The 56,141-nt window shown below is 56.0% G+C and carries 58 protein-coding genes and 1 tRNA gene (1 of these 59 running past the window's edge); 29 read left to right on the forward strand and 30 right to left on the reverse strand.

The window, feature by feature from the left end:
- Window positions 1-38: 38 nt before the first annotated feature.
- Entirely contained in the window at window positions 39-752 is a 714-nt protein-coding gene (locus tag AC0L7R_RS08365) for a GNAT family N-acyltransferase (protein WP_473660243.1), read from the forward strand.
- An 86-nt stretch (window positions 753-838) separates the two neighbouring features.
- A complete protein-coding gene (locus AC0L7R_RS08370; RefSeq protein WP_473660245.1) occupies window positions 839-2,650 on the forward strand; it encodes an ATP-binding cassette domain-containing protein in 1,812 nt (603 codons plus the stop codon).
- A 62-nt stretch (window positions 2,651-2,712) separates the two neighbouring features.
- Here AC0L7R_RS08370 and AC0L7R_RS08375 read toward each other — a convergent pair whose 3' ends face one another.
- Both AC0L7R_RS08375 and mazG read right to left on the reverse strand, forming a co-directional pair.
- A complete protein-coding gene (locus AC0L7R_RS08375) occupies window positions 2,713-3,717 on the reverse strand; it encodes an extracellular solute-binding protein (protein WP_473660247.1) in 1,005 nt (334 codons plus the stop codon).
- 68 nt (window positions 3,718-3,785) lie between these two features.
- Window positions 3,786-4,616 (reverse strand): nucleoside triphosphate pyrophosphohydrolase, encoded by an 831-nt coding sequence (mazG, locus tag AC0L7R_RS08380; protein WP_473660249.1) that lies wholly within the window; start codon window positions 4,614-4,616, stop codon window positions 3,786-3,788.
- Window positions 4,617-4,679: 63 nt separating this feature from the next.
- On the opposite strand from mazG, the gene AC0L7R_RS08385 reads away from it, so the two are divergent.
- From AC0L7R_RS08385 to AC0L7R_RS08420, 8 genes are all read left to right on the forward strand, one after another.
- Window positions 4,680-5,843 carry an amidohydrolase gene (locus AC0L7R_RS08385; protein WP_473660251.1) on the forward strand — a complete coding sequence of 388 codons (1,164 nt, stop codon included), beginning with the start codon at window positions 4,680-4,682 and terminating at the stop codon, window positions 5,841-5,843.
- Window positions 5,844-5,984: 141 nt separating this feature from the next.
- Window positions 5,985-6,953, forward strand: a complete 969-nt coding sequence (gene speB / locus AC0L7R_RS08390) for an agmatinase (RefSeq protein ID WP_473660254.1) — start codon at window positions 5,985-5,987, stop codon at window positions 6,951-6,953.
- Window positions 6,953-7,894: an agmatinase gene (speB, locus tag AC0L7R_RS08395; protein ID WP_473660255.1), complete on the forward strand. Its 942-nt coding sequence runs from the start codon at window positions 6,953-6,955 to the stop codon at window positions 7,892-7,894. Before speB (AC0L7R_RS08390) ends, speB (AC0L7R_RS08395) begins: the two co-directional genes overlap by 1 nt.
- A gap of 66 nt (window positions 7,895-7,960) precedes the next feature.
- Window positions 7,961-8,446 (forward strand): DUF1499 domain-containing protein, encoded by a 486-nt coding sequence (locus AC0L7R_RS08400; protein WP_473660257.1) that lies wholly within the window; start codon window positions 7,961-7,963, stop codon window positions 8,444-8,446.
- Window positions 8,443-9,498, forward strand: coding sequence for a peptide chain release factor 1 (prfA, locus tag AC0L7R_RS08405; RefSeq protein WP_247128879.1), 1,056 nt, complete (start codon window positions 8,443-8,445; stop codon window positions 9,496-9,498). The genes AC0L7R_RS08400 and prfA overlap by 4 nt, the downstream gene beginning before the upstream one ends.
- Window positions 9,495-10,313 (forward strand): peptide chain release factor N(5)-glutamine methyltransferase, encoded by an 819-nt coding sequence (gene prmC, locus AC0L7R_RS08410; protein ID WP_473660259.1) that lies wholly within the window; start codon window positions 9,495-9,497, stop codon window positions 10,311-10,313. The genes prfA and prmC overlap by 4 nt, the downstream gene beginning before the upstream one ends.
- 194 nt (window positions 10,314-10,507) lie before the next feature.
- On the forward strand, window positions 10,508-11,095 hold the full coding sequence (locus AC0L7R_RS08415; RefSeq protein WP_247128877.1) for a DUF4167 domain-containing protein: 588 nt from the start codon (window positions 10,508-10,510) through the stop codon (window positions 11,093-11,095).
- Window positions 11,092-11,628 (forward strand): P-loop NTPase family protein, encoded by a 537-nt coding sequence (locus tag AC0L7R_RS08420; protein WP_473660261.1) that lies wholly within the window; start codon window positions 11,092-11,094, stop codon window positions 11,626-11,628. Before AC0L7R_RS08415 ends, AC0L7R_RS08420 begins: the two co-directional genes overlap by 4 nt.
- Here AC0L7R_RS08420 and rsmA read toward each other — a convergent pair.
- The 6 genes from rsmA to lptF all read right to left on the reverse strand — a co-directional run bounded on the left by rsmA (window position 11,625) and on the right by lptF (window position 19,082).
- Window positions 11,625-12,470, reverse strand: coding sequence for a 16S rRNA (adenine(1518)-N(6)/adenine(1519)-N(6))-dimethyltransferase RsmA (gene rsmA, locus AC0L7R_RS08425; protein WP_473660263.1), 846 nt, complete (start codon window positions 12,468-12,470; stop codon window positions 11,625-11,627). The genes AC0L7R_RS08420 and rsmA overlap by 4 nt on opposite strands.
- A 62-nt stretch (window positions 12,471-12,532) precedes the next feature.
- Window positions 12,533-13,528 carry a 4-hydroxythreonine-4-phosphate dehydrogenase PdxA gene (pdxA, locus tag AC0L7R_RS08430; protein WP_473660265.1) on the reverse strand — a complete coding sequence of 332 codons (996 nt, stop codon included), beginning with the start codon at window positions 13,526-13,528 and terminating at the stop codon, window positions 12,533-12,535.
- The gene (locus tag AC0L7R_RS08435) at window positions 13,525-14,730 is read right to left on the reverse strand and encodes a peptidylprolyl isomerase (RefSeq protein WP_247128873.1); all 1,206 of its coding nucleotides are present in this window, start codon (window positions 14,728-14,730) and stop codon (window positions 13,525-13,527) included. Before AC0L7R_RS08435 ends, pdxA begins: the two co-directional genes overlap by 4 nt.
- 46 nt (window positions 14,731-14,776) lie before the next feature.
- Window positions 14,777-16,873, reverse strand: a complete 2,097-nt coding sequence (locus AC0L7R_RS08440) for an LPS assembly protein LptD (RefSeq protein WP_473660267.1) — start codon at window positions 16,871-16,873, stop codon at window positions 14,777-14,779.
- Window positions 16,873-17,967: an LPS export ABC transporter permease LptG gene (gene lptG / locus AC0L7R_RS08445; protein ID WP_473660269.1), complete on the reverse strand. Its 1,095-nt coding sequence runs from the start codon at window positions 17,965-17,967 to the stop codon at window positions 16,873-16,875. Before lptG ends, AC0L7R_RS08440 begins: the two co-directional genes overlap by 1 nt.
- Window positions 17,964-19,082: an LPS export ABC transporter permease LptF gene (lptF, locus tag AC0L7R_RS08450; RefSeq protein WP_473660271.1), complete on the reverse strand. Its 1,119-nt coding sequence runs from the start codon at window positions 19,080-19,082 to the stop codon at window positions 17,964-17,966. The genes lptG and lptF overlap by 4 nt, the downstream gene beginning before the upstream one ends.
- Before the next feature lie 136 nt (window positions 19,083-19,218).
- Between lptF and AC0L7R_RS08455 the strand changes: the two genes are divergently transcribed.
- Together AC0L7R_RS08455 and AC0L7R_RS08460 are read left to right on the forward strand one after the other, a co-directional pair.
- A complete protein-coding gene (locus tag AC0L7R_RS08455; protein WP_473660273.1) occupies window positions 19,219-20,685 on the forward strand; it encodes a leucyl aminopeptidase in 1,467 nt (488 codons plus the stop codon).
- Between the two features lie 4 nt (window positions 20,686-20,689).
- Complete coding sequence (locus AC0L7R_RS08460) at window positions 20,690-21,136, forward strand: DNA polymerase III subunit chi (protein ID WP_348107334.1); 447 nt, start codon at window positions 20,690-20,692, stop codon at window positions 21,134-21,136.
- 60 nt (window positions 21,137-21,196) lie between these two features.
- Here the strand turns inward: AC0L7R_RS08460 and AC0L7R_RS08465 are convergent, their stop codons facing one another.
- The 4 genes from AC0L7R_RS08465 to AC0L7R_RS08480 form a co-directional block, all read right to left on the reverse strand.
- Complete coding sequence (locus AC0L7R_RS08465; protein ID WP_473660275.1) at window positions 21,197-22,669, reverse strand: peroxidase family protein; 1,473 nt, start codon at window positions 22,667-22,669, stop codon at window positions 21,197-21,199.
- Between the two features lie 415 nt (window positions 22,670-23,084).
- The gene (locus tag AC0L7R_RS08470; protein WP_473660277.1) at window positions 23,085-24,152 is read right to left on the reverse strand and encodes a dihydropteroate synthase; all 1,068 of its coding nucleotides are present in this window, start codon (window positions 24,150-24,152) and stop codon (window positions 23,085-23,087) included.
- A gap of 11 nt (window positions 24,153-24,163) precedes the next feature.
- Entirely contained in the window at window positions 24,164-25,102 is a 939-nt protein-coding gene (locus tag AC0L7R_RS08475; protein WP_473660279.1) for a methylenetetrahydrofolate reductase, read from the reverse strand.
- Between the two features lie 31 nt (window positions 25,103-25,133).
- The gene (locus AC0L7R_RS08480) at window positions 25,134-25,430 is read right to left on the reverse strand and encodes a virulence factor (protein ID WP_247128865.1); all 297 of its coding nucleotides are present in this window, start codon (window positions 25,428-25,430) and stop codon (window positions 25,134-25,136) included.
- A 252-nt stretch (window positions 25,431-25,682) separates the two neighbouring features.
- Here AC0L7R_RS08480 and AC0L7R_RS08485 point away from each other — a divergent pair, with 252 nt between their 5' ends.
- Both AC0L7R_RS08485 and AC0L7R_RS08490 read left to right on the forward strand, forming a co-directional pair.
- Window positions 25,683-26,795 carry a Ppx/GppA phosphatase family protein gene (locus AC0L7R_RS08485; protein WP_247128864.1) on the forward strand — a complete coding sequence of 371 codons (1,113 nt, stop codon included), beginning with the start codon at window positions 25,683-25,685 and terminating at the stop codon, window positions 26,793-26,795.
- Between the two features lie 63 nt (window positions 26,796-26,858).
- Window positions 26,859-27,572 (forward strand): RlmE family RNA methyltransferase, encoded by a 714-nt coding sequence (locus AC0L7R_RS08490; RefSeq protein ID WP_247128863.1) that lies wholly within the window; start codon window positions 26,859-26,861, stop codon window positions 27,570-27,572.
- Here the strand turns inward: AC0L7R_RS08490 and AC0L7R_RS08495 are convergent.
- Window positions 27,569-28,327, reverse strand: coding sequence for a DeoR/GlpR family DNA-binding transcription regulator (locus AC0L7R_RS08495; protein ID WP_348107328.1), 759 nt, complete (start codon window positions 28,325-28,327; stop codon window positions 27,569-27,571). The genes AC0L7R_RS08490 and AC0L7R_RS08495 overlap by 4 nt on opposite strands.
- A gap of 151 nt (window positions 28,328-28,478) precedes the next feature.
- Here AC0L7R_RS08495 and glpD point away from each other — a divergent pair, with 151 nt between their 5' ends.
- Window positions 28,479-30,035, forward strand: coding sequence for a glycerol-3-phosphate dehydrogenase (gene glpD, locus AC0L7R_RS08500; protein ID WP_473660282.1), 1,557 nt, complete (start codon window positions 28,479-28,481; stop codon window positions 30,033-30,035).
- 47 nt (window positions 30,036-30,082) lie between these two features.
- Window positions 30,083-31,570, forward strand: coding sequence for a glycerol kinase GlpK (gene glpK / locus AC0L7R_RS08505; RefSeq protein WP_473660284.1), 1,488 nt, complete (start codon window positions 30,083-30,085; stop codon window positions 31,568-31,570).
- Here the strand turns inward: glpK and AC0L7R_RS08510 are convergent, their stop codons facing one another.
- Complete coding sequence (locus AC0L7R_RS08510) at window positions 31,571-32,173, reverse strand: sulfotransferase family protein (protein ID WP_473660286.1); 603 nt, start codon at window positions 32,171-32,173, stop codon at window positions 31,571-31,573.
- A 196-nt stretch (window positions 32,174-32,369) separates the two neighbouring features.
- On the opposite strand from AC0L7R_RS08510, the gene recA reads away from it, so the two are divergent.
- The 3 genes from recA (at window position 32,370) to AC0L7R_RS08525 (ending at window position 36,511) form a co-directional block, all read left to right on the forward strand.
- Window positions 32,370-33,446 carry a recombinase RecA gene (gene recA / locus AC0L7R_RS08515; RefSeq protein WP_281502111.1) on the forward strand — a complete coding sequence of 359 codons (1,077 nt, stop codon included), beginning with the start codon at window positions 32,370-32,372 and terminating at the stop codon, window positions 33,444-33,446.
- A gap of 120 nt (window positions 33,447-33,566) precedes the next feature.
- Entirely contained in the window at window positions 33,567-36,221 is a 2,655-nt protein-coding gene (gene alaS, locus AC0L7R_RS08520; protein WP_473660288.1) for an alanine--tRNA ligase, read from the forward strand.
- Entirely contained in the window at window positions 36,221-36,511 is a 291-nt protein-coding gene (locus AC0L7R_RS08525; protein WP_473660290.1) for a DUF1330 domain-containing protein, read from the forward strand. The genes alaS and AC0L7R_RS08525 overlap by 1 nt, the downstream gene beginning before the upstream one ends.
- A gap of 69 nt (window positions 36,512-36,580) precedes the next feature.
- Here the strand turns inward: AC0L7R_RS08525 and typA are convergent, their stop codons facing one another.
- From typA to AC0L7R_RS08575, 10 genes are all read right to left on the reverse strand, one after another.
- The gene (typA, locus tag AC0L7R_RS08530; protein WP_348107345.1) at window positions 36,581-38,401 is read right to left on the reverse strand and encodes a translational GTPase TypA; all 1,821 of its coding nucleotides are present in this window, start codon (window positions 38,399-38,401) and stop codon (window positions 36,581-36,583) included.
- 129 nt (window positions 38,402-38,530) lie between these two features.
- Window positions 38,531-38,866: an SMR family transporter gene (locus tag AC0L7R_RS08535; protein ID WP_473660292.1), complete on the reverse strand. Its 336-nt coding sequence runs from the start codon at window positions 38,864-38,866 to the stop codon at window positions 38,531-38,533.
- A gap of 30 nt (window positions 38,867-38,896) precedes the next feature.
- On the reverse strand, window positions 38,897-39,316 hold the full coding sequence (locus AC0L7R_RS08540; RefSeq protein WP_473660294.1) for a response regulator: 420 nt from the start codon (window positions 39,314-39,316) through the stop codon (window positions 38,897-38,899).
- 210 nt (window positions 39,317-39,526) lie between these two features.
- On the reverse strand, window positions 39,527-40,735 hold the full coding sequence (locus AC0L7R_RS08545) for an NADP-dependent isocitrate dehydrogenase (RefSeq protein ID WP_247128853.1): 1,209 nt from the start codon (window positions 40,733-40,735) through the stop codon (window positions 39,527-39,529).
- 94 nt (window positions 40,736-40,829) lie between these two features.
- Window positions 40,830-41,543 (reverse strand): hypothetical protein, encoded by a 714-nt coding sequence (locus AC0L7R_RS08550; protein ID WP_473660296.1) that lies wholly within the window; start codon window positions 41,541-41,543, stop codon window positions 40,830-40,832.
- Window positions 41,544-41,733: 190 nt separating this feature from the next.
- A complete protein-coding gene (locus AC0L7R_RS08555; RefSeq protein ID WP_473660298.1) occupies window positions 41,734-42,150 on the reverse strand; it encodes a hypothetical protein in 417 nt (138 codons plus the stop codon).
- Window positions 42,147-42,632, reverse strand: coding sequence for an SRPBCC domain-containing protein (locus AC0L7R_RS08560; protein WP_473660300.1), 486 nt, complete (start codon window positions 42,630-42,632; stop codon window positions 42,147-42,149). The genes AC0L7R_RS08555 and AC0L7R_RS08560 overlap by 4 nt, the downstream gene beginning before the upstream one ends.
- Window positions 42,625-42,963, reverse strand: a complete 339-nt coding sequence (locus AC0L7R_RS08565; RefSeq protein ID WP_473660302.1) for a metalloregulator ArsR/SmtB family transcription factor — start codon at window positions 42,961-42,963, stop codon at window positions 42,625-42,627. Before AC0L7R_RS08565 ends, AC0L7R_RS08560 begins: the two co-directional genes overlap by 8 nt.
- A 114-nt stretch (window positions 42,964-43,077) precedes the next feature.
- A tRNA-Ile gene (locus tag AC0L7R_RS08570) sits at window positions 43,078-43,154 on the reverse strand.
- A complete protein-coding gene (locus tag AC0L7R_RS08575) occupies window positions 43,145-43,444 on the reverse strand; it encodes a hypothetical protein (protein WP_473660304.1) in 300 nt (99 codons plus the stop codon). The genes AC0L7R_RS08570 and AC0L7R_RS08575 overlap by 10 nt, the downstream gene beginning before the upstream one ends.
- 117 nt (window positions 43,445-43,561) lie before the next feature.
- Between AC0L7R_RS08575 and purM the strand changes: the two genes are divergently transcribed.
- The 4 genes from purM to AC0L7R_RS08595 all read left to right on the forward strand — a co-directional run bounded on the left by purM (window position 43,562) and on the right by AC0L7R_RS08595 (window position 46,914).
- Window positions 43,562-44,605: a phosphoribosylformylglycinamidine cyclo-ligase gene (gene purM, locus AC0L7R_RS08580; protein WP_473660306.1), complete on the forward strand. Its 1,044-nt coding sequence runs from the start codon at window positions 43,562-43,564 to the stop codon at window positions 44,603-44,605.
- A complete protein-coding gene (purN, locus tag AC0L7R_RS08585; RefSeq protein WP_473660308.1) occupies window positions 44,602-45,201 on the forward strand; it encodes a phosphoribosylglycinamide formyltransferase in 600 nt (199 codons plus the stop codon). Before purM ends, purN begins: the two co-directional genes overlap by 4 nt.
- Window positions 45,202-45,287: 86 nt before the next feature.
- A complete protein-coding gene (gene rnd, locus AC0L7R_RS08590; protein ID WP_473660310.1) occupies window positions 45,288-46,445 on the forward strand; it encodes a ribonuclease D in 1,158 nt (385 codons plus the stop codon).
- Window positions 46,446-46,506: 61 nt separating this feature from the next.
- A complete protein-coding gene (locus tag AC0L7R_RS08595) occupies window positions 46,507-46,914 on the forward strand; it encodes a SufE family protein (RefSeq protein WP_473660312.1) in 408 nt (135 codons plus the stop codon).
- On the opposite strand, the gene AC0L7R_RS08600 is transcribed toward AC0L7R_RS08595, so the two are convergent.
- The 3 genes from AC0L7R_RS08600 to AC0L7R_RS08610 are packed head-to-tail and all read right to left on the reverse strand — an operon-like array spanning window position 46,906 to window position 48,437.
- Complete coding sequence (locus AC0L7R_RS08600; protein ID WP_473660314.1) at window positions 46,906-47,523, reverse strand: DUF1638 domain-containing protein; 618 nt, start codon at window positions 47,521-47,523, stop codon at window positions 46,906-46,908. The two genes, AC0L7R_RS08595 and AC0L7R_RS08600, sit on opposite strands and share 9 nt — an antisense overlap.
- Entirely contained in the window at window positions 47,520-47,678 is a 159-nt protein-coding gene (locus AC0L7R_RS08605) for a hypothetical protein (protein ID WP_247128841.1), read from the reverse strand. The genes AC0L7R_RS08600 and AC0L7R_RS08605 overlap by 4 nt, the downstream gene beginning before the upstream one ends.
- Before the next feature lie 54 nt (window positions 47,679-47,732).
- Window positions 47,733-48,437 carry a corrinoid protein gene (locus AC0L7R_RS08610; protein WP_247128840.1) on the reverse strand — a complete coding sequence of 235 codons (705 nt, stop codon included), beginning with the start codon at window positions 48,435-48,437 and terminating at the stop codon, window positions 47,733-47,735.
- A 146-nt stretch (window positions 48,438-48,583) separates the two neighbouring features.
- Here AC0L7R_RS08610 and AC0L7R_RS08615 point away from each other — a divergent pair, with 146 nt between their 5' ends.
- Both AC0L7R_RS08615 and AC0L7R_RS08620 read left to right on the forward strand, forming a co-directional pair.
- The gene (locus AC0L7R_RS08615) at window positions 48,584-49,666 is read left to right on the forward strand and encodes a PA0069 family radical SAM protein (RefSeq protein ID WP_473660316.1); all 1,083 of its coding nucleotides are present in this window, start codon (window positions 48,584-48,586) and stop codon (window positions 49,664-49,666) included.
- Window positions 49,667-49,735: 69 nt separating this feature from the next.
- Window positions 49,736-50,116: a VOC family protein gene (locus tag AC0L7R_RS08620; protein ID WP_473660318.1), complete on the forward strand. Its 381-nt coding sequence runs from the start codon at window positions 49,736-49,738 to the stop codon at window positions 50,114-50,116.
- 21 nt (window positions 50,117-50,137) lie between these two features.
- Here AC0L7R_RS08620 and bmt read toward each other — a convergent pair whose 3' ends face one another.
- From bmt to AC0L7R_RS08635, 3 genes are all read right to left on the reverse strand, one after another.
- On the reverse strand, window positions 50,138-51,154 hold the full coding sequence (bmt, locus tag AC0L7R_RS08625; protein WP_473660320.1) for a betaine--homocysteine S-methyltransferase: 1,017 nt from the start codon (window positions 51,152-51,154) through the stop codon (window positions 50,138-50,140).
- 43 nt (window positions 51,155-51,197) lie between these two features.
- Window positions 51,198-53,015: a phosphatidylglycerol lysyltransferase domain-containing protein gene (locus AC0L7R_RS08630; protein ID WP_473660322.1), complete on the reverse strand. Its 1,818-nt coding sequence runs from the start codon at window positions 53,013-53,015 to the stop codon at window positions 51,198-51,200.
- A gap of 137 nt (window positions 53,016-53,152) precedes the next feature.
- Window positions 53,153-53,467 (reverse strand): DUF1476 domain-containing protein, encoded by a 315-nt coding sequence (locus AC0L7R_RS08635; RefSeq protein ID WP_247128835.1) that lies wholly within the window; start codon window positions 53,465-53,467, stop codon window positions 53,153-53,155.
- A 134-nt stretch (window positions 53,468-53,601) separates the two neighbouring features.
- Here AC0L7R_RS08635 and purC point away from each other — a divergent pair, with 134 nt between their 5' ends.
- The 4 genes in view from purC to AC0L7R_RS08655 are tightly spaced (at most 52 nt apart) and all read left to right on the forward strand, a layout consistent with a single transcriptional unit that may run on beyond the window.
- A complete protein-coding gene (gene purC / locus AC0L7R_RS08640) occupies window positions 53,602-54,366 on the forward strand; it encodes a phosphoribosylaminoimidazolesuccinocarboxamide synthase (protein ID WP_247128834.1) in 765 nt (254 codons plus the stop codon).
- Between the two features lie 52 nt (window positions 54,367-54,418).
- Window positions 54,419-54,649, forward strand: a complete 231-nt coding sequence (purS, locus tag AC0L7R_RS08645) for a phosphoribosylformylglycinamidine synthase subunit PurS (protein ID WP_247128833.1) — start codon at window positions 54,419-54,421, stop codon at window positions 54,647-54,649.
- Complete coding sequence (purQ, locus tag AC0L7R_RS08650; RefSeq protein ID WP_473660324.1) at window positions 54,649-55,317, forward strand: phosphoribosylformylglycinamidine synthase subunit PurQ; 669 nt, start codon at window positions 54,649-54,651, stop codon at window positions 55,315-55,317. Before purS ends, purQ begins: the two co-directional genes overlap by 1 nt.
- Window positions 55,318-55,365: 48 nt before the next feature.
- Window positions 55,366-56,141, forward strand: partial view of a sensor histidine kinase gene (locus tag AC0L7R_RS08655; protein ID WP_247129008.1) — the beginning only. Its footprint extends 979 nt past the window's final position; only the first 776 of its 1,755 coding nucleotides appear in the window; it begins with the start codon at window positions 55,366-55,368; the stop codon falls past the right edge of the window.

Raw genomic sequence — 56,141 nt, forward strand, 5'->3', positions numbered from 1 at the left:
AATTGTTCCAAGGGTTTGCTGTCTTTGGGGGGCATCACATGACTGTGGGCTTTCCAAAAGGGCGTTACGTCGCGCGGTTTGCTGCATCTGCCGCAGACGTTTTGGCCTGTCAAAGGCTGCGGCACCGCTGCTTTTTCGGAGTATCGGGCGTCGATCTGGATCAATTTGATGCCAGTTGGTCGCATCTGATGATTGAAGACGGCACAGATGGCCCACTGGTTTGCACGTTTCGGATGCGGCAGTCACCAGCTACTGCGGTGCAAGACGGGTACGCGGGGCAATTCTATGATCTGGCCGGACTGGCGCAAACGGCTGGCCCGCATATCGAAATTGGTCGCTTTTGTACGGATCCAGCGACGCCTGACCCTCATATCCTACGCGTCGCGTGGGGTGCGCTGACGCAATACGTGGACGCCTGCGAAGCCACGATCCTGTTCGGCTGCACAAGCCTGACCGGTACGGATCCGGCTCCATATGCCCGTGTCATACGGGCGTTGCAGGATCGTTATCAAGGACCACACGCATTGATGCCCGGCGCAATCGCGCCCGAGGTCATTCGTTTTGGTGAACAGATTGGCGACGTAGATCAACGCCCCATGCCGCCTTTGTTGCGGACCTATTTGGCGATGGGCGGATGGGTCAGCGACCATGCGGTTGTGGACCGGACGATGGATACGCTTCACGTGCTGACGGTTGTGGAAATCGCAAAAATCCCACCCGCACGCGCCCGCGCATTGCGCGCACTGGTTTAGATGCGAGCGACCCGCTGGGTCCGGTTGTTCCCCGACGGATAAAACAGGGGCTTGCACGTTGTCGTTTGCAGCAATAGCTGGTGGGCATGGCACGTACACCTTTACTCCAAATGTCCGATATCGCGCTGACCTTCGGCGGCGATCCTGTATTCGAAGACCTGTCGCTTGTGGTGCAACCCGGCGACCGCGTGGCGCTTGTGGGGCGCAACGGGTCTGGGAAATCTACCTTGATGAAAGTCATGGCAGGCCTTGTGGAGGCCGACAGCGGCACACGGGTCGCAGCACCCGGCGTGTCAGTGGGCTACATGGAACAAGACCCGACGATGGAAGGGTTTGCGACGCTTGGCGATTACGCTGCGAGCGGCTTGGATATTGATGAAGCCTACCGCGTGGACATGGTGGCGGAAGGGCTGAAATTTGATCCTGCGGGTGACGTGAATACGGCGTCCGGCGGTGAAAGACGGCGGGCGGCCTTGGCCAAATTGATGGCCGAAGCGCCCGAGCTGATGTTGCTGGATGAGCCGACCAACCACCTTGATATCGAAGCGATTGCGTGGCTCGAAACCGAACTGAAAACGACCCGCGCTGGTTTCGTTCTGATCTCACACGACCGTGCATTCTTGCGCGAACTCACCCGTGCAACCCTTTGGATTGACAGGGGAATGGTGCGCAGGGCCGAGCAGGGTTTTGACGGCTTTGAAGAATGGCGCGACAAAATCTGGGAAGAAGAAGACCAACAACGCCACAAGCTGAACCGCAAGATTAAAGCGGAAGCGCGTTGGGCGGTTGAAGGTATCTCTGCGCGTCGGAAACGGAACCAAGGGCGCGTGCGGGCGTTGCAGGATCTGCGGGCCGAAAAATCGGCGCAGATCAAACGGCAAGGCACGGCCGCGATGGCGTTCGAAGGCGGCAGCACGTCCGGTAAAAAGGTTGTCGAAGCTTTCGGTCTCACTAAGTCATTCGACGGCAAGCAGATCGTAAAAGATTTCGACCTGACCGTACAACGCGGAGATCGGATCGCTTTTGTGGGGCCTAATGGCGTCGGAAAAACTACACTTATCAAGATGTTGCTGGGGCAAGTTCAACCGGATGAAGGGTTGGTCAAGCTTGGCACGAACCTTGATATCGCGGTGTTTGACCAGACGCGTACGGCGCTCGATCCGGACATGACATTGTGGGACAATCTGGCCAGCGACCCTGTGCTCGGGGCGAGCGGTAAGTCCGACCAGATCATGGTGCGCGGCGCGCCGAAACACGTGGTGGGCTACCTGAAGGAGTTCCTGTTTGACGATGCGCAGGCACGCGCGCCCGTCCGGTCTTTGTCCGGTGGCGAAAAAGCGCGGCTTCTACTGGCGAAATTGATGGCGCGGGAAAGCAATTTCCTCGTGCTTGACGAACCGACAAACGATCTGGACATCGAAACGCTGGACCTCTTGCAAGACATCCTTGGCGACTATCCGGGCACCGTTCTGCTCGTCAGCCACGACCGTGATTTCCTTGACCGGACGGCGACCACGACCATCGCAATGGAAGGCAACGGACAGGCTGTCGTCTATGCGGGCGGTTGGACGGATTACCGCGAACAGCGCGGAGCGGACACGCCTGACGCGCCGAAATCTGTGGGCAAGCAGCTGTCCAGCAAAGGTAAACAAGGCCAAGCGGTTGCGCGCAAAACCACGCTTTCGTTCACCGAAAAACATCGGCTGGAAGAACTGCCAAGTGTGATCGAACGGATTACAGCGGAAATTGACAAGCTGACAGAATTGCTCGCCGATCCTGCGCTTTTCACAGACAACCCTGTGAAATTCCAAAAAGCGACCGACGCGCTTGTCGCACGTCAGGCCGCCTTAGAAGATGCTGAAGAAGAATGGCTGACGCTCGAGGAAAAAGCGTCTTGATTCTTTTGGCCCCCAATATCCTGGGGGGTGCGGGGGGCTAGCCCCCCGCCTGATCGGCGGCGTTAGCCGTCGAAATCAACTTCTTCCATGATCCGCAATGCGGCGGCGCGGTGGCCTGCAATTTCCGTCAGATCAGTCGTGTCTGCAGTCACAGGACCCCAGCTTTCGACCAGCTCGGACAATGGTGCGCCGTCCAGAACAGGGTATTCAAAGTTCAGCTCTGCGTAGATCGACTGTGCCGCTGGCGACACGAGAAATTCCATCAGTTGCAGCGCTTCTTCTTTGTTTGGTGCGGCTTGCGTCAGCGCGATACCGGATACGTTCACGTGTGACCCGCCATCTTCGAACTCTGGGAACACCAGACGGACAGCGTTGGCCCATTCGGTCTGCTCTTCGTTACCCAGCATTTTACCCATGTAGTAGGTGTTGCCCAAAGAAATGTCGCATTCGCCAGCCCAGATTGCTTTGACTTGTGCGCGGTCGTTGCCTTCTGGTTTGCGTGCAAGGTTGTCTTTCACGCCAGCGGCCCAGTCTTTTGCGCCGTCTTCGCCAAGGTGTGCGATCATCGCGGACACAAGTGCGAGGTTGTAGTTATGCAGACCGGAACGTGTGCAGATGCGGCCTTCCCATTTGTCGTCGGCCAGATCTTCGTATGTTGTCAGTTCGCCGTCTGCGACGCGGTCACGGGACGCATAAACAACGCGGGCCCGTGTTGTCAGGCCAAACCACTGGTTATCTGTGTCGCGCAGGGCCGCTGGAATGGCAGTGTTCAGCACGTCGCTTTCAACAGGTTGAACAACGTCAGCATCAACGATTTGTTTCAGGTTCGCGATGTCGACAGTCATCACCAGATCAGCTGGGGACCGTGTGCCTTCGGCTTTCAGGCGCTCAACCAGACCGTCATCAACAAAGGCGAGGTTCACAGCAATGCCGGTTTCGGCGGTGAAGACGTCCATAACAGGCTGGATCAGCTCTGGTTGGCGGGTGGTGTAGATGTTGACGTCTGCAAGGGCGGGTGCCGCGATTGCGAGGGTAGATGTTGCCAGAAGGCAGGTACGCAGTGACATTGGAAAGCTCCGTTATTTGATGTCGCCCATAAAGCCGACTATTTTAGTCGGGTCAATACCTGAATTATTTAGTCGGATACATTTTTTGCGCGTTTTTCCGCCAGTTTCGCAGCGTCCCAAAGCGCATCCATTTCAGCCAAATCGCTGTCCTTTGGTGTTTTGCCACGTGCTTCCAGTGCGTCCTCAACGGCCTCAAAACGCCTTTGAAATTTGGCGTTTGCGGATCGCAACGTTTCTTCGGGATCAAGTTTGAGGTGCCGTGCGAGGTTGGCGACGACAAACATCAGGTCACCGAATTCTTCTGCGACCTCTGCGTCGGTCAATGTATCGCGGGCTTCAACCAGTTCAGCCGATTCTTCTTTGATCTTGTCGATGACATGTGACGTATCCGGCCAATCGAAACCCACGCGCGCAGCACGGTTTTGCAGTTTCACAGCCCGTGTCAGGGCAGGCAGGCCCACGGCCACGCCGTCCAACGTGCGTGTTTGCGCCTTGGCACCGCGTTCCGCCGCTTTGATCTTTTCCCAATCGGCGGTTTGTTGTGCCGCCGATTTGTCCCGCGATTCGTCGCCAAAGACATGGGGATGGCGGGCAACCATCTTGTCTGAAATCGCCTTCACGACGCTATCAAAGTCGAAATGTCCTGCCTCGGACCCCATTTGTGTGTGGTAAACCGTCTGAAGCAACAGATCGCCCAGTTCGCCTTCGAGATCTGCCCAATCGCTGCGGGCGATCGCGTCCGCGACTTCATAGGCTTCTTCAATTGTGTAGGGCGCTATGGTGTTGAAATCCTGTTCGATGTCCCATGGACAGCCTGTGTCTGGGTTCCGCAGGCGGCGCATGATTTCCAGCAGCCGTGGCATCCCGCCATTTGGATCATGAATAAGGGTATCGTCCATTGCCAGTGCCTCTCGGTTAGGATCAACTACGACCATATTGCCCCTAACGACCGAGTACCACCTATGCCTGTTATCAACCGGATCGCCGACTTTACGCCTGACATGACTGCGTGGCGGCAACATTTGCACCAGCATCCCGAACTTGTGTTCGACTGCCATCAAACGGCGGCGTTTGTTGTTGAAAAGCTTCGGTCATTTGGGATCACAGACATCCACGAAGGTATCGCAACATCGGGTGTTGTGGCGATCATCGAAGGGCAGGGCGACGGCCCGACGATTGGTCTGCGCGCGGACATGGATGCGCTGCCGATGGATGAGGTCACAGGGCTCGATTACGCATCCAAAGTGGACGGTGCGATGCATGCTTGCGGCCATGACGGCCACACGACAATGCTGTTGGGTGCTGCAAAGTATCTGGCTGAGACAAGCAATTTTCGGGGCCGTGTCGCGCTTGTGTTTCAGCCCGCCGAGGAAAGCATCGGTGGCGCGCAGGTGATGGTAGAGGAAGGTATTTTGGACCGCTTTGCCATCGATGAGATTTACGCGCTTCATAACTTGCCAGGTTTGCCTGTCGGGCATTTCCAAACGGTCGCTGGACCGATCATGGCGGCTGTTGATACGGCGACGATCACGGTTCAGGGGCGCGGGGGGCATGGGGCGATGCCACATGACACGGCCGATCCGGTCGTCGCCGCTGTGTCGATTGTGCAGGCGATCCAGACGATCCTGAGCCGGAACCATTATGCCTTTGATCAATTGGTGATTTCGGTGACGCAAATTCACACAGGGTCCGCCGATAACGTGATCCCTGATACGGCATGGATTCAAGCGACGGTGCGCAGTTACGACAAAGACGTGCAGGCGATGGTGATCCGGCGGCTGGAAGAGATTTGCGCGGGCCAAGCGGCGAGTTTTGGGGTGGAGGCAACGCTCGATTATGAAATCGGGTATCCGGCGACGGTGAATGATGCAGAAAAGACCGCGTTTGCCTGCGACGTGGCGCGCGAGATTGCGGGGGACGCCGCCGTCAATGGCGCGGCGAGCCCCGAAATGGGCGCCGAAGATTTTGCCTACTTCCTCGAAAAACGCCCCGGTGCCTATTTGTTTGTGGGGAACGGCGGTACGGCAGGGTTGCATCATCCAGCCTATGATTTCACTGACGAGGGTGCGGCGCATGGGGCATCGTTCTTTGCGCGTCTTGTGGAAACCGCACAGCCGGTGGTTTGATCCGGATGTGCGCGTGCCGCGCACGACATGTTTCGGTTGCTCATGTCTCTGCATGGGCTGTCCGCAGTCGCGCGCGGCGCATGTCTTGACCGCGCAGCGTTGCCAGTGTCAGGTGATTTGAAAAACAGGAGATCCAAATCCATGAGCCTTGAAGATGCCAAACGCCAGATTGACCGCGCATTCACGACCGATGATCCGCGCGGCTTAGCGTTTGAAAATGCCTTTGCAGGCGCCACGTCTTTTTTGCGTCGCAAATACACCAAGGATTTGACGGGGGTAGATCTGGCGATCACGGGTGTACCGTTTGATCAGGCTGTGACGCACCGCACCGGTTGCCGCATGGGGCCGCGCGCGATCCGTGAAGCATCAACGTTGCAGCCCTATGATCCCCCATATGGCTGGGACGGGTTTGATCCATTGTCAGAATTTTCGATCGTGGATTACGGTGATCTGGCGTTTGACTACGCACATACGCCGAGTTTCCCAGGCCTTTTGCAGGCGCATATCGCTGGGATTCTGGCGCAGGGGCCGGGCACGGTTTCGCTGGGCGGCGATCATTTTATGACGCTTCCGATTCTGCGTGCTTATGCTGAGAAATTCGGACCGATGTCCGTGATCCAATTTGATGCCCATTCTGATCTGTGGGCAGATGACGATATGGACCGGATCGACCACGGTACGTTTATGTATAAGGCGGTGAAAGCAGGGCTGGTTGATGTGACGCGGTCTGTTCAGATCGGTATCCGGACCGAATGCGAAGATTATCTTGGGATGCCATACATTGACGCCCGCACTGTTCACGAGAAGGGTGCTGCGTATGTCGTTGATAGTGTGAAGAAAATCTTGGGTGATCATCCGACTTATGTGACGTTTGATATCGACGCTTTGGACCCTGCGTTTGCCCCCGGAACTGGGACGCCGGTTTGGGGTGGTCTTGCGTCTTGGCAGGCGGCGGCGATCCTGCGGGATTTGGCTGGTGTCAACGTTGTGGGCGGCGATGTTGTCGAAGTATCGCCTGCATATGATACGACCGGTGCGACCGCGATTGCAGGTGCCCATGTCGCGATGGAGCTTTGCTGTCTAGCCCTATGGAATAAAAGGAAAGTCTGATGCTGAATATGCCAATTTCCGGAAACGATCTGGCCCGTTTCGCGGGGCCACAAAGTTTCATGCGGTTGCCCGAAGTTGCGTCGGCTGAGGGGATCGACGTGGGTTTTATCGGGATACCGATGGACATTGGCACGTCTTGGCGGTCCGGTACCCGTATGGGGCCAAAGCAATTGCGTGAACAATCGGCGATGATCCGGCCTTATAACATCCAAACGGGGGCTGCGCCGTTTGATGCGTTGCAGTGTGCCGACCTTGGCGATGTGCCGATTAATACGTTTAACCTGCAAGAATCTATTCGTTTAATCACAGAGACTTACGATAAAAACCTCACGCATGATGTGATCCCGATGGGGCTTGGTGGGGATCATACTTTGACGTTGCCGATTTTGCGGTCGATTGCGAAAAAGCATGGTCCGGTCGCGCTGGTGCATGTCGACGCGCATGCCGATGTGAATGACGAAATGTTCGGAGAACGGGAAACCCATGGCACCGTTTTCAGGCGTGCGTATGAGGAAGGGTTGATCACCGCTGACAAGGTGTTCCAGATCGGTTTGCGCGGCACGGGTTATACGGCGGATGACTTCACTGAAGCTGCAGGCTGGGGCTTCAATCAGTACCTCGCGCCTGATCTTTGGCACAAGAGCCTTGCGCCCTTGGCCACTGAAATAAAAGCAAAGATTGGCAATCAGAAGACCTACATCACCTACGATATCGATAGTCTTGATCCTGCATATGCACCGGGAACAGGTACCCCTGAGATCGGCGGGTTGACGACGCCGCAAGCGATGGAATTGATCCGTGGGTTGCGTGGACTAAACATCGTTGGGTGCGATTTGGTTGAGGTATCGCCGCCCTATGACACCTCGGGCAATACGGCGCTGACAGGCGCAAATCTGATGTTCGAGATGCTGTCGATTTTGCCCGGAGTGCCGTACAGATAGGCTGGCACAACCCGTGCACAACCCGTACACAACGCGTGCACTGGATTCCCAAAGTGAGAACACGACATGCGCACCATTTTTCTGCTGGCGATTGGCATTTTCGTCGCTCTCATCGTTTATGTACGGCTTGCACCGAATGACGCGGACAGCGTCCATGTTCAGGCACAAGTCAGGGGGCCGGGTAACTATCCGTCGGCAGGTGGCTTCACTGCCGTGCGTCAGATCACGGCGGCACCTGCCGACGTCCTGACGGTGATCACCCAAGCCGCCATGGACACCGACAGGACCACCGTATTGGACGGGACGGTAGAGGACGGCATGATCACCTTCGTGACCCGTTCAAAGGTCGTGGGTTTTCCCGACTATACCACCGTTTCAATTATTCCCGCAGGGGCAGATGGGCTGGATAATGAAGGGCCATTGTTGATGATTAACGCGCGATTGCGCTACGGACAAAGCGATATGGGCGTGAATAAGCGTCGTGTGCAAGGGTGGCTTTCGGCACTTGGTCCTTTGACGGTCGCACTTGATCAGGACACGCCAAGCACATGATTGCAGAAGACAAAATCATTCAACTGATCGATCGGTTCCAGTTTCTTGAAGCCAAGATGTCGGGCGATGTTGCTGGCGCTGATATCGCTGCATTGGCGAAAGAATACAGCGAGTTAAAGCCCGTTGTTGAGACCGTTTCGGCATACAAGGACCTCGTCACTCAGATCGCAGAAGCCGAAGCGATGCTGAAAGATCCCGAGATGCGTGAACTGGCCGAGATGGAATTGCCAGAGTTGAAAGCGCAGCTCGAAGGATCGGAACATGATGTGCAGCTGGCGTTGCTGCCAAAGGATGCAGCCGATGGCCGTCCTGCGTTGTTGGAAATCCGTCCCGGAACAGGTGGCGACGAAGCTGGCCTTTTTGCTGCGGACTTGCTGCGGATGTATCAGCGTTATGCCGAAGGTCAGGGGTGGACGTTTGAAATTCTCGAACATTCTCAGTCCGAGTTGGGCGGCGTGAAGGAAGCCACTGTGCGGATCGCCGGTGAAGGTGTTTTCGCGAAGATGAAATACGAATCTGGCGTGCACCGTGTGCAACGTGTGCCGGAAACGGAAAGCGGCGGGCGTATCCATACCTCTGCCGCGACTGTCGCGGTGCTGCCGGAAGCAGAAGACGTGGATATCCAGATTGCCAGTACTGACATTCGCATTGATACGATGCGAGCGTCGGGCGCGGGTGGTCAGCACGTGAACACGACCGATTCTGCCGTCCGGATTACGCATATCCCCACTGGTATTATCGTCGTGTCAGCAGAGAAATCCCAGCACCGGAACCGCGAGATTGCGATGCAAGTACTGAAGACGCGGTTGTTTGATCTCGAACGCCAACGTGTGGACGGCGAACGCTCTGCGGACCGTAAGGCGCAAGTGGGGTCGGGGGATCGGTCGGAACGTATCCGCACCTATAACTTCCCACAGGGCCGGATGACGGATCACCGTATCAATCTGACGCTCTATTCGTTGAACCAAATCATGCAAGGTGATCTGGATGAAGTGATCGAAGCGCTGTCTGCTGATGCTCAGGCCGCGCTTTTGGCTGAGATGGGCGCGTGAGCGGATTTTTTGCCGAAGGCACGTTCTGGGACGTAAACGGCACGCAGGACGCGGCGATACGGGATGCGGCCAAGCAGCTTGGCTTTGACGGGGCCTTGGGCGAGGTACAACGTCTGTGGGCTGTGGCTGCGGGCAATCTGACGACATTTGACGCATTGGTGGCGCAACGTGCGGACCATGTTCCGCTGTCGCACCTGTTGGGTTACCGCGATTTTTACAAACATCGGTTCATTGTGACGTCGGATGTGCTTGATCCGCGGCCTGATACTGAAACTTTGATTGAGGCCGCTTTGGCCGTGCCGTTCCGCCATGTTTTGGATCTTGGGACAGGGTCTGGCTGTATCCTGCTGTCGTTGCTCGGGGACCGTCCCGATACAACAGGCGTGGGCACCGATCTATCTGACGCGGCGCTTACGGTGGCTGGGAGGAACGCTGCGGCGTTGGGCCTGCAGTCGCGGGCTACGTTTTTGCGGTCCGATTGGTTTGCCGATGTCGCAGGGGCGTTTGATCTGATCGTGTCGAACCCGCCTTATATCGCGGCGGATGAAATGGCGGGCCTGCAGGCGGATGTGCGTGATCATGAACCACGCATGGCTTTGACCGACGAGGCGGATGGGCTGACCTGTTACCGCATCATCGCGAATGGTGCGCACGCGGCGCTGAACACAGACGGTCACCTGATGGTCGAGATTGGACCAACCCAAGGTGCTGCCGTCGCGGAGATGTTTGCCGCAAATGGATTCGCCAAGATTCAGGTCACGCAAGACCTTGATGGCCGTGATCGTGTGGTTTTCGGGCAAAAATCCGGGGGTTAACGGTCTTTCAAGGTGTCAAATGGCACTTAGGGGTTGCACAAAACGACGACCCGTGCTTTTTCTTCGCTACCAACAGCAGAGCCGTTATGCTCTCGTTGGCCATCGCCAAACACGCTTAATCCCAAAATGCCGCGCTGCTGCGGTACGGGAAAATAAAGCGCAACAAAGCCCGAAGGCTTGACGGAAAGCATTCCATGAGATCATCGAAGTCGCGTTCGCGGGGCAATAAGAACCGCAACAACCGCCCCTCAGGTGGCAGCCTGATTAACCGTGTGTTCGACAGTAACGGACCTGACGGAAAGGTGCGCGGTACGCCGCAGCAGATTATCGAGAAATACAACCAGCTTCACCGCGACGCCCAATTGTCTGGCGACCGTGTGAATGCGGAAAACTTTGCGCAGCACGCAGAACATTACCTGCGGATGCTGGCCGAGGCGCAGAAAGAAGTTGACGCCAAGCGCGAAGAGCAGGAACAAGCGAACCGCGAACGCCAAGCTGAACGGGATCGCGAACGCGCGGAACGTCTGAAGGCGCAAGAAGCGGCGTCGAATGATCCGGCCAATATGGATCAGCCTGATACGTCGTCGGATATCGTTGATACGCCAGAGGCGAAATCGGACGATCAGCCACAGCCTGAAAAGCAGCCCGAGAAAAAGCCACGCCGCCCGCGTCAACCGCGCAAGCCACGTGCGCCGAAGGCGGATGCGGACCAGCCCAAAGAAGAGGCGAAACCTGATGCGCCCGCACCTGATAGCGGTGCAGCGCCGGAAGCTGCTGAATGATTGCAAAGCCCTCCGATTTCGGGGGGCTTTTTTCTTGCCAACGTGTCCTGATCATCGGCGCGAACGGGGCGGGCAAGACTTGGTTTGCCAATAGGCTGTCGGACCGCACGGGGCTTCCCATTTTCCACAACGATGCGTTCGTGTTGAAAACGGGTTGGGCATATCGCGACCGTTCAGACATACGACGTGTCCAAAACGATCTTTTTGCCCAGCCACGTTGGATCCTCGAAGGCGGTCCATCGCTGCTTCAAACGGGCGGGCTAAGGCGTGCAGATGTCGTCGTCTGGCTCGATCCGCCCAAATCAGTTCGTATTGGCCGGATTATTTGGCGCAGTATCCGGTTCATGGGGCGCAACCGACCGGAACATCCTGAAGGCAATGCAGATTGGCCTGGTCGGCGGCAATTCCGTTTTGTGCGTAAAGCATGGCGGCTTGATGCGAAAATCCGCGCGGAAATCGGTGCTGCACTAGCGGAAACGCCAACCCCAACGATCCGCCTTAGGACCGCAAAGGCAGCGCGAGACCTGTTCTAGGACGCAGACGCAACGCTGCGCGCCAATGCGCAGAATTCTTCCAGTGATACTTGTTCGGCGCGTTCTGTGGGTTTGATTCCCGCGGCGACGAGGTGGTCTTCGATATCTGGCCCAAGCACTTTCAACGCAGACCGCAGCATTTTGCGTCGCTGGTTGAAACCCGCAGCAACGACGCGGTTCAGCACAGCCGGATCAGCCTCAAAACGCGGTGCGGGCAGGGCTGTCAGGTGGACGACGGCGGAACTGACTTTTGGGGGCGGCGAAAACGCTTCTGGCGGTAAGTCCAATACGATCCGTGGCTCAGCCCGCCACTGCGCCAACAGCGCCAAGCGACCGTAGGCCTTTGTGCCTGGCTGGGCTACGATCCGCTGGGCGACCTCGCGTTGGAACATCAACGTCAAGCTTTCCCAGAAAGGCGGCCATTCGGGTGGCGTTAGCCAGCGGACGAGCAGTTCAGTGCCGACGTTGTAGGGCAGGTTGGCGGCCACTTTGATTGGCGGCGTCAGATGGGTTAGTGGGTTCACCTCGAGCGCGTCGCCGTTGATGACTTCCAGCTGTCCCGGATAGGCGGCCGAAATTTCGGTCAGCGCTGACATACAGCGTTCATCTTTTTCAATCGCCAGTACACGCCGCGCGCCTTCGGCCAGCAAGCCGCGTGTCAGGCCACCCGGACCGGGGCCGACTTCAAGTACATCTGCGCCCGACAGATCACCCGCCATCCGCGCGATTTTCGCAGTCAAGTTCAGGTCCAACAAGAAATTCTGCCCAAGCGATTTTTTCGCGGCAATCCCGTGGGTGTCGATCACCTCCCGCAGAGGGGGCAGATTATCAATGGTGCTCATGTTGGCACTCCGTCCGTGCTTCTTTGGGTTCTTCTATATCCCCGCCGGAGGCTCCCGCAAGATCAGCCACGCGCCGCGTCTGCGTCTCTTGCGTCAGCCATCACAGCCGCCATTTTGATCGCTTCAATCATCGACGACGGATTGGCAAGACCTTTGCCCGCGATGTCAAAGGCTGTCCCGTGATCTGGCGATGTGCGGATTAACGGCAGGCCTAGCGTCACGTTCACGCCTGTATCAAAGCCGAGCGTTTTGACGGGTATCAGCGCTTGGTCATGATACATGCAGACTGCGACATCATAGTTTTGGCGGGCGGCCGCATGGAACATCGTGTCCGCAGACATCGGCCCGATCAAATCTATGCCTTCTTGCCGCAATGCGTCCAGCACTGGGGTGATCATTTCGATCTCTTCGTGCCCCATTTTGCCGTCTTCGCCCGCATGGGGGTTTAGGCCTGCCACCGCGATGCGCGGCGCTTTGATCCCGAAATCACGACGCAATGCAGCATGGGTGATCAGTAGCGTATCAGTCAGGAGGCTGGCCGTCAGGTTAGACGACACATCCGCCAGCGGGATGTGGATCGTGACCGGCACAACACGCAGGTCGTCACACGCCAGCATCATCACGACACGGTCTGTTTTAGCGAGTGCTGCAAGGTATTCAGTATGACCTGGATAAGCGAAATGCGCCCCATCGATCAGTGCGGCCTTGTGAATAGGTGCGGTGCAGATCGCGCGGGCTTGGCCTGTTGTGACAAGATCGACCCCGATGGCGATGGCGTCGATTACCCCTTGCGCATTGGCTGGGTCCGCCGTGCCGGGGATCGCGGTGCCATCCATCGCGACGGTAAGAACGGGCAGTTTGCCTTGCTGACACAGGTCCGTTGCGTCACTGGCCTTGTCGATACAGACGTAATCTGTCCCTGCCGGAAGGTGCCTTGGGTCTCCAAGCCACGCGAGTGGAATATCGCGGCACAGCACATCAAAGGCTGCAACCGCGATTTCAGGTCCGATACCAGCTGGTTCGCCGCAGCTGATGACGATTGGTTTCGCCTGTGTCACTGATCTACGATGACCGCAGAGGCGCGGCGATCTGCCAAAAGCGCATCTGCAAATCCAGCCAAGCGGGCACTGCGCAATTGGTTGCTGACCGCTTCACGATCTGCATCTTCACGGCCTGCTGTCACGCGGTTGCACAGCATCAAGAAAACGGTTGTTTGGCCGTTAGCGCGGGTCAGGTTGTAAGACACTTCGCCCGGATCAAGGCGCGCCAGTTCAAGGGCCACATCCTGCGGGATTTGTGATGGTGCGAGGCTGTCGCGTTCCAGTACTTCTGCAGGTTGGCCTTGCGCCACGCCGTAAAGGTCGTCGCAGGTATCAACGCGGTCCTGTAACGCGCGTGCGGCGTCACGACCACCGGCCATGTAGTACGCCGCATATTCGATCTCAGCCGGAGCCGGACGCGCTGTCGGTACTTCACGCACACCGCGCATTTGGAACAATGCGACACCGTTTGGAATTTGGATCGGGGCTGTGACTTCACCCGTGCCGAGACCAAGGATCAATCCTTGCAGCGCAGGTGGATAGTTTGAAATTGGCAACCAGCCCAGACGTCCGCCGTTGGTTTTGGACGGCAATGCGGACACGCGGCGGGCTTCGCTTGAAAACACGTCCGTGGACCGCGTTTGTGCGATCCGTTCGGCGGTTGCGAGCGCTGATGCCGCGCGTGGGGGTGGTGCCGGAATGATGATTTCGGACAGGAGCACCTCGATCCCGTCTGCCGTACCGCCAGATGCGCTGAGCGCACGGTCGATTTCAGCTTCCGAGATTTGCGCCTGTGATCCGAACCGCGACCGCACGTAGTCCCGCCAAGTCACGCCGATTTCGACAAAGTCGCGCAGTGTTTCGGGGGCGACGCCGTTTTGGGCAAGGATCACTTCGAACTGATCAAGCGTCAGGTTTGCGCGGCCTGCGAATTCTTCCAGTGCGGTTTGCAGTCCACCTTCGGCGATGCGCAAACCGACGCTGTCCATTTCGGCTTGCTTCAACCGATCATCGATCAGCTGTTCGCGGGCTAAAGCCCGACCTGCGCCGGGTGTGCGGAACAGTTCCAGCAGTTTCGCCCGCTGGTCAATTTCATAGCCCGTGATGGCGCTATTGTTGACGGTCACGGAAGGTCCAAACTGACCTTGCGCGGTTGTGGCAAGGGGGGTGAAACCAACTGTCAGGGCAATCAGGCCGCAAAGAATGTTGAGTGCGCGCATCGGGGTCCTCATGGGGCTCGGTGCATCCGGTTTGTCCGAATGGTCATTAATTCTGGCATCCTGCACTAGGGCCTGCAACACTGCGTCCGGCAGAAAAGCCGTTGAGCGATATGGACAAGCCGTAGTCCGTGGACGGTTCAATCGTATCTGAAGACGTAAAGCGGCGCGAGACCGAAAGATCAACAGTCACGCATTCGTTGCGCCATTCTACGCCCAATCCGGCGGTGGCGGGGCTGTCGTTGGCGATATCGTAGCGGGCGTCGGCGCTAATTTTGAACGCATCGTTCAATTGCACAGCTGTATCAAGCGTCCATTCGGACACCGTGTCGGGTCTGCTTTCGGTCAAATCTGCTTCTTGCCAAATGTAGGCTGCATTCAATGTGACGTCGTCGGTCCGCCATCCAACGCGTCCAGCGCCGCGTGTCGTTTCAAGATCGTCGTTCAAAAGGACTCGTCCGTCGAAGTGGACGCCTTGCGGAGACGTGATTTGTCCCGCGATCAACCAATCTGATGATGTGCCATCAAGGCCCGATGAGGGAGAGAACGCATCGTCTGCTTCCGCGCGAATTACCCGCCCGAAGGTTAGCGATGTGAAGCTGCCGGTTGTGCCTTGCCGCGCGTAGGTGGCACCAAGTGCCGCCCGTGGACCGGTTTCAACGCGATCATCACCGGGGAACCGCGACAAGTCGAACAGATTGGCTTGGTCCAATTCGGCGCGTGTGCTGTCTTCGTTCGGGGGCGTGGTGCCTAGAACATCTGACCACGCGACTGCAAGTTTTGGTGTCACTGTATGAATAGCCGCGTCCGTATTCCCTGTGATAACGGGCCAGCTGAAGGAAGCCCCAATTGTGGGGACAATCCGGTTGAAGGACGTTTCATAGGCTGGATCATCGCGGACAAAGTACTGGTCTGCGCGAATGGCTGCGGTGATGTCGCCAATGACACCAGCAGGTAAGTCCAAATCGCGTGTCCACGACCCGAATGCGCCCGCACGTGCGACATCGCGGCCATCGTCGCCAGTGCCGTCGCCCGTCCGGAAAACCGCATCCCCAGACAGACCGTATGTCAGTCGGCCACCGGCAAAGGTATCTCGCTTTTCGTAGCGCAGGTCTGCAACAATGGGCGGCAAGGTTGCGTTGACTTCGTCGTCGCGCAGGGTTTCGAAAAAGCTAAAACGTGCACGGAACAGGCTATCGTCTGTGATCGTTTCCAGTGTCACACTGCTTTCCAGCCGATCAAGGTCCGCATAACCGTATTCCGTAAGGTACGCTTTGTCGCTGACGGTTTTGATATCGAACGATAATACCGTGTTGGCGCTGAGTTTGAATTCGCCGTCTGCAAATAGATACGTCCGACGGTCAGTATTTAGCGTATCGCGGCTGTAGGCCGCATCAATATTCAGATCACCGGAGAGAAACGCCTGACGATAGCTGGCCTCAAGCGTTGTGGTTTCGGACGACAAATATGGCGTTAAAGTCAGGTCGCGATGGTCGCCGAGGGTGATGAAATAGGGCAGCTTGATCCCTAGACCCAGTAAATCCGAATTCCGAAAGTCAGGTATTAGAAGACCCGTCGCACGTTCGAGCGTTGGATCGGGCAGACGCGCATAAGGCAGCCAAAAGACAGGCACGCCACGGATGCGGAAGGTCGCATTGTCGAAGTAAAGTTGTTGGGCATTTTGGTCATGGACAACCCGTTCGGCCCTGATGTCCCACAGCGCAGGACGTCCGTTGCAAACGGCGCAGGAGCTCGCCACGACGCGCGTCAGCTGCGAATAGCGACCGTCGACGCGGTCGATCTGGTTGGCCGCTAGCTGCAACTGCTGATCCAAAACCAAGCGCGCGCCGCGCAGCATGCCGTTTTCAAGTTGCGGATCGAGCGTGGCGCGGTCGGCTGTCAGGATTTCACCGCCTGCAGTTTGGATAAAAATAGGCCCGTCGATGGTGAGTTGGTCGCCAGATTGATCATAGACGATCCGACGGGCGGACAAGCGGGTGTCGTCATAGAAGACTTCGATATTGCCCTGTGCGATTAGGCGACTGTTGCCTTCGACAGAAACGTTATCAGCCACAAGTGTCGCGACCCCTTGGGCGGTCGCGGTCACTGGTAGCAGCAGCAAAAGGCAGGTGAGAAGGGCGCGCATTATCCGTCTTCCCGATGTAATAAGAAGCTAAGCGCAAGCCCGATGGCGGCAAGCGGCGGGGCCCACGCGGCCAAAGCAGCTGGCAATTGCCCGTTTTCCCCGAGAATTTGGGCGAAGTTACGCAGGAAGTAGGTTCCAAACGACAGCATGATTGCGAAAAGGACCATCATACCAGTGCGCCCGCCGCGCTGATGGCGGACGGTAAAGCTGGCACCGATCATAACCATCGCGACGAGGAATATGGGCATGGCCAATTCCATTTGCAGCCAGACTTGATGGCGTTGTGCAGAAAAGCCCGCTGTCTTCAGACGTTCAATGAATGCCGGAAGGTCCCAGATCGGGATTGAGGACGGGGTTCCGAAACTGTCGCGGATTTGGTCTGCGGTTAGGGTCGAACTGATGTCGTAGCTGTCTTGCGTGATGGCGTTGGATTCCGGTGTCAGCGACGTGGCAAGCGGCCATATCTTGACGTCGGCCAAAGACCACGCGCCGTTGGTCAGCACAGCTGTTTTCGCCGCAATCCGTTCGACCGGCAGACCGTCGTCGGTGAACCGCAGGAAAGTTACGTTTTGCAGCCGTGTCCCGTCCAGATTTGCCGTCTCAGCGCGGATCACGGTCTGGCTTTCGTCATCGCCTTGGCGCAACCAGAGCCCCGTTGAGCCAAGTGTCAAAACGCGATCTTGGCCTTTGAAGCTATTGCTGCGTTCTTCGAATTCGCGGGATGTGGACGCGACAATCGGGTTGATCACGGCCACGCCCAGAACGCCGATCAGGAAGGCCATCAAAACGGGGGACATCAATGCGCGCACAGCAGACCTGCCAGCGGCCCGTGTCACGACCATTTCAGAAGACCGCGCCAGTCCAAGGAACAGCGCAATTGTGGCGATGATCATGATCAGCGGCAGGATCGCGTAGATGCCTTGCGGCACGTTCAACAGGGTTAATCCGACAATATCGGCAAAGGTCGCGGGCGTGTTTCCGAAGCGACGCAATTGTTCGACGAGGTCAAGAAATACGAGGATCAGCACAAATATGCCAAGGACTCCGCCGAAGGTTTTCAAGAACCGATATGCAAAATAACGGTGAAGGATCATGCGGTTATCCGGCGTTTGAAAAGTGCGGGGTGCGCGGACATGTAAAGAAGAACTGCTACAAACAACAGACCAACGGCTGACGCTGCGTAGGCCGCAAACCACAGGTTGGGATCATCACGCGCGGCGTTCAGGCCCGCTGTTTCAACACCCTTGATGACGATGATCAAGAAAATCGCGACAACGATCTGACGCCAGACACCGAAGCGGCTGAATCCGCCAACGATCAAGGCCGCAAAGCCCAACAATGCAGCGACCGATCCAAGGATGGATTGGCTAAAGCGGTCATGGGCGCGGGCGATCAGTTCTGCCCGTGTTTTGCCTGTTTCGGCAATCAATGCGGGGCTGGCCTGAAGCAGTTCGAGCGTCGGCACTTGTGTGTCGCGCCGTCCGTCGCGCGTGGTCACGGTGATGAAGCTGCCGATGTCATAAGCAAAATCTTTGAACGACGTGGTGGCAAGGCGCTGTGTGTCGGCCTCTAGGATTTGAGCCATCCCGTCTACCATCACCAACTGCGTGCCGGCGTCATTGCGCACCAGATAGGCGGATGCGGCGGTATAGGTGATCTGGCGGTTCGTATTCCGCAGATCGGTCAGAAAGACGTTTTGCAGTTCGCCTGAGGGCGTCACGTCACCAATGTAGAACGTCACGCCGTCGATCGGTTCCAAAAATGCGCCGGGTGTGAGCAGGCGTGATGTGATGTTCTGGGCAATCTCTGCTTGGCGCACGTCGAGCCGCGATGATGCGAGTGGCACCAGTAGATGCATCAGCAGGGTCATCAGCGCAAAAACCAAGACGCCAAAATACGCCACTGGCCGCGCCATGCGGTAAGGCGAAAATCCGGTGGCCTGAACGACGACCAGTTCCGATTCCGTGGACATGCGGTTGGTCACGTAAACGGCTGCAGCAAAAGCAGAAAGCGGCAGCGCGAGGCGGATGACGCCGGGCAGGGAAAGCGCTGTGAATTCTAAGAAAACCGATGCTGATTGACCGTCTGCGATCAAGGTGTCGAACAGAACGACAGCCCGATTGATCCAATAGACCAGCACCAAAACGAGACTAAAAAAGCCAAACATCACGACAAGCTGGGACAGCATATATCTGTCAAACCTTGCCACGTGTGTCACCTCTTACCGCATCATCTTGTATGTTGGCCGTTGTTTACCGCAATTCTAAAGGAGTTTGAACTGATATCTGGCCAATCGGCGGAGGGCGGACTACCTATATCGCAACTCAGTTTGATTAGAGGTCATCATGACAACGCCAACGCCTATTTCTTTCCTCGCCTATGCACATGAAGATCTACCAGTAACATCCAGAAAAGTCGTCGTTTTTGTGACGGAAGATGGCAAGATGGATCAAGGTTGCCGGAAGGTGAACAGCCTGACCCGTAAAACCGTTGCGCGGGTCGCAGAGAGTGCTGCGTTCGAAAAGGCGAAGTCTGGTGATGTGACAAGCATTGCAATGCCTGTCGGGTTGGCGGCTGAAGCGTTACTGGTTGTGAAACTGCCGCGACGTCCAACATCAACCGAGGCCCGTAAAGCAGGTGCCAATTTGGCGAAATTGTTGGGTAAGGACGGCATGCTGGTGATCGCCGGATCTACGTACCGCGTTGAAGAAATCGCCCAAGGCATCGCGATGCGCAACTACAGCTACGATGCGCACAAGACCGCCGAGCCAAAAGAGACCGGCGATGTGTCCTTCATGGTGAATGATCCGGACGCTGCTGCAGCGGCCTACGCCCCGATTGCCGCGATTGTCGAAGGTGTGTTTTTCACTCGTGATCTCACCAATGCCCCAGCCAATGATCTGACGACGACGTCTTTTGCCGATCAACTGGCCGCGATGGCTGACATTGGGTTGCAGGTTGAAGTGCTGGAAGAAGCTGATCTTGAAAAGCTCGGGATGGGGTCGCTTTTGTGTGTCGGGCAAGGCTCTGACAGCCCGTCCAAAGTTGTTGTGATGCAATGGAGTGGCGGCGGCGACGAAGCCCCGTTTGCGCTTGTGGGTAAGGGCGTTGTGTTCGACACGGGCGGGATCAGCCTGAAACCCGGCGCTGGCATGGAAGATATGACCATGGACATGGGCGGCGCGGGTGTTGTGTCGGGCGTGATGAAAACGCTGGCGCTGCGCAAGGCGAAGGCCAATGTTGTGGGCCTTGTCGGGATCGTTGAAAACATGCCGTCGGGCAATGCTGTGCGTCCGGGCGATGTTGTGACGTCCATGAAGGGCGATACGATTGAAGTGATTAATACGGACGCCGAAGGGCGGCTCGTGCTGGCGGATGTGCTTTGGTACACGCAGGAACGGTTTGCGCCTGTGGGGATGATCAACCTTGCGACATTGACCGGTGCGATGCTGGTTGCGTTGGGCCATGAAAACGCGGGTGTATTTTCGAATTCTGATGATTTGTCCGGTGCGTTTATCAAGGCTGCCGGTGAAGAGGGCGAAGGCGCATGGCGGATGCCGATGTCGCCTGCCTATGACGCGCTGATCAAGTCGCGGATTGCGGATATGAAGAACGTTGGCGGCCGCATGGCAGGGTCGATCACAGCGGCGCAATTCCTGAAACGGTTTGTGAAGGACGACGTGCCGTGGTGCCATTTGGATATTGCGGGCACCGCGTCGGTGAAATCAGAGACAGCATTGGCACCTGCGGGTGCGACGGGTTGGGGCGTGATGGCGCTGAACCGTCTGATTGCTTATAAATACGAAGGGTAACATTGTGGGCGCTGCGTATTTCTACCACCTGACTGACACGCCTTTGGAGCGGACATTGCCGATGTTGCTTGGCAAATGCCGTGCGGCGGGATGGCGGGTGGCGGTGCGTGGTCGCGATCAGGGATTACTTCAACGGCTTGACGCAACGCTTTGGAATGACGGGTTTTTGCCGCATGGCATGGCGGGTGGTGCGCATGACGCTGATCAACCGGTTCTGTTAGGCACAGACATTCCTGCGGAGGGATTTCAGTGCGTGATGTCTGTTGGCGGCGCAGAGGTGACGTCGGCTGAGGTCGGGCTGTCAGACCGCGTTTGCATCTTGTTTGACGGCTTTGACGAGGGTGCGTTGAACCACGCGCGCGGTCAGTGGAAAACACTGACAGCCGAGGGGTGTCAGGCGCAGTATTGGGCGCAAGAGGACGGGCGCTGGACGAAAAAGGCGGAAAGCTAACGGTCTTGGTTGGATTGTGAGGCGAGGGCCGCGCAAAACGGCCCTCGTCGATACTGAAGGTTACCCGCAATACAGGTCTTCGCGGTGTGCGACGTCGTCGCGGTGCTTTTCGACGAACTTCATCAAGTTGCCCATTGTGCAGGTTTCGCCAAAGCCGCTCCATGGTGCGAAGTCTGGCACATGCAGCACGCTTTCGCGGTCTTCGCGCAAAAGGCGCACGATGACAGAGGCGACGATCTTACCGCCAACACCCGTGAGCTTACCTTTACCGGAGGCTTGCGCCTCTTGCAGGCAATAGAACCACAGCGGCGTTTTATCGACGTGATGATCCTTCAAAACCTGTGGTGTTGGGCATTCGGGAATACCGAGGTGGCGGGCCATTTGCTGACCGGATGGCAGCAGCATCGCGGTGCGATCCCGCAGGATGTTCCGCAAGCTTAGCTTTTTGGCTTGTTCGACTGGGATCTTGTGATCGCCCCATTGCAGACCGCTGCCAACGATAAAGTCGGGCAGTTCAAATAGCGTTTCTGCCATGTCGGTCCCAACGGGAAGCGCTTTTTGCGCGCCTGGACCAAAGAACATTTCCAAGTCGATAGTCGCACCCGGATCGCGCGGCTTGAAGCCGCCATCCAATGCAAACAAACCGACAGGTGCCTCACCTTTGCGCAGCGCATATTCAGGCTGCACAGTGGCATGTCCAAAACGGTAAGCCGCGACAGAGAATTCGGCAGGCATCATCGGCGCATCTGGGAAGATGTCGTGCGATAGGGCGTGGTCGATATCGGCCTGATCAACAAAGCTGGGCAAGAATTCATGCAGAACCAACCATTGGTAATGCAACCGGATAAAGCGGCGGACTTCCTCGAATGTCTGAAGACCGGGGTTCAGCACGTCGTGCCAAACTTCGGTCCGCACGCCCATTGATGAACAATGCGCGATGTCACGCTTCACAGCGCCGTTCTTTTCCGCCTGCGTCATCAGAATGTTATGGAGGCAAATGAAGGCACCCTGCACCTGACTGACGATGATGTTTTCATCGTTGCGGAAGTCGCCGATTAACGCGCGGCCTGTGCAATTGCGAGCGAGATCGTAGGGGTTATCTTCGCGTCCGAACAAAAGGAATTCGTGAAGATTTCCGCCGCCATAAAGGTATGGTGACGCTTCAGGGCCATCGCCATAGACGCAATCGAGATCAAGCTCCGGCGTGCGGATATTGCGGATTGATCGTGGGTCGATCTTTGTTCCGATGGCCGAGGTCGCATCGAGCGTAATGTCGTGGTCGATGAATTGCCCGAAGAACGTCATGCCCGCATCAGCAGGTCCATCCTTCACGACGGTTGTGCGCATGGTTTCCACCAATGCATCAAAAGCGGCAACTATTGTGGCTTTTGACAGGTTGCCTGTGACAGGATTGGCATGCGTCAGATAGCCGAATGTTTGGGGCAAGGGGCGGTCGTCGTTGAGGCTGTGTTTATCTAGGCATTCTTTCAGAAACAGATCGAGACGGGACATCCCGTGTGGCATCTTAGCCATTGGACTTCTCCTAAAAATGGATCGCGTTAAAATAGAAATTTGTGAGTGGGTATATCGTGGCACGGGTGGTGCACATCTCAAGTCGGGATTTCCTGACTTAAAGTCAACTTGGCGCGTGGCCACGAGAGGGTGTTTTTAATTCAATTTAAACAATGAATTAAGGGTGTGTTTTAATGTGGTCGGGAAGGGTGGTGCGCAAACTTCCGCCGAAGTCCTAGCGGTTGAACCTATGGTGTCGCGTTGTTTTGACCGTCGTCCGTGCCGCTGGATATTGCGGGGTCAGGACATGTTGTGGTTGCCTAAGCATGCGTGGAGTCTGTCCTACGAGCTGAGACAGCGCAGAGTCGAAAAGCCCGAGGTTTTCGCCTCGGGCTTTTCTTGAATTAGAGAGACGCAAGCGTTCCGAAGGGTGGGTTTATCCCCGACGGCGGCGGCCCGTCCGTGCGCGTCCTTCGCCTTCTTTCGGTGCGACGCGGTTGGCCTTGATCCATTCCGAACCGCTTGGGTCATTATCGGTCAGGAAGTTCGCCGCGCGGATCGCTTCCATTTCGGAACCGGCGCGCGCTTTGGTAGACCCGAGCCCGAACATTTGCACGAACGTTTCGTCGTCCATGCCGTCTGGCAGGATGATGCCGGATGCCAGAACTTCGGCTTTTTTCTCGGCGATTTTCTTTGGCCCGATTGGCAGCGCTACTGGGTTCATGATCGCGGATGTCATGCCAGCGGCCATCGCCATCGGCAGGAATGCGTTGTTGATACCGTGCCGGTTCGGCAGGCCGAAAGAAATGTTCGACGCGCCGCAGGTCGTGTTGACGCCCAGTTCGTCGCGCAAACGGCGCACAAGCGTGAAGACCTGTAGGCCCGCAGTCGACATCGCGCCGATTGGCATCACCAGCGGGTCGACCACGATGTCATGGGCTGGAATGCCGAAGTCGGCGGCGCGTTCTACGATCTTCTTCGCAACCGCAAAGCGGACATCAGGGTCTTCGGAAATGCCTGTGTCATCGTTGGAAATGGCCACAACCGGCACGTTGTATTTCTTTACGAGAGGCAGCACCAATTCCAGACGTTCTTCTTCGCCGGTGACTGAGTTCAGCAGCGGGCGCCCTTCGGCTGCTGCCAGACCGTTTTCCAACGCACCCGGCACAGAGCTGTCGATGCACAGCGGAATGTCTGTGACGGCTTGCACCTTTTCGATCAGCTGTTTCATCAGCATCGGTTCGACAAAGTTGTTGTCCGCGTAGCGTGGATCTTCGGCCATTTTGTTCGAAAATACAGCGCCAGAGTTCACGTCGAGGATGTTTGCGCCCGCCATGACCTGCGCGATTGCGTCCGCTTCCACACGGGAAAAGTCGTCCATTTCCAGTTCTGCCGCGAGGATTTTGCGACCCGTTGGGTTGATCCGTTCCCCGATCACGCAGAATGGTTCGTCGAAGCCGATGACGGCCGTCTTGGTCTTACTTTCAACAATCGTGCGGGTCATATTTCGGTCTTTCACTCAGGAGTTTTGTCAGGGTTGGCAGGGATCGCATTGTCCCCGCCGTGGGCCATCGCCCATTTTGCATTGGTTTTGATGCCACCCAGCGGGAAGAAGTGGACGGCTTCGATGTTAAAGTCGGGATTCGTTGCTTTGTAGTCGGCCAGTTGCGCGACCACGTCGTTTGGTTCGTAGGGCAACAGCAGTTTTGTCACGTCCATTGCGCGTTTTTGCAGCACCTTCAGGGACGGGCCGACGCCACAGGCAATCGCGAATTTGATCAGCGTTTGCAGTTTGGCAGGGCCCGCGATGCCGATGTGGATCGGGATTGTGATGCCCGCGTCCTTGAGCGCATCGGCCCAAGCAATGATCGGGTCCGCCTCGAACGCGAATTGCGTGGCCAGCGCCATATCGGCATCTGTTGTGTCGTTGAATTTCTGTTTCCAGCGCAAGGCGTCCATGACGTTTGCGTCTGATCCGTCCGGATCGATGTCTTTGTTACCTTCGGGGTGGCCAGCGACGTGCAGCCGTTTGAAGCCAGCTTTGTCGAAGAGACCCGTTTCCAGCAATTGCATCGACGAATCAAAATCCCCGTGCGGGGTTGCGACACCGCCAGCGAGCAATAGGGCTTGGTCGACGCCTGCTTCGCCTTGGTAGCGTGCGATCCAATCGCCGAGCGTTGCTTGGTCCTTGATGATCCGCGCCGGAAAATGCGGCATGACGTTATAGCCGTCCGCAGACAGGCGTTTGGCCGTCGCGACCATGTCTTCAATCGGTGTCCCTTCGATATGGGCGATGTAGACGCGGGTTTCAGTCGGCAGGAGGCTTTGGAAATCGACGATTTTCTCTGCCGTGCGCGGCATGACCTCTATCGAGTAATCCTTGAGAAAGGCTGTGACGTTGTCAGACACTGGGGCAGGGTCTTCGGATTTCTTGCGGAAGTTCAGCAGGGCCATCACAGCCTCCTTTACAGAAAAAGACAGGGCCCTACGCCCAGCCATCGTTTGCAATCAGGGTTTTGATCCGCTCTTGGTCGTATTCAGCTTCGATTTTTGCGACAGTTGCTGCTGCCGCTTCTTCGTCACTGCCGTCCACCGGAATGGGGGCGGCTTTGCGGAACCCTTCAAGGTAGGCATCAGATTCTGCGGCACCCGATTTCATCGCGGCCCGATCAATTGCTTGTTCAAAGCGTTCTGGCAAAGGCAACTTCACACCCCGACGCCCACGGCCCACTAGAACCTGAGCTGGCATGTCGCGCCAATAAACGATGATCACATCTGCCATCACGGCCTCCCTTTTTGCTATCTGTAACAGCACTTTTGTCCGTCCATCGCCTGATATCGACATGATTGTAACAATGGCGACTTCATTTTTATGCCGATGCTTGTTGGCAAACACCACAGGCCCGCGCGCCCGTATTCTTCACTATGTTCATGTGTCGCGTTCATGAAAGCGTGACTGTATCGCATGCAAGGCTTGCGCGGCGCGCCGTCCAGACATAGCTTGGGGGTAACTTAGAAATGGAGGGCGTGTCAGATGGCGCCCAAGCGTCCCAACGGTGCGGGCGCGTTTCCCAAAGCGGTCGATACCCCCGCGCCAATATCGCCTGATCCGGCGCAGCTTTATGCTGCCTTGGATTTGGGCACAAATAGCTGTCGCATGTTGATTGCCCAACCGAAGGGCAGTCAGTTTCATGTAGTCGATAGCTTTACGAAGTCTGTGCAATTGGGCCAAGGGCTTGAAAGCACGGGGAAACTGTCGCGGACGTCCATGAACAGGACGATTTCCGCGATGCGTGTGTGCAAGCAAAAGCTGGATCGCCATGGTGTGAAACGGATGCGACTTGTCGCAACCGAAGCCTGTAGGCGTGCCAAGAACGGGCATAGTTTTGTGGCCCAAGTCAGTCGTGAGACGGGTCTGAAGCTTGAGATCATCAAGCCTGAGGAAGAAGCGCGTCTTGCGGTGATTTCTTGCGCGCCCTTGGTCAGCACTAAAACAGAGCAACTGTTGGTCGTTGATATCGGCGGCGGGTCGACTGAACTCGTTTGGATTGACCTGACCAATGTGCCGAAACGCGAACGCCCGCATGCGATTATGCGGCTGCACGCGGGGTTTAAATCGGATCCCGGTCCGTTTGCGGCCGCGAAAGTTGTCGATTGGATTTCTGTGCCTTTGGGCGTGGCGACGCTGCGCGATCAATTTGCCGATGTGGAAGATGATGCGGCGCGTTTTGCGTTAATGTCGTGGTTCTTTGAGGAAAACCTTGAAGATTTTTCGCCTTATTCCGCCGCGCAAGCACGCGAAGGGTTCCAGATTGTTGGCACCAGCGGGACCGTAACGACCGTGGCCGCCAGTCATTTGGGATTGAAACGCTACGACCGCACGAAGGTCGACGGGTTGCGCATGACATCGGATCAGATTGACAAAGTGATCCGCAATTACCTGAGCCTTGGTCCAAACGGACGGCGCAGTGATCCGCGGATTGGTAAGGACCGGCAGGCGCTGATTATGTCAGGCTCTGCGATTTTGCAGGCCTTGATGCGGTTGTGGCCGACGGATCGGTTATCGGTGGCGGATCGCGGATTGCGTGAAGGGTTGTTATACCAGCAAATGTCCGCAGATGGTGTGTTGGAAGACGCGCCGTTTTAGGGTAGGGCAATTTTTCTAGAAAAATTGCGGCCTGTCGGCGGCGAATTGTTTAGGACAGATGAGATGGCGAAGACACCAACAAAGAACTCTAGCGGCCGTGGCCAGCGTGATCTGACCGTAAAGGTCAAATCAGCCCGTGGTCGGTCGCAAAGTTCAACGCGGTGGTTGCAGCGTCAGTTGAACGATCCTTACGTCGTGCGGGCCAAGAAAGACGGTTATCGCGGGCGGGCGGCCTATAAGATTTTGGAATTGAACGAGAAGTTCCAGTTCTTAGTGCCGGGTGCGCGGATTGTTGATTTAGGCTGTGCGCCTGGTGGTTGGATTCAGGTCGCTGTGCCACGGATCAACGCCTTGGGCGATCGGAAATCCAAAGCGGTTGGCACAGTGTTGGGCATTGATTTGCAGGAAGTCGAACCCATTCCGGGTGCAGAAATCCATCAGCTCGATTTTCTTGAGGATGATGCGGACAAGAAGGTCATGGAATGGCTTGGTGGACAGGCGGATGTTGTGATGTCGGATATGGCCGCGTCGTCATCGGGCCACAAGCAGACCGACCATTTGCGGATCATCGCGTTGTGCGAAGCGGCTGCTTATTTCTCTTTCGATGTTCTGGTGGAAGGCGGTACCTTTATTGCCAAGACTTTGGCTGGTGGTGCGGAAGGCGATCTGCAGAAGTTGTTGAAGAACCGCTTCACCAAAGTTGCAAACGTGAAACCGCCATCATCCCGCCAAGACAGTTCGGAAAAGTTCGTCGTCGCGACTGGTTTCAAAGGCTAGGCCAGATGCACCTTGGTGCCCCAGTCCGATAGTGCGTTTGCGAGCCGTTCGGACGGGATGCCATCGGTCACGAAATCATCAACGTCCTGCAGTGATCCAATTTTGACGGGCGCTTTGCGTGTGAATTTGGCTTTGTCGGATAGGACCATGGTTTTACGCGCGGCCCCGATGATGGCCTGAGATACGCGCACTTCTTCAGGGTCGAAGTCCAGCAGGTCGCCGTCCAGATCAATGGCTGATGCGCCAATCACTGCGATGTCCACTTTGAACCGTGCGATAGCGAGTGCTGCGAGGTCACCAACAAGACCGCCATCGGACGGGCGTAGAACACCGCCTGCCACGACGACTTCGCAATCGCGGGTGTGGGCCAAGATATTAGCGACGTTGAGATTATTGGTCACGACTTTCAGATTGCGGTGATGGTGTAAGGCGCGGGCAAGGGCTTCGGTTGTTGTCCCGATGTTGAGGAACAGCGACGCGTTGTCCGGTATCAGACGCGCGGCTTTCGCAGCGATCCGTGCCTTGGCGTCTCGGTTCAGCGCACGACGGTCGTCGTACCCGATGTTGCGCGTGCCGGACGGTAGAACCGCGCCGCCGTGCACCCGTTCCAGCAGGCCCGCTTGCGCGAGTTCACGCAGATCGCGTCGGATTGTTTGCACTGCGACGTCGAAGTGGGCGGCGAGCTGGGTGGCGCTGACTTTGCCTTTGTCGCGGGCGCGGGTCAGGATGGCGGTGTGGCGGGTTTCGGTATCCATGTGTTCGGTTTTTAGTCAAAACGAACATGATTGACCAGATATATCCACTGAGGCGCAGTTCGCTTTGCAATGATGGAACATTCTATCGCGTCAGTCGTTGCGTCTGGCAGGTGGGTTGTTATCGATCCGCAAACAGATTTGGACGAAGCACATGAACACAGATTTCGATATTTTCATCATCGGTGGCGGCATCAACGGTGTGGGCGTTGCCCGTGACGCGCAGGGCCGTGGATTGCAGGTTGGACTGGCCGAGATGAACGATCTTGGTGGGGCCACGTCGTCTGCATCGACGAAGCTGTTTCATGGCGGTCTGCGCTATCTGGAATTTTTCGAATTCGGATTGGTCAAGAAAGCGTTGATCGAACGCGAGGTTTTGCTGAAAGCAATGCCGCATATTTCATGGCCGATGCGGTTTGTGCTGCCGTACCACAAAGATATGCGGTTCGAAGGCGACACGCCGACGTCCAAGCTGCTGACGTTGTTCATGCCGTGGATGAAGGGGCGCAGACCTGCGTGGCTGATCCGTTTGGGTTTGTTCATGTATGACAACCTTGGTGGACGCGAGATTTTACCGGGAACAGAAACGCTTGATCTGACGACCGGGCCTGAGGGTGCGCCGCTAAAAGAAAAGTTCGAACGCGCCTATGAGTATTCCGATTGCTGGATCGAAGATTCGCGGTTGGTTGTGTTGAACGCACGCGACGCCGAAGAACGCGGCGCGAAGATTATGACCCGCACAAAGGTGGTTTCTGCGCAGCGGCAGGATGATCACTGGGTGATTGATCTGGACCATGATGGCGCTGTTCATCAGGTGACGGCAAGGTCATTGGTCAACGCGGGTGGCCCATGGGTCGAGGACGTCATCAAAGGTGTCGTGCGGTTGAATGCGACCGAAGGTGTGCGGCTGGTCCGTGGATCACATATCGTGACCAAGCGTTTGTTCGATCACGACAAATCATATTTCTTCCAAGGCGAAGACGGGCGGATTATCTTTGCGATCCCGTACGAGACCGACTTTACCTTGATCGGCACAACAGACGCCGAACATACGGACGTCAGCGCGAAACCTGTCGCGACGGATGAAGAACAAGACTACCTTGTCGCTTTCGCAAACCAGTACTTCAAACAGGACATTTCGCGCGACGATGTGGTCTGGACCTATTCAGGCGTGCGTCCATTGTACGACGACGGGGCGAAGTCTGCGACGGCTGCGACCCGCGACTACGTTCTGACGGTGAACGACGACGGAGCCCCATTGTTGAATATCTTTGGCGGTAAGATCACAACTTACCGTAAGCTGGCCGAACAGGTCATGGCCAAGATGATCCCATTTGTCGGCGGATCGGACGACTGGACGGCTGGTGTTGCGTTGCCTGGTGGTGACTTTAAGGTCGCTGATCGCGATGCCTTGGTTGCGACCCTGAAGGCTGATTATCCTTTCTTGTCAGACTTCTGGGCGCTGCGGTTGATCCGTGCGTATGGCACCGATGCGGCGGACATGCTGGGCGATGCTACAACACAGGCTGATCTTGGCGAAGATTTTGGTGCGACGCTGACGGCGCGTGAGGTGAATTACCTGATGCGTTACGAGTACGCGCGGTCCGCCGAAGATATCGTATGGCGGCGCAGCAAATTGGGTCTGCGTTTGACGTCAGATCAGATTGCAGCCATCGACACCTATATCCAAAGGGCTGTCGGCACTGCTTGAGCATTGCTGCCAAGCCGTTAAGATCACAAGAAATTCGGGGGGACAACATGACCTATATTCTGGCCATTGATCAGGGCACGACATCGAGCCGTGGCATTGTTTTTGATAAAAACATGGGGGTTGTGGCCTCTGATCAGCTTGAATTCACGCAGCATTTTCCGCAATCGGGCTGGGTTGAACATGAGGTCGCGGATCTGTGGGCGACGACTGTGTCCACCGCCAAAGGTGCAATATCAAAGGCTGGCATAGCTGCTGCTGATGTGGCTGCGATTGGCATCACGAACCAGCGCGAAACCGTTGTTGTTTGGGACAAAGCAACAGGCGAGGCTATTCATAACGCCATCGTTTGGCAGGATCGCCGTACGGCAGAGCTTTGCCGTGAATTGAAAGCGGACGGATTCGAGGATGAAGTGACCGAAAAGACCGGTCTGCTGCTCGACCCTTATTTTTCGAGCACGAAGCTGAAATGGATTCTCGACAATGTTGATGGTGCGCGTGCGCGTGCCGAGGCGGGCGAACTGCTGTTCGGGACCGTCGATAGTTACTTGATCTGGATGTTCACCAAAGGCGCGCGGCATGTGACCGATGCGACCAATGCGGCCCGTACGATGCTGTATAACATCCGTGATGGCGCATGGGACGAAAGCATTTGTGCGCGGCTTGGCGTTCCGATGCAGATGCTGCCAGAAGTGCTTGATTGCGCTGCTGATTTTGGTGTGACGGATGCGTCTATCTTGGGTGCTGAGGTGCCGATTTTGGGTGTCGCGGGTGATCAGCAGGCCGCGACCATCGGGCAGGCCTGTTTTGAACCGGGGATGTTGAAATCGACATACGGCACGGGTTGTTTTGCGTTGCTGAACACCGGCGACACGTTGGTCCGCAGTCAGAAGCGGATGCTCGGTACAATTGCCTATCAGTTGGACGGCAAAACGACCTACGCGCTGGAAGGGTCGATCTTTATCGCAGGCGCTGTTGTGCAATGGCTGCGCGATGGGTTGGGCATCATTGAACATGCAAGCGAGACTCAAAGGCTGGCCGAAGATGCGGATGAAACGCAGGAACTGTATCTTGTTCCTGCCTTTACCGGTCTTGGTGCGCCGCATTGGGACGCTGATGCGCGCGGGGCGATTTACGGTCTGACGCGTGGGTCAGGTCCTGCGGAATTCGCGAAAGCGGCTTTGGAAAGTGTTGGCTATCAGACCCGCGATCTGCTGGATGCGATGAAAAGCGATTGGCCGGATGCCGCAGATGCGGGTGTGTTGCGCGTTGATGGCGGGATGAGCGCGTCTGACTGGTCGATGCAGTTCCTGTCCGACATCATCGGTGCGCCCGTGGATCGGCCAAAGGTTTTGGAAACAACCGCGCTTGGCGTGGCTTGGCTGGCGGGGATGCGAGCAGGGGTCTACCCTGATCAGGCAGGTTTTGCTGCAAATTGGGCGTTGGACCAGCGGTTCGATCCGCAAATGGACGAAGACAGCCGCAGCCGTCGCTATGCCGGCTGGCAGGACGCGATTGAACGGACGTTGTCGCGTTAATCAGGACTGTCCCTGATCCCAAACAGAAAATTCAAAGGCGCGGCGGTCACGCAGTCGCGCCTCGACATCCTGTGAAATTGTCAGCGCCATTGGTGGTGAGACGTTCTTGCGGTTGAGTTTTATCTCGTCTTTTTTGAGCCGTTGTTTCAGGAAATCGATGGCTCTGGGCATCGCTTCGTATTTGTAGAGGTGGTTCACGCCGACGGATTTATCGCCTAACGTCAGGAACTTGGCCTGTGATCCGACGTTCGCGAAGGATGCGGGCTGTCCTTTGCAGTATTCCACCACGAAATCGTCGAAGCTAATGTCGCGGGTCGAATTTTCTGTTCCGATGATTTCGTCGCGCGCGCGGTAGCGATACCAACTGCCAAGCCAGTCAATCGGATTGCGGACCATGGCGAAGGTTTCCATGTCATCTTGGCCGCCGCCTTGGGCAAAAAGCGGCTGAAGGAATCGTTTGTAGCGGTAAACTGGCGAGTGTTTCAGCTGCGGCGGATCACGCAGGACCATGGACGCGCGCGGGGCCAATGCCCCTTCGATCGCTGTGGTGCCGGTTTTGGGTACGGCAAGGAAGACAAGTTTTTCAGCCCAGAAAACAAGCATTTGGGGTCCGTTTGTGATGTTCGATGCCGTTTATCGTAAGGCATAAATACTTAATTAACCACCAATAGCATTTCATAGTGTTCAAAGATTTTAGTTGAAATGTTCTGGTTTTGGTCTCATATGGTAAAGAGAACATAAAAAGAACAAAGCAGCGATTGTAGCCCGACAGGGCCTATGGAATAAGGGCGTAATTGACATGGCAACGGCAGAACTTCTGAAAATGACTGATAAGAAAACAGCGGACAAACAAAAGGCGTTGGATAGCGCTTTGGCGCAGATCGAACGTCAGTTTGGTAAAGGGTCAATCATGACCCTTGGTGGCGGCAACCAGATGCCGGATATTGAAGCGACGTCCACGGGATCGTTGGGTCTGGATATCGCGCTTGGCATTGGCGGTCTGCCGAAAGGCCGGATTGTTGAGATTTATGGTCCGGAATCATCGGGTAAGACGACCCTGACGCTGCACACCCTTGCGGAAGAGCAGAAAAAGGGCGGCGTTTGTGCCTTTGTTGACGCGGAACATGCGCTTGACCCAGGTTACGCGAAAAAGCTTGGCGTGAACCTGGATGAGCTGCTAATTTCGCAACCTGACACAGGTGAGCAGGCGCTAGAGATTGTGGATACGCTGGTGCGGTCCGGTGCGGTCAGCCTTGTGGTTGTCGATTCGGTGGCGGCATTGACGCCGAAATCCGAACTTGAAGGCGACATGGGTGACAGTTCTGTGGGTGTGCATGCACGTTTGATGTCGCAAGCGATGCGGAAGCTCACAGGGTCGATCAACCGTTCTGGCTGTATGGTGATTTTCATCAACCAGATCCGGATGAAAATCGGCGTTATGTTTGGTTCACCTGAGACGACAACCGGTGGTAACGCGTTGAAATTTTACGCGTCTGTCCGTCTGGATATCCGCCGCATTGGTGCGATCAAAGACCGTGACGAAGTCGTGGGTAACGCAACCCGCGTGAAGGTTGTGAAGAACAAGGTCGCCCCGCCATTCAAACAGGTCGAGTTTGATATCATGTACGGTGAAGGCATTTCCAAGATGGGCGAATTGCTTGATTTGGGCGTGAAAGCTGGTGTTGTTGAAAAATCTGGTGCGTGGTTCTCTTATGGGGACGAACGGATCGGGCAGGGGCGTGAGAATTCAAAAACCTTCCTGCGCGAAAACAGCCACATCGCGATTGAGATCGAAGACAAGATTCGCGCCGCACATGGTTTGGATTTTGACGGAGATGACATGCCATCGGGTGATGACGACCTCGTCGAGATGTAAATCTTCCGAAAACTTAGCAAAGGGCGTCCCAGATGGGGCGCCCTTTTGCGTTGGCTGTGGACAGTTTGCAGGCCTGCGGGTATTTCACGAGATAACCTTATTTTCCTGCGAAAGACGCCCATGACCAGCCTGTCCGATATCCGCTCTACCTTCTTGGATTTTTATGCGCGTAATGGGCATGAAGTTGTGGCCTCTAGCCCGCTTGTTCCGCGCAATGATCCGACTTTGATGTTCACCAACTCTGGCATGGTTCAGTTCAAGAACCGGTTTACCGGTGTTGAACAGGGTCCGTATCAGCGTGCGACGACCAGCCAGAAATGTGTGCGCGCAGGCGGGAAACACAACGATCTGGATAACGTGGGTTACACGGCGCGGCACCATACGTTTTTTGAAATGCTGGGCAACTTCAGCTTTGGAGATTATTTTAAAAACGAAGCGATTCCATATGCTTGGGAATTGTTGACCAAAGATTTCGGGATCAACAAGGACAAACTGCTCGTCACTGTTTACCACACGGATGACGAAGCAGCGGACATCTGGAAAAAGGTCGGCGGTCTGTCCGATGACCGGATTATCCGCATTCCGACCGATGATAACTTTTGGCGGATGGGCCCGACTGGTCCTTGTGGCCCGTGTACCGAGATTTTCTATGATCACGGCGATCACATCTGGGGTGGTCCTCCGGGATCAGCGGAAGAAGACGGCGACCGGTTCATCGAGATTTGGAACGTCGTGTTCATGCAGAACGAACAGCATGCTGATGGCACAATGACTCCGCTGGACATGCAGTCGATTGATACGGGCATGGGCCTGGAACGGATCGGCGCGTTGCTGCAAGGCAAGCATGACAACTACGACACCGATTTGATGCGTGCGCTGATCGAGGCGTCCGCGCAGGCCACGTCCGTTGATCCGGATGGTGATGGCAACACGCACCACCGCGTGATTGCGGACCATTTGCGGTCCACGTCGTTCCTGATTGCCGAGGGTGTTCTACCGTCAAACGAAGGCCGTGGTTACGTGCTGCGCCGGATCATGCGCCGTGCGATGCGTCATGCGCATCTGTTGGGTGCGAAAGATCCTGTCATGCACAAACTGGTGCCTGAGCTGGTCAAACAGATGGGCGCTGCATACCCTGAATTGGGCCAAGGTCAGCGGTTGATCGAAGAAACATTGTTGAATGAAGAAATCCGGTTCAAGACGACGTTGGATCGTGGTCTGAAACTGCTCGACGATGAAGTGTCCAGCCTGTCCGAAGGCGCCGATTTGCCCGGTGCGGCGGCGTTCAAACTGTATGACACCTACGGCTTCCCGCTCGATCTGACTCAAGACGCGTTGCGCGAAAAGGGTCTGGGTGTGGATACCGATGGCTTTGATGCGGCGATGGCTGAACAGAAGGCCAAGGCGCGTGCGGCGTGGTCCGGCACGGGTGCGCAAGCTGATGCAAGCGTATGGTTTGATGTGGCGGACAGCCACGGCACGACTGATTTCTTGGGCTACGAAAACCTGTCTGCAGAAGGTCAGATCGTAGCACTGATCGTGGATGGCGCATCAGCTGATGCAGCGTCAGGCGACGTGCAAATCGCGTTGAACCAATCGCCATTCTACGCGGAATCCGGCGGTCAGGTCGGTGATGCGGGCATCATCAAAACGGAAACCGGCGTGGCGACAATCACGGACACTAAAAAGGTGGCGGGCGTGTTTATTCACATCGGCACCGTGACAGAGGGCGAAGTCAAATCTGGACAGGCCGCTGTTTTGGCCGTGGATGCAGATCGCCGTGCCGCGATCCAAGCGAACCACTCTGCGACGCATCTACTGAACGAAGCTTTGCGCAACGTTCTAGGCGATCACATCGCGCAGAAGGGATCGTTGAATGCGCCGGATCGTCTGCGGTTTGATTTCAGCCACAACAATGCGGTCAGTCTTGAAGACCTCGATAAAGTCGAACGCGAAGTGAACGCGATCATCCGTCAGAACGGCGTTGTTGAGACGCGGATCATGACGCCTGACGATGCACGCGGTCTTGGGGCGCAGGCGCTGTTTGGCGAAAAATACGGTGATGAAGTGCGTGTTGTGTCCATGGGGCAGCAAGATGGGTCTGGTAAGGGCACCGATGGTGCGACTTACAGTCTTGAGCTGTGTGGTGGTACGCATGTGGACCGGCTTGGTGAAATCGGCGCGTTTGTGACGTTGGGCGATAGCGCGTCGAGTGCGGGTGTGCGCCGGATCGAAGCGCTGACGGGGCAGGCGGCGTTGGATTATCTGCGCGCGCAGGACCAGCGGCTTGCGGCTGTGGCGAATGTGCTGAAAGCACCTGCGGCCGATGTCGCGGATCGCGTGAAGGCGTTGATGGATGAACGCAAAGCGCTGGCCAACGAAGTGGCGCAGTTGCGTCGCGATGTGGCAATGGGCGGTGGCGGTGATGCTGCACCTTCTGATGCGCAGGTGAACGGCATGGGCTTTATCGGTCAGGTGATGCAGGGCATCACGGGTAAAGACCTGCCGGGGCTGGTTGATCAAATGAAAGATCGCATTGGAAGCGGCGTTGTGCTGTTGATCGCCGACACGGGCGGCAAAGCGGCCGTCGCGGCTGGTGTGACCAAAGACCTGACCGACAAGGTATCGGCGGTAGACGTGCTGCGCGCGGCCGTGCCGCTGTTGGGCGGTAAAGGCGGCGGTGGTCGTCCTGATATGGCGCAGGGTGGCGGTGCATCTGCGGAGAACGCAGATGATGCAATTGCTGCCGCGAAAATTTACTTGGAGGGCCTGTGATGCCGACTGCACTTTGGATTGCGCATGTGACCGTAACGGACGAAGCGTCCTATGCCGAATATGCAAAACGGGCGACCGTGGCGATTGACGACTTTAAGGGCGAATTTCTGGCCCGTGGCGGGAAGTTCGAACAGTTGGAAGGCCCAGAACGGTCCCGCAACGTGGTCGCGCGTTTCCCAAGCCTGCAGGCGGCGCATGATTGCTACTATTCAGAGGCCTACCAACACGCGTTGAGCTTCGCCAAGGGGGCAAGCCAGCGTGAGTTGAGTATCGTTGAAGAGATTGGGTAGACTAAAACGTCTCGAAAAAAATCGGGACCGCCAAAGAAAAAGCCGCGCAGTGAGCGCGGCTTTTTTGTTTTATTCTGCTGAACGCGACTGGCGTTTGCGTTCGTGTGGATCGAGGTACCGTTTGCGCAACCGGATCGCGTTTGGTGTGACTTCGACCAATTCGTCGTCGTCGATGTACGCAATCGCTTGTTCCAGCGTCATGGTCACTGGTGTTGTCAAACGCACCGCTTCATCTGTACCGGAGGCCCGCACGTTGGTCAGCTGTTTGCCTTTGAGCGGGTTCACTTCCAGGTCGTTTTCACGGCTGTGTTCGCCAATGATCATGCCTTGGTAAACCGCTTCTTGTGCGCCGATGAAGAATTTGCCACGATCTTCGAGTTTCCACAGTGCGAAGGCCACGGATGTACCGTTCTCCATTGAGATCAGAACACCCTGACGACGACCCTGGATTTTGCCTTTGTAAGGTGCCCAGCCGTGGAACAGGCGGTTCAGGATGCCCGAGCCGCGTGTGTCTGTCAGGAATTCGCCGTGGTAGCCGATCAGGCCGCGCGATGGCACGTGGGCCACGATACGCGTTTTGCCAACGCCGGCTGGTTTCATCTCGACCAATTCGCCTTTGCGCGGGCCAGTCAGTTTTTCGACGACAACGCCAGTGTATTCGTCATCAACGTCGATTGTTGCTTCTTCGATAGGCTCGTTGCGCACGCCGTCGATGTCTTTGAAAATCACCTGTGGACGCGAGATGGACAGCTCGAACCCTTCGCGGCGCATGTTTTCGATCAACACGCCCATTTGCAATTCGCCACGACCGGAGACTTCGAAAGCGTCGCCTTTTTCGGTGTCAGCGATTTTAATCGCAACGTTTACTTCGCATTCTTTCTCAAGACGGTTGCGGATGACGCGGGATTGCACGTGCTTGCCGTCACGACCAGCCAGTGGGCTGTCGTTGATCCCGAAGGTCACTGTGATGGTTGGCGGATCGATCGGCTGGGCAGGGATCGCTTCGTTGATTTCCGGATCACACAGGGTGTCGGCAACCGTCGCTTTGGTCATGCCAGCCACTGTGACGATGTCGCCCGCTTCGGCCACGTCAATAGGCTGCTGCATCAGGCCACGGAACGCGAGGATCTTAGACGCGCGGAATTGTTCGATTTTTGTGCCGTCACGGGACAGCGCTTTAACCGTGTCGCCTGCTTTCAATGTACCTGCTTCGACGCGACCTGTCAGAATACGACCGATGAATGGGTCAGCGGACAGAGTTGTGGCGAGCATTTGGAATGGCTCGTCTTTGCGTGTGATTTGCTTTGGCATCGGGACGTGTTCAACGATCTGGTCGAACAGCGCGTCAAGGTTTTCGCGTGGTCCGTCGAGTTCTTGGTCACACCAGCCAGCACGGCCAGATGCGAACATCGTTGGGAAGTCGAGCTGGTCGTCGTCTGCGTCAAGGTTGGCGAACAGGTCGAAGCAAAGATCGACTGCATTGTCTGGGTCGCCGTCTGCTTTGTCGACTTTGTTCACAACAACGATTGGGCGCAGGCCAAGGGCCAGTGCTTTCGCGGTTACGAATTTCGTCTGTGGCATTGGGCCTTCAGCCGCATCAACCAGCAGGACAACGCCGTCAACCATAGACAGGATGCGTTCTACTTCGCCGCCGAAGTCAGCGTGGCCCGGTGTATCAACGATGTTGATCCGTGTGCCTTTCCATTCAACGGACGTACATTTCGCAAGAATCGTGATCCCGCGTTCGCGTTCGATGTCATTGCTGTCCATCGCCCGTTCAACGGTGGCTTCGTTGTCGCGGTAAACACCGGATTGTTTCAGAAGTTCGTCAACAAGTGTCGTCTTGCCGTGGTCAACGTGCGCGATAATCGCGATATTGCGGATATCCATATCATGGTCTTTCATCGGGAGTTCAGTGCCAAACAGCACGGATTTGACGCGCGGATACAGGGCATCGCGTCTAAAGGGAACCCCTTTAAAATGCAGGCGTGTTATGCGCCCACGGGTCCGCTACGTTATTTAGTGCGTGCTGCTGTTCGAGAACAGGTGAATGACCAGAATGCCGGACAGGATCATGACGATGCCAAGAACGGCTGGTAGATCCAGTTTTTGGCCAAAAACCGCATATCCAATGGCCGCAATCAACACGATTCCAAGGCCGGACCAAACCGCGTAGAGAATGCCGACTGGCATCACCTTTAGCGCAAGTGACAACAAGTAGAACGCAGCCGCATAGCTGATCACACAGATCACGGATGGCAGAAGCCGTGTGAACTGTTGGCTGGATTGCAGCGCTGTTGTGCCGATTGTTTCAGCGGCAACAGCAAAGAAAAGGATGATGTAATGGTTTGGCATAGCCAGAACGCTAGCGACAGTTTCGCGGAGTTACAATCGGTCCAGATTCGATTTTTCCGATGGTGCCAGAAGCTGCGTTAAGGCTTCGATAATTGCGCCTTCACGGGTCGGTTTTTCGATGACGGGAACGTCGGGAAAAGTTGACCCGAATATGTCGCGATCAATCACACCCGTATGCCAAATGAACGGCGTGTTGTGTTTTTTCAGAATGTCGGCGACTGCATAGCTGTGCTTACCTTTGAGGTCCACATCCACGATCGCCGCGTCAAGCGAAGGATCGTCTGCCGCGTCAAGGGCAGCACTCAGAGACGCGGCAGGGCCAAGTAACGTGGCACCAGCCGCTTCAAGTTCCATCTTAAGATCAAGCGCCACGAAAATCTCATCTTCAATAATCAGGATGCGTTTCCCGATCAGGGTCTCTGAGGGCCGAATGTCTAAAGTGAATGTCATAATTTGGCTAGCTGCTTCAAAATTGGTGCGTGTGACCCTTGTTTGATCTATCGCGTCACACCCCAACGAAACTGAGACTGGATTTGTTCCATCTGGTGTGAAAAATTTACGAAGGTTTCTAGATTATGTACGCACCGCACGGTAGGGCGCACAAAAAGGGCCACGATACATTCCGTATCGTGGCCCTTTTTGCGACAATTTTTCGAACGCTTACATCGCAGCGTTCAGGTTCTGATCGATCTTCTCGAGGAACCCTTCGGTTGTCAGCCACGACTGATCAGGTCCGACCAGCAAAGCGAGATCTTTGGTCATGTGACCGGATTCGACCGTATCGACGATGACTTTCTCTAGCGTCTCTGCGAAATTCATCAGCTGCGTGTTTTCATCCAGCTTGGCGCGGTGTTTCAGGCCACCAGTCCATGCAAAGATCGACGCGATAGAGTTGGTGGACGTCGCTTTGCCTTCTTGGTGCTGGCGGTAGTGGCGTGTGACTGTGCCGTGGGCTGCTTCGGCTTCCATGATCTTGCCATCGGGTGTCAGCAGCGCGGATGTCATCAGGCCAAGTGACCCGAAGCCTTGGGCCACGGTATCGGACTGCACGTCGCCGTCGTAGTTTTTACAGGCCCAGACGAATTTACCGGACCATTTCATAGCGGATGCCACCATGTCGTCGATCAGCCGGTGCTGGTAATACAGGCCTGCGTCTTCGAATTTCTGGGCGAATTCGGCGTCGTAGATTTCTTGGAACAAGTCCTTAAAGCGACCATCATATGCTTTCAGGATCGTATTCTTTGTGGACAGGTAAACCGGCCAGCCAACGTTCAGACCATAGTTGAAGGACGCACGGGCAAAATCGCGGATCGAATCGTCGAGGTTATACATGCCCATCGCAACACCCGCGGAAGGGGCGTCGAAGACTTCTTTTTCGATGACGGTGCCATCTTCGCCCACGAATTTCATCGTCAGTTTGCCAGGGCCGGGCATCAGGAAGTCCGTAGCCTTGTACTGGTCACCAAAAGCGTGGCGACCAATGACGATCGGGTCAGTCCAACCGGGGACAAGGCGCGGCACGTTTTTACAGATGATAGGCGCACGGAAGACAACGCCGCCAAGGATGTTGCGGATCGTGCCGTTCGGGCTGCGCCACATTTGCTTCAGGCCAAATTCTTCGACCCGCTGTTCGTCTGGCGTAATGGTCGCACATTTCACGCCAACGCCATATTTCTTGATCGCTTCAGCCGCGTCGATAGTGATCTGATCGTTCGTTTCGTCCCGGACTTCCATGCCCAGATCGTAATATTTCAGATCAATATCGAGGTAGGGCAAAATCAACTTCTGCTTGATAAAGTCCCACATGATGCGAGTCATCTCATCGCCGTCGAGTTCAACAACGGGGTTTTCTACCTTGATCTTGGACATAGGTCTCTCCGGTAAGGTGATGTGTTTGATCATGCCTTAGCGCAATTGGAACGCGAGGGAAAGAGTGTATACCGTGGTATGCTGAATGGACCGTTTATATTTCTGCTGATTTTTTAAGACCTTGGCGACGCCGTCGCTGAAGGTATGCGCTTGCCGCAAGCGCAAGCCCGAGAAGCGCGCCTGATGCGGGCACCGGTACGGGGCTGGGGATCGGTCGGTCCGCGTTTGGCACGGATTGTCCTGCTGCGGGTGGAATCAGGTACGCTACTGTTTGCGGCGCTAAGCTGGCGCTGGTCGGCTCACCAAGTCCGCCCGGGATAAACGGGCGCAAACGTGACGATGTTGGCGTTCCAGTGTATTGGATAATGCGGGCGCGGTCGATGATCGGTTTCCAGAACCCGTCTGCTGTTCGTGGGCGCGACACCACAACTTCGCGGCGGCAGTGGTCAGCGTAGCGTGAATAATAGTCGTCCCATTCATCGTGAAAGCTGGCCAGAATCGGCTCTGTCCCGGTGATGTTCGATAATTCCCGCTTGGTCAGTGCGCGTGCGCATGGATCGGGCAGACAAGTACGGGGCAGGCGGGTCTTGCCTGAAAGCGAGAACGCAATCGCGGCGCCGCCATTTTCGTCATCTTCGAAATACACTGATGGAATGCAGCGATATCCTAGGGCGTCGATTTCCAAGATATCAGCAAGTTCGATGGGTCCGGCAATAGCGCGAGATGTGGGAAGCGCGCACAGCAACAGGCTGGCCGTTATGGCCAACAGCGCGTTCACCAGACGCAAAACCGTTGCTCGTTCACTCACGTCACAGACCTTTCAGGTCACCTTATGCGTCGTGTTAGAACAGTTAACTGTGGCTTAACGATGGAATTTGGGTCTGATAACGCACTGAAATCACGTGTTTTGTGGCGATAATTGGGCAGCTATTGAAGGCCAGAAAACCAAAGCCGCGACACAGTGTTGCGGCTATGATTTTGCTTGTGGGGTAGGTTGGTCAGTTCACGGCTTTGAAATAGTCCAGTTTCCAGTAGATCACCGAGAGGAAAATCAGGCTGATCACGTTCGGGATAAGTATCTGCGCGAGGCCGAGCTCTGCCTTGACCGTGACCAATGCGAAGATCCCGTTCAGAACGAATAGACCGATATAGAACGTCGCCCATTTCGGCCCCCAGTGCTTGCGCGTCCAAAGTGCGAAAAAGAAGATCGCGGGGCCAATGAAATCGAAAAACAGAACAACACACAGCGCGACTGTGCCGAAGACAAATGTTCCAAAGAAAGGCAGGCCATTCGCCATCAAGTTGGGCAGGTTCATGACGGACCCAATGGCCCATAAGGCCATGAAAACGGAAAGAATTTTCAGTGCCAACGGGATGGGTTTCCAGCCCGTCGGGCGTTCTGATCCGGCAGTCATGATGCTTGAGCCAGGATCGCGCCAAGCTTGTCGATTGCCTGAACCCAGCCACCTTCGCCTGCAGTGCCTGCTGGCACGCCAACGTGGACCATTGTCATCGTCGTTTTTCCGTTATCATCGCTGAGTTCGACGATCACTTCGGTGATGTCAGGATGGCCGGGGGGCATGCCCATCGCTTCGGCGGGAATGATCGTTCCGTTCTCGTCGCACATGCTTTCTGTGTAGACGAGACGGGTCGGGCTGTTCACCTCTTTATAGACGCCCGTAAACCACATGGTCATCGTGCGATCGGGCATTTGCATTTCCATGCAAATCTTGCGGGTCCCGCCTACAACTACGTCCATTTCGGCCACAGGAATCGTCATACCGTTGGGTCCGTACCATTTCTGAAACATCGCGGGGTCGGTCCACATTTGCCAAACGGTCTCAATCGGTGCGTCAAATTCGCGTTGGATTTTCACCCAGTCTTGTTGATCACTCATCGGGGTTTTCCTTTATTGATTGAAGAATGTCGTCCATCGCGTCGAACCGTGCTTCCCAAATAGGACGGTACTGATCTGTCCAAGACGCCACCGCCTGAAGCGGTCCGGTGTTCAGCGTGCAGGGGCGAAATTGCGCGTCGCGTCCGCGTGTGACCAGCCCTGCGGTTTCGAGGACACGGATATGTTTGGAAATGGCAGGCAGGCTCATGTCGTAGGGTTCTGCTAAGGTGTTCACGGTCGCGGGGCCGCGAGCGAGTTGCGCCAAAATTGCGCGTCGGGTCGGATTTGCAAGGGCGGCAAATGCCGCATCAAGTTGATCAGGCGATGTCATTCCACCTTGATAAACTGTATGGTTAATTAAGCAAGTGGTTTATTAATAGACGTGAAGTATTGCTGTACGCCTAAGGCGCGTCAGGTACATTCGTCACAATAAGTTGGGGAAAGGTGGTAGGCCCGGCAGGACTTGAACCCGCAACCAAAGCGTTATGAGCGCTCTGCTCTAACCAGTTGAGCTACAGGCCCCCTGCAGCTTGAGGTATCAGACTCGCCCGATGCGTCAAGGTCGAAAAATCACTCTGAAGCGGGATGCCGAAAACTTGGTGAAGAACAGCGATCATTTCCATCTCTTTATCGGTGATGATGTTGGGGTCGCCGTCGAGATCGGCGAGCGCCACAATGTCAGCTGCTGTTCTGATTTCGATCACAGGTTCTTCTGTTTGGCCTGGCGCCGCGTGCGACGTGGCCGCCCAGAAAAACGGGATGAAAAATGCGGATGCATAGACGAAGCGGGCGAGGGGCTTGAGATGTGTCATGTGTGCATGAACACCTAAAGAGATGAATAGTTCCTTAACCGCGAAAAAAACCTTTCAAACATTTGCGCCGCACGCGTTGTTGGGCTATCGCAGCGTCAAATCCTTGGGGGACATGATATGACCGACAAAACTGGCCTGACTTATGCGGACGCGGGCGTCGATATCGACGCGGGCAATACTTTGGTGGAGCGCATCAAACCTGCAGCGAAACGCACGAAGCGTAGCGGTGTGATGGCGGGTTTGGGCGGCTTTGGTGCTTTGTTCGATCTCAAGGATGCGGGTTACGTTGATCCGGTTTTGGTCGCTGCGACTGACGGTGTTGGTACCAAACTGCGGATCGCGATTGATACGGGCAATGTGGACACGATCGGGATCGATCTGGTGGCCATGTGTGTCAACGATCTGGTCTGCCAAGGCGCTGAGCCATTGTTCTTCCTTGATTATTTCGCGACGGGTAAGCTGGAACTGGATGCGGCTACACGGATCATCAACGGAATTGCTGCTGGTTGTGAAGCCTCTGGCTGTGCGCTGATCGGTGGTGAAACGGCGGAAATGCCTGGGATGTACCATGACGGTGATTTTGACCTTGCGGGCTTTGCAGTCGGTGCGATGGAACGCGGTCATGATCTGCCGCGCGGTGTGGCTGAGGGTGATGTACTGCTTGGCCTCGCGTCGGATGGTGTTCATTCCAACGGTTATTCACTGGTGCGCCGTATCGTTGAGAAAAGCGGGCTGGCGTGGTCAGATGCTTGCCCTTGGGCAGATGGTACGCTGGGCGAGGCTTTGTTGGCCCCTACACGTCTATACGTGAAATCGACGTTGGCTGCTGTGAAAGAGGGCTCCGTGCGCGGGTTGGCCCATATCACAGGTGGTGGTTTGACCGAGAACCTACCGCGTGTGCTGCCAGAAGGTTTGGGCGCTGACATTGATCTGGGTGCATGGGAACTGCCTGCTGTATTCAAATGGTTGGCGGCAGAGGGCGGCATGGCTGAGGCCGAGTTGCTGAAGACGTTCAATTCCGGTCTTGGCATGGTCGTGATTTGCCCAGCTGATCAGGTTGAAACTGCGATGGCCACATTGACCGCAGCCGGTGAAACCGTATCGCAGATCGGCACCGTAACGGCGGGCGAGGGCGTGCGCTACACTGGATCGCTGCTGTGACAAAACGGGTCGCGATCCTGATTTCGGGGGGCGGCTCTAACATGGTGTCGCTGGCCCGCGCGATGACGGGTGACTATCCAGCGCGCCCTTGTTTGGTTCTGTCGAATGTGCCTGATGCAGGCGGTCTGGCTAAGGCTGCTGACATGGGAATTCCGACGGCTGTTGTGGATCATCGCGACTTTAAGGGTGATCGGCACGGTTTTGAAAAAGAACTGCAAATAGCGCTTGAGGCGGCTGATCCAGATATCATCTGTCTTGCCGGTTTTATGCGCATCCTGACGCCTGAATTCACGGCGCAGTGGGCGGGTAAGATGCTGAACATTCATCCGTCGCTCCTGCCGAAATACAAAGGGCTGCACACACATGCCCGCGCGTTAGAGGCAGGTGATACGGTGCATGGTTGTTCGGTGCATGAAGTGAACGGTGAACTCGACGGGGGCCTAGTGCTTGGACAGGCGCGTGTGCCCGTATCAGCGAATGATACGCCTGACGATCTGGCGGCGCGGGTTTTGCCGATGGAACATCAGCTTTATCCTGCTGTTTTGGAGCGGTTTGCGCAGGGTGACCTTACGCCAATCCAACTTGGTGAGGCTTGACCTTTTCAACCCTTCCGTGATCGCCTATCATAAACCACCCAGACTTGGGCGGCATAAAAAGACGGACAAAAAAGAGAACAGCCCACATGAAGACAATCACGACGACTGACGATCTTGCGGCATTCTGTAAAGAGGCTGCAAAACGCGCCTATGTGACTGTCGATACTGAGTTTTTGCGTGAACGCACGTATTATTCAAAACTGTGTTTGGTCCAGCTTGCCTATCAGGATGATGCTGGCAGTGACGCGGTTTTGGTTGACCCGTTGGCGGGTGATCTGTCGCTCGCGCCGCTTTACGATCTGTTCCGCGATCATGGCGTTGTGAAAGTATTCCACGCTGCGCGTCAGGATCTCGAAATTTTCTACGTCGACGAAGGTGTTATTCCGGAGCCGTTGTTTGACACTCAAGTGGCCGCGATGGTTTGTGGGTTCGGTGAACAAGTGGGTTACGAGACGCTTGTCCGTAAGATCGCCAAGTCTGATCTGGATAAATCGTCACGTTTCACCGACTGGTCGCGTCGTCCTTTGACGGATGCACAGGCAAAATACGCGGTCGCTGATGTGACGCATTTGCGGGATATTTACGAATTCCTGTCCGCACAATTGGCCAAATCAGGCCGTGCGAAATGGGTTCAAGAAGAGCTGGGTGTGTTGCAGGACCCGGCGACCTACGAGGCGCATCCGGATGATGCGTGGAAGCGTGTGAAAACGCGGAATAATTCGGGGCGCTTTCTTGGCATCGTGCGCGAACTCGCGCGGTTCCGTGAAGCTTATGCGCAGGAGCGCAACATCCCGCGCAGCCGTGTTTACAAAGACGATGCATTGGTTGAACTCGCATCGACGAAACCGCAATCAGAACAGGATCTTGGCCGGTCCCGCCTATTGCTGCGCGATGCCCGTAAGGGCGATATTGCCCAAGGTATTCTGGACGCTGTAAAAGCGGGCCTTGCGCTGTCGAATGATGAATTGCCGAAGGCGGACACTAGCCGCACGAAGCTGCAGGTGAACCCTGCGATTGCGGATATGCTGCGCGTGTTGCTCAAGTCGAAATCCGAAGGCGAAGGTGTCGCACCCAAACTGATTGCAACGTCATCGGACCTTGATGCTTTGGCGGCAGGGCAGCGCGACATGATCGCGTTGCGCGGCTGGCGCAAAGAAGTGTTCGGGAATGACGCGTTGTTGCTATGTGAAGGCAAGATCGGCCTGAAAGTGGACGGTCAAAAAGTTGTGCCTGTGATGCTGTGATCCCAAGGCTGGACGTTTGCCCGTTCGGCCCCTAGATCAGAGTTATCAAGAGGAGCACACCATGGCGACCGAAGCCTTTGAAGAGATTGCAGAGACATTCGACTTTCTTGACGATTGGGAAGACCGCTATCGTCATGTAATCGACATGGGCCGCGCGATGCCCGCGATGGATGATGCGTTGAAAGTGCCCGCAACGAAGGTCGATGGCTGCGCGTCACAGGTCTGGATTCAGCCGCGTATCGAAGATGGTCGGTTCTATTTTGACGGCGATAGTGATGCGATGATTGTTAAGGGGCTGATCGCGGTTCTTCAGGCGCTTTATACCGGTGTACCCGTCGCGGATGTCGCCGCTGTCGATGCGCATGCAGAGCTTGGCCGCCTTGGTTTGAACGATCACTTGTCGGCGCAAAGATCGAACGGTGTACGTGCAATGATTGAACGTATTCAAACGGTTGCAGTGTCAGCTTAATTCGTTCAACGCAACTGACAGATCACCGTACCCCGTGAACCGACGTTCGAAGGCAAGACCCAAACGGGCTGCGTAGTCTTTTGCTTTGGCTGTGAGGTCCGGATCGTCGATCTGTGCTTGGTAGACCAGTTTAGTGTAGTGCCCGAAGTACATGTCACGCAGGGTATCCGCTCGGTCGGGGTATTTCGCAAAGCCGAGCGGTTCCCAGACGAAAGCGTCGAATTGCCGAACCAGAAAATCGGTCAGGTAGAACGCTGTAATTTCCTCTTTCGCGGCAAAAGCTGCGTTGCCTTCAAAGAAGGAATAGCAATGGGGTCCGTCGAGCATGTCGACGCCAAGTTCTGCGCATGTGGCTTGCAGTAAGCCGCCGGTCCCGCAGTCCGCGTAAACCACAAAGATTTTGGTATAGCTGTCCCGATATTTGCGCACGGCTTCGCGCACGGCGGGTTCTATTTTTTCGGGGTGGTTGTGGTAGATGGCGGGTAGGCATTGCAGATCAAGGTGATCCAGCCCGTTTGCTTCCGTGACCGCCAGAATTTCGCGGGCAAGCGCGCCACAGGCGAGCAGAAGAACCCGCTCACCGTTGTTAGAGGACGTGTTTGGTATCAAGGGACCCGCTGTCGTAGGATCATACGCAAACCGATCGCGCCGATGAGGACGATCGGGATCAGCGTAGATGATGGTGCGATGCTAATCGCAAAGGCCGTGATGGCACCTGCGACGAGCACGGTAAACAGAATGATTGCGAAGACAGTTGTTGGCATATCGTGTCCCCCCCAGGACACGTCAACTATGGCTAGGAATCGCCATGGTTGCAATCAAGTCCTTGCAGTACCTTGATTATGTTTGCGCGCCACGAAGGTTTTTGCCGTTTCAACCGCAACAGCCGCATCACGACAGTAGGCGTCCGCACCGATTGCTTTGCCGAATTCTTCGTTCAGCGGCGCACCACCAACAAGGACGATGTAATCATCGCGGATGCCCTTTTCGACGAGCGTGTCGATAACGACCTTCATGTAAGGCATCGTGGTTGTCAGCAGGGCGGACATCCCGAGGATATCTGGCGATTCCGCTTCCAGTGCTTCCATGTAGGATTCAACGGCGTTGTTGATGCCAAGATCAATGACCTCGAAACCAGCACCTTCCATCATCATACCAACAAGGTTCTTACCGATGTCGTGAATGTCACCTTTGACGGTCCCGATGACCATTTTGCCAACTTGCGGCGCACCTGTTTCGGCCAGAAGTGGTTTCAGGATGAACATCCCGCCCTTCATCGCGTTCGCAGCCAGAAGAACTTCTGGCACAAACAGGATACCGTCGCGGAAATCGTGACCAACGATGGTCATACCGCCCACAAGGGCTTCGGTCAGGATGCGGTAAGGCGCCCAGCCACGTTCGAGAAGGATATTTACGCCTTCTTCGATTTCTTCTTTCATACCGTCGTAAAGGTCGTCGAACATCTGCGCGACAAGGTCTTCGTCGTTCAGTTCAGACAGGATGATATCGTCTTCATCGGACATGATAAGGTCTCCGTGGCGTGTGGCATTTTGCCCTATGCATTTAGTAATGCGATAAGTCGTGAATTTCTATTGAACTTTTCGCGACATCATTATGAACAATCCCGACCTTTTCTTGCGCATGTTCTATATTTGTTCTAGTGAGGGATATGGCAGAGCATCCCATTCAACCCAAACACCGTACGCCTGGCAGGGCAGCGCTATCGAATCCTGACAATCGGTTTGATCGTTTGACGGATGAAGCGGTCGATGACGGCTGGGCGCGTGACGATGAATTGCCTGTACTGCGGACTGTCGTCACGGATGAGGTTCCGCGTCGTGTGATCACCCGCAATACGTCGCCTGATCTGTCATTTGATCGGTCGATCAATCCGTACCGTGGGTGCGAACACGGGTGCATTTATTGTTTCGCCCGCCCGAGCCATGCTTACCTTGGGATGTCCGCTGGTTTGGATTTTGAAACGCAGCTTATGGCGCGTCCTGATGCGCCGCAGGTTTTGGCGCGCGAATTGTCGAAGGCGTCTTATGTGCCGGATACAATCGCGATTGGTACGAACACAGATCCTTATCAACCGATAGAGCGTGATCGGCAGATCATGCGCGAGGTGTTGAAGGTGCTGTCGGCATTCAATCATCCCGTGGCGATTGTGACCAAGGGCACCCTGATTGAACGCGACATTGATATTCTGGCACCGATGGCAGCGAAGGGCCTGTTGCGGGTTGGAATTTCGGTGACAACGCTCGATAATGCGACATCGCGGGCAATGGAGCCGCGCGTACCGTTGCCTGCAGTGCGACTGCGCACAATCCGGCGGCTGACGGATGCGGGGGTTCCTGTGCGGGCGATGGTGTCGCCCGTTGTACCTGCGCTGACGGATCATGAACTGGAAGCGATCGTCACGGCCTGTGCAGATGCGGGCGCGGTTGCTGCGTCGTCGATTGTCCTGCGTTTGCCACGCGAAGTCGCGGGATTGTTTAGCGACTGGGTGACGGAAACCTACCCGGATCGTGCCAATCGCATCATGTCCCGCGTGCGTGAACTGCATGGCGGGAAAGATTACGATCCCGCATTTGGAACCCGAATGAACGGGCAGGGTGAATGGGCCGCTTTGATGAAGCAACGGTTCCGATTGATCACGCGCAAGCTGGGGCTTGATCGCGACCTCCCAAAGCTGCGCAGCGATTTGTTTGCCGTGCCACCCAAGGTCGGGGATCAGATGAATTTGTTCTGACGTCGGTTTTTTCTGCTATCACTTCGTGAGGCTCCGGAAGCATTGGGCCAGTGATCAAGGGAACAGCGCATGATTGATCATATTAGTTTTGGCGTGACCGACTTTGCGCGGTCCGTGGCTTTTTATGATCGCGCTTTTGCGCCTTTGGGTGTGACGCGATTGTTTACCGTCCCGCCTGCACACACCGATGGGGTGCAGGTGACAGGATATGGCGACACCGCCCCATGGTTCTGGATCGCGGAGGAAAACGCGACCAGTGGTATGCTGCATATCGCGCTGCGTGCTTCGGATCGGGCGCGCGTGGATGCGTTTTACGCGGCGGCCTTGGCAGCGGGTGGATCAGATAACGGGGCCCCCGGACTGAGACCGCATTACCATGAAGCGTATTATGGTGCGTTTGTGCGTGATCCGGACGGGCACAACATTGAAGCTGTGTGCCACAATCCGTAAATTTGGTGTGGGCGGCGGGGATTAAGCCCGACGCCGTCCACGACGTGCAGCGCGCACTGGGCCTGCGCCGTCTGTACCATCGGATTCGGAAGAGAACCCGCCAAGTGCGGCAGAGATCGCTTCGAGTGATGGCGTTTCGCCTTTTGGCCGTGTTTCCAGTGCTTCGCGCATGCTGCGCAGGTGCTCTGGCGTCGTCCCGCAGCAGCCACCAATGATCTTTGCGCCACAATCACGCGCCAGCGTCGCGTAATCGGCCATCAGTTCTGGTGTGCCGTCATAATGGATATGACCGTCGTGGAATTTCGGAATGCCAGCGTTGCCTTTGGCAATCAGCGGGAAGGGCGCGTTGATCGACAACCCAAGGATTGTCCGCAGAAGGTCGGACGCGCCAACGCCGCAGTTTGCACCAAAGGCCAGCGGTGCGTTTTCCAGCTTGCCCACCATTTTGGTCATCGCGGAAGATGTGATGCCCATCATTGTGCGACCAGCGGTGTCAAAACTCATCGTGCCACACCACGGCATATCGGCCATTGCGAATGCCTCTGACGCCGCTTTGTATTCTTCGGCCGCACTGATTGTTTCGACCCACAGCACGTCCGCGCCGCCCGCTTTCAGGCCTTCGGCCTGTGCATGGAACATTTCGACCGCCAATTCGTGGGTCAAAGTGCCGCCCATGTCTTTCATGATGTCGCCTGTCGGACCGACGGACCCCGCAACGATCACTTTACGATCCATCGCATCTGCAACGTCGCGGCCCAATTCTGCACCGACTTTATTTAGCTCAAACACGCGGTCTTGCGCATTGTGCAGCTTCAGACGCGACGCGTTGCCCCCGAACGTATTGGTCAGGAAGATGTCAGAACCGGCATGCGCCGCCCCTTCATACAATGCCTTGATCCGGTCTGGATGATCGACGTTCCAGAATTCTGGTGGGTCACCCGCTTCGAGACCCATGTTGAACAGGTTTGTCCCCGTTGCGCCGTCGGCCAAAAGCCAGTCACGTTCGGACAAGAGTGTCGCAAATGCGGTATTCGTCATGGGGAGATGCCTTTTTGGTCAGTCGCGCGCCTGCACGACGGTATCAGGGACGGATGTCACGGGGATCGGCTTGGTTCAAATGAAAAATTTCACTGATCATTATGAGGGATTTAACAGTTCGCGAAAGACGCCCAAATGTACGTGGCAGGGGGCGCTGAACGTGCCAGACGACATGTGCTATGGAGATCATCCATTGCAGCCGTGTCGGTGCCGAATGATACAACGGACGCCACGTGGGTGCAAAGCTTTGTTTGAACTGAACCAGACCTGCCTTCGCGGACCGAAATTTCAGTTGATGTTTGCAGACCGTATCGGCCGTGGGGACCGCGCCAAGCGACAGCATCTTTGCCTCGCTTGTCTTGGCGTCATCAATGACCGCAGCATAGGCCGCATGAATAGCGCCGTTTGGCATGTCTGGTAAGTGTCGGATGACGTCGATTGACCATGTTTTCTGGCGCGTTTGAACCGTTATGAACCCGCATAGCTTTGCACCGTCCCAAATCAGATAGACGCGTTGCTGCCCAATGTAGTCAGGGCAGTAGCGGCCCATTGAATATCCTAATTCGCCGCCATGATGCTGCGCCCACGTTTGCGCGACCTGCGCCATATCACGCAAAGGCAAGGGGCCTTGGTTTGGGATGATCTGCACGCCTGCCTTTGTGGCTTGGGCGATTTTGCGGCGCAACTGGCGCATTTTTGATCCTTCAGCAGTCCATGTTTGGGGATCGATCACCGCGTCGTCGGCGATCCGCCTGACAGCCCAACCGCGTTGTCGAGCCTGTGCTGCGAGCTGGCTGTCTGCTTTGTAGACGGCGCGAAAGCCACCGAGCTTGGTCAGCCAACCTGTCAGGTCGGCGTCGCGTCCTGATGGTTCGATGGCAACGGTACCCAAAAGGTGTTTGCGGACGACCCAGTCTTTGGCACCGATCTGTTTCAGCTGTGCCCCTTGCCGGCAGAGGTCGCTAATTGGTGCGTCTGTCGTTCCGGTGGTGCGACTTCGGTTCCAGTGCACAACGGCAAGGTATACGCCAGCTGCGATGGCAGGGATCAGATAGTAAACAACGCGAAAGGCGAGGATTGCGGCCAGCGCGTCTGCTTCCGTGATCGTTGGGATAAACGCCAGCAAGCAGAGGTCGAAAGCGCCAAGCCCGCCGGGTGCATTGGAAATCAGACCTGCGCCGAGCGCGACAATATAGGCGGCCACTACGGGGGCGAGCAGGCTCAGTGATGCGTCTGGAACTAGGGCCCACAGCGCCAGGCCTGCAAACCCCATATCTAGTGCGGACAGCTTCAACAGTCGACCCGCGTCTTTGCGATACATCGCAATCCTTGCGGTGAAACGGGTGGCAATGAACGGGGCCAAAGCAGCGCAGATCGTGATCCCCCACAGCACAGGCATTAACGGAAGAATGCCGATCCAGACTGCAGCACCTAATCCCAAGACAGCCCAGCAGGTTAGGAAAGACAGGCTCACGCCCACGGTGATCGCGGTTGTTGTCTTGAACCCCAGCCCGGGCAATAGATGCCAGCGGACGAACGTGCTGGTTACTGTTCCAGCGCCAATTGTCTGGCCGATTGCGATGGCTGCCATGCCGGTGCGGCGGGCTTTGGCGTCGGGAACGTCGGTGCCGAAACGTTTGTGCCAAACGGCATCGTAGCGGCCCACGGCCATAAAACTGCACAGTGTCGCAACAGATGCCAAACCCCATTGCCACGGAGCGATAGCATGAAAGGTTGCCAGCAAGTCTTCCGTTGGGATAGCGGCGATCTGTTGCCATAGGATCGCGCCACATATGGCCATCACAGCCAGCGCTAAGACGCTTTTCGCCGCCCGCTTGGATGAAATGAATGGTGTTTGCATATGTCGCCCCGAACCGCTGTTGTCGCTGTTCAGAGGTAAATGTGGGTCGTTAATGGGGCATGAAAAATGGCGCTGCCCATGCGGGGCAACGCCATTGTTTGTTCATCATATTTAATCAGAAGTTGAGAAGACTTTTCTTAAACTTCGTCAACGAGCTGTGCTTTGGCTTCTGCCATCAGCTCTTCCATTTTTGCGCGAATTGTCGCTTCGTCGGCTTTATCGCCGAGATCGCCGGATACTTTGCGGAAAACGTCTTCGTGACCGGCTTCTTCAAAATCCGACTTCACCACTTCGCTGGCATATGCCGCCGCGTCGTCACCGTCTTTGCCCAGCAAACCTGCGGCCCAAAGTCCAAGAAGTTTGTTGCGGCGTGCGTCCGCTTTGAACTGCATTTCTGCGTCATGTGCGAATTTGTTTTCAAATGCGTTTTCGCGGTCTTTCATGCTGGACATTGGTGTCCCTCCGAGTGGTTCGAATTACGTTATGTATGATATGACGTCAGGTAGGCTTGCTCGCAAGGGGGGCTTGGCTTATGAGGCGCGCTATGACGCACCCTGCTGCGGGGTGTGACTTGAGGATATTCGGCATGGCACGTCGCAAACTGGTTTACGAAGGCAAAGCAAAAATTCTGTACGAAGGCCCAGAGCCGGGCACGTATGTTCAGTATTTTAAGGACGATGCCACCGCTTTTAATGCTGAAAAGAAAGCCGTGATCGAAGGTAAAGGCGTGTTAAATAACCGCCTTTCCGAATATTTCATGAACGGGTTGACCCAGATCGGTGTCCCCACACATTTTATCAAACGCCTGAATATGCGCGAACAATTGATCCGCCAGGTTGAGGTCATTCCTTTGGAAGTGATCGTGCGCAACTTTGCCGCAGGGTCCATGGCCAAGCGTCTGGGTCTGCAAGAAGGCATGGCGCTGCCGCGTCCGATTGTCGAATTTTCCTACAAAGACGATTCTCTTGGTGATCCGCTGGTCCCTGAAGAATACATCGCGGCCTTTGGTTGGGCATCTCAGCAAGAGATGGACGATATCGTGAGCATGGCGTTGCGCGTCAATGACTTCCTGTCTGGCACGATGTACGGTGTTGGGATCAAGCTGATCGACTTCAAAATCGAAATCGGCCGCGTATTTGACAGTGAATTCCCACGTTTGGTTGTCGCCGACGAGATCAGCCCTGATAGCTGCCGTCTGTGGGACATCGAAAGCGGTCAGAAGCTGGACAAGGACGTGTTCCGTCAGGATCTGGGCGATTTGGCTGATGCTTACACCGAAGTTGCCAAGCGTTTGGGCGTTTTGCCATCCAACGTGACCCACGCCCCAACAAAACCGACACTCATCAACTGAAACGGCCCTGCCGTTTGAGATGACATAGACAGATGAAATAAAGGACCCGCCGATGAAAGCCCGTGTACATGTGATGTTGAAAAACGGTGTTTTGGACCCGCAGGGGGCTGCAGTGAAGCACGCGCTTGGTGCGTTGGGGTTTGCTGGTGTTGAAGATGTCCGTCAGGGCAAAGTGATCGAGCTGGAACTGGCGGATGGCACTTCAGAAGCCACAATTGGCGAGATGTGTGAAAAGCTGCTCGCGAACACTGTGATCGAAAGCTACCGCGTCGAGGTGCTCTGATGCGCGCTGCCGTTATTGTTTTTCCGGGGTCGAACTGCGATCGGGATATGGCTGTCGCTTTGAAAGCGGCGGGCGCGGATGTCAGCATGGTGTGGCACAAAGATGCCGCCTTGCCTGAGGGTGTTGATCTGGTTGCTGTACCGGGTGGGTTTTCGTTTGGCGATTACCTGCGCTGTGGCGCGATTGCCGCCCAAAGCCCTGTGTCCCGAGCCATTGTGAAACACGTTGAACGCGGTGGGTATGCCCTCGGTGTCTGTAACGGGTTTCAGGTTCTGACAGAGACGGGTTTGTTGCCGGGTGCTTTGATGCGCAATGCCGGCCTGAAGTTTCTGTGCAAAACTGTTGGCCTTCAGGTCGCGACTGCAAATTCCGCTTTCACCGAAGGGTATGCCGCAGGCGATGTCGTTGATTATCCAATCGCGCATCACGACGGCAATTACACGACGGACCCAGAAACGCTGGCTGCACTGAAAGACCAAGACCGGATTGCGTTCACCTATGCGCAGAACCCGAACGGGTCACTTTCCGACATCGCGGGCGTCTTATCCGAGAACCGTCGCGTGCTGGGCATGATGCCGCACCCGGAACGTGCTGTTGATGCTGCACACGGTGGCACGGACGGCAAAGCGTTGTTCACGGGGCTGCTTGGGCAATTGACCGCCGCGTGAAGCGACGGTTGCTTGTGAGACGGTATGGCTCGGCCTAGACTGGCGTTCATGACGCAAGCTGCTGCCGCACCTAAGACAAAAAGATCCGACCGCTGGTTTTTCCGCATTGCCGTTGTTGGCGTGTGTTTGCTGGCGGTTGTGGTCATTACAGTCACGAACAGTCTGTTGACCCAACGCTTCACGGCGAGCACAAACACGCGCGCCGAAGTCCGGTTGACTCTATACGTCGCCAGTCTGATGAGCGAGCTGCAGCGCAATTCCATCGTGCCGCAGCTTTTGGCGCGTGATCCAGAGCTGACGACGGCTTTGCAAGATCGCAATTATTCCTTGTCCACCCAGCGCCTGTTGTCGTTTGTTGACGAAATCGGTGCGGCGTCTTTGATGCTGTTGGACCGCGATGGCCGCACGGTTGCGGCGACGGATCGCAACAAAATCGCAGAAATCCACAAAACAGAGCCGTATTTTGTGAATGCCCTGCGGAGCAATACAACCACCTTTACCGTCACAGAACGTGACGAAGGCGGCTATATTTTTGTCTATTCCCGCAAAGTCGAAGCGGCCGGTACCGTTTTGGGCGTGATCACCGTTGAGGTCGACATGGCGAAGCTGGAACGCGGTTGGGCAGGGGTGTCTGACGCTGTTTTTGTGACCACCAGTCAGGGCGAGATTATACTTGCGACAGAACCGCGTTGGCGGGGTTTGCAAGAAACGGATGCACTGGCGCGTCAATCGGCCCCGTCCGCGATCCAGCGTGCGTTGCAAGCGACCCAAGATTGGGCTGATCCGCCGATTGATATCTATCTGGGGGGCGAGGCCGTTCTGCG

The organism is Yoonia sp. D2-7 (assembly GCF_055809435.1).

Coding starts and splice junctions, on each gene's coding strand:
- AC0L7R_RS08605 (WP_247128841.1), bottom strand. CDS start 47,678: ATGCCAACAACTGTCTTCGCAATCATTCTGTTTACCGTGCTCGTCGCA.
- AC0L7R_RS08475 (WP_473660279.1), bottom strand. CDS start 25,102: ATGGCCCTGCTGAACTTCCGCAAGAAATCCGAAGACCCTGCCCCAGTG.
- AC0L7R_RS08400 (WP_473660257.1), top strand. CDS start 7,961: ATGCGCACCATTTTTCTGCTGGCGATTGGCATTTTCGTCGCTCTCATC.
- lptG (WP_473660269.1), bottom strand. CDS start 17,967: ATGATCCTTCACCGTTATTTTGCATATCGGTTCTTGAAAACCTTCGGC.
- AC0L7R_RS08545 (WP_247128853.1), bottom strand. CDS start 40,735: ATGTCCAAGATCAAGGTAGAAAACCCCGTTGTTGAACTCGACGGCGAT.
- purQ (WP_473660324.1), top strand. CDS start 54,649: ATGCGCGCTGCCGTTATTGTTTTTCCGGGGTCGAACTGCGATCGGGAT.
- speB (WP_473660255.1), top strand. CDS start 6,953: ATGCTGAATATGCCAATTTCCGGAAACGATCTGGCCCGTTTCGCGGGG.
- speB (WP_473660254.1), top strand. CDS start 5,985: ATGAGCCTTGAAGATGCCAAACGCCAGATTGACCGCGCATTCACGACC.
- prfA (WP_247128879.1), top strand. CDS start 8,443: ATGATTGCAGAAGACAAAATCATTCAACTGATCGATCGGTTCCAGTTT.
- AC0L7R_RS08415 (WP_247128877.1), top strand. CDS start 10,508: ATGAGATCATCGAAGTCGCGTTCGCGGGGCAATAAGAACCGCAACAAC.
- AC0L7R_RS08535 (WP_473660292.1), bottom strand. CDS start 38,866: ATGCCAAACCATTACATCATCCTTTTCTTTGCTGTTGCCGCTGAAACA.
- AC0L7R_RS08435 (WP_247128873.1), bottom strand. CDS start 14,730: ATGCGCGCACTCAACATTCTTTGCGGCCTGATTGCCCTGACAGTTGGT.
- AC0L7R_RS08620 (WP_473660318.1), top strand. CDS start 49,736: ATGATTGATCATATTAGTTTTGGCGTGACCGACTTTGCGCGGTCCGTG.
- bmt (WP_473660320.1), bottom strand. CDS start 51,154: ATGACGAATACCGCATTTGCGACACTCTTGTCCGAACGTGACTGGCTT.
- AC0L7R_RS08495 (WP_348107328.1), bottom strand. CDS start 28,327: ATGGATACCGAAACCCGCCACACCGCCATCCTGACCCGCGCCCGCGAC.
- purS (WP_247128833.1), top strand. CDS start 54,419: ATGAAAGCCCGTGTACATGTGATGTTGAAAAACGGTGTTTTGGACCCG.
- AC0L7R_RS08370 (WP_473660245.1), top strand. CDS start 839: ATGGCACGTACACCTTTACTCCAAATGTCCGATATCGCGCTGACCTTC.
- AC0L7R_RS08555 (WP_473660298.1), bottom strand. CDS start 42,150: ATGACTGCCGGATCAGAACGCCCGACGGGCTGGAAACCCATCCCGTTG.
- rnd (WP_473660310.1), top strand. CDS start 45,288: ATGAAGACAATCACGACGACTGACGATCTTGCGGCATTCTGTAAAGAG.
- recA (WP_281502111.1), top strand. CDS start 32,370: ATGGCAACGGCAGAACTTCTGAAAATGACTGATAAGAAAACAGCGGAC.
- AC0L7R_RS08490 (WP_247128863.1), top strand. CDS start 26,859: ATGGCGAAGACACCAACAAAGAACTCTAGCGGCCGTGGCCAGCGTGAT.
- glpK (WP_473660284.1), top strand. CDS start 30,083: ATGACCTATATTCTGGCCATTGATCAGGGCACGACATCGAGCCGTGGC.
- AC0L7R_RS08470 (WP_473660277.1), bottom strand. CDS start 24,152: ATGACCCGCACGATTGTTGAAAGTAAGACCAAGACGGCCGTCATCGGC.
- purM (WP_473660306.1), top strand. CDS start 43,562: ATGACCGACAAAACTGGCCTGACTTATGCGGACGCGGGCGTCGATATC.
- AC0L7R_RS08565 (WP_473660302.1), bottom strand. CDS start 42,963: ATGACATCGCCTGATCAACTTGATGCGGCATTTGCCGCCCTTGCAAAT.
- mazG (WP_473660249.1), bottom strand. CDS start 4,616: ATGGACGATACCCTTATTCATGATCCAAATGGCGGGATGCCACGGCTG.
- AC0L7R_RS08560 (WP_473660300.1), bottom strand. CDS start 42,632: ATGAGTGATCAACAAGACTGGGTGAAAATCCAACGCGAATTTGACGCA.
- AC0L7R_RS08610 (WP_247128840.1), bottom strand. CDS start 48,437: ATGTCCGATGAAGACGATATCATCCTGTCTGAACTGAACGACGAAGAC.
- typA (WP_348107345.1), bottom strand. CDS start 38,401: ATGGATATCCGCAATATCGCGATTATCGCGCACGTTGACCACGGCAAG.
- AC0L7R_RS08575 (WP_473660304.1), bottom strand. CDS start 43,444: ATGACACATCTCAAGCCCCTCGCCCGCTTCGTCTATGCATCCGCATTT.
- AC0L7R_RS08420 (WP_473660261.1), top strand. CDS start 11,092: ATGATTGCAAAGCCCTCCGATTTCGGGGGGCTTTTTTCTTGCCAACGT.
- AC0L7R_RS08595 (WP_473660312.1), top strand. CDS start 46,507: ATGGCGACCGAAGCCTTTGAAGAGATTGCAGAGACATTCGACTTTCTT.
- AC0L7R_RS08485 (WP_247128864.1), top strand. CDS start 25,683: ATGGCGCCCAAGCGTCCCAACGGTGCGGGCGCGTTTCCCAAAGCGGTC.
- AC0L7R_RS08540 (WP_473660294.1), bottom strand. CDS start 39,316: ATGACATTCACTTTAGACATTCGGCCCTCAGAGACCCTGATCGGGAAA.
- glpD (WP_473660282.1), top strand. CDS start 28,479: ATGAACACAGATTTCGATATTTTCATCATCGGTGGCGGCATCAACGGT.
- AC0L7R_RS08510 (WP_473660286.1), bottom strand. CDS start 32,173: ATGCTTGTTTTCTGGGCTGAAAAACTTGTCTTCCTTGCCGTACCCAAA.
- rsmA (WP_473660263.1), bottom strand. CDS start 12,470: ATGAGCACCATTGATAATCTGCCCCCTCTGCGGGAGGTGATCGACACC.
- AC0L7R_RS08635 (WP_247128835.1), bottom strand. CDS start 53,467: ATGTCCAGCATGAAAGACCGCGAAAACGCATTTGAAAACAAATTCGCA.
- AC0L7R_RS08385 (WP_473660251.1), top strand. CDS start 4,680: ATGCCTGTTATCAACCGGATCGCCGACTTTACGCCTGACATGACTGCG.
- purC (WP_247128834.1), top strand. CDS start 53,602: ATGGCACGTCGCAAACTGGTTTACGAAGGCAAAGCAAAAATTCTGTAC.
- AC0L7R_RS08440 (WP_473660267.1), bottom strand. CDS start 16,873: ATGCGCGCCCTTCTCACCTGCCTTTTGCTGCTGCTACCAGTGACCGCG.
- AC0L7R_RS08480 (WP_247128865.1), bottom strand. CDS start 25,430: ATGGCAGATGTGATCATCGTTTATTGGCGCGACATGCCAGCTCAGGTT.
- AC0L7R_RS08630 (WP_473660322.1), bottom strand. CDS start 53,015: ATGCAAACACCATTCATTTCATCCAAGCGGGCGGCGAAAAGCGTCTTA.
- alaS (WP_473660288.1), top strand. CDS start 33,567: ATGACCAGCCTGTCCGATATCCGCTCTACCTTCTTGGATTTTTATGCG.
- AC0L7R_RS08455 (WP_473660273.1), top strand. CDS start 19,219: ATGACAACGCCAACGCCTATTTCTTTCCTCGCCTATGCACATGAAGAT.
- AC0L7R_RS08465 (WP_473660275.1), bottom strand. CDS start 22,669: ATGGCTAAGATGCCACACGGGATGTCCCGTCTCGATCTGTTTCTGAAA.
- AC0L7R_RS08525 (WP_473660290.1), top strand. CDS start 36,221: ATGCCGACTGCACTTTGGATTGCGCATGTGACCGTAACGGACGAAGCG.
- AC0L7R_RS08375 (WP_473660247.1), bottom strand. CDS start 3,717: ATGTCACTGCGTACCTGCCTTCTGGCAACATCTACCCTCGCAATCGCG.
- AC0L7R_RS08365 (WP_473660243.1), top strand. CDS start 39: ATGACTGTGGGCTTTCCAAAAGGGCGTTACGTCGCGCGGTTTGCTGCA.
- AC0L7R_RS08615 (WP_473660316.1), top strand. CDS start 48,584: ATGGCAGAGCATCCCATTCAACCCAAACACCGTACGCCTGGCAGGGCA.